Genomic DNA, 57671 nt, shown 5'->3' on the forward strand with positions numbered 1-57671 from the left:
TACTGAACCTAATTCAGTCGTATACTTAGTAGGGCTTGGCTTAATGATGTTGATAATCAGAAAGTTACAAAAAAAATATGTTGCTGTTGATAAATTCTGACAAATCTTTCACCGAATCGACTAATAGCAAGGAAGGATTATATTAATTATTAACACAACGAATCCCCAAAGGTTAACGAAATCGTAGAGTCTATTAAAACATGTTGTAATATGTTGTAGTTCACCCCGAAAATTTGGAGATATCCCAGAAGTCCGTACCTTTGCAATGTNNTTTTTCATAGTATTAGATTTAAGGTTAACAAAAGATTGGCTGTCTGGGATAGATAGCCTTTTTTTATACTTGGAAGTGAACTACATATCGGGTACTTTTATCTTTTCCGGATTTTCTTCCCGATACCTTTTGAAATCATTCTCTATTAAGTCTCTCAAATCTTTAAGAAACTCTTCGCTACACTCTTCTTTTGCCAAGGAATAATAGTATTCCAAAGTTTGTAATGCGAACTTATCTTTTCCAATCAGGGCAAATGCAGGAATCTCATTTTTAACTGCATTACGCACTAATACTGCTTGATCTCTCATAATAAACTATTTTTTTATGCAGAATCTATTATTCGGTATCACTCTTGAGAAGCGAATATATCTTCATATCCAGAATCTGGTTATTCTTCACAGCATTGCTTCTGAGTACTCCTTCACATTTAAATCCACTCTTTTCAAGAATCCGGCAAGAAGCGATATTATAGCTAAACGGCTCTGCAAAAATACGGAGAATATCGGTGTTGTTAAACACATATTGGCAGGTTTGTTTAATTGCACACGTTCCCAGACCTTTTCCCCAGAAAGATTCTGCTATATAATACCCCATTTCCGCAGTCCGCGAATGGATGTTATCTTTGCGAAACACACCAATGCTTCCCACTACTTTATGATCAGCAGTGATAGCAAAAGCAAAAACACTATTCTTATCAGCTTTCAGCATTTCATTGATATAGAATTTAGCATCATCCTCAGTATAAGGATAAGGCAGGCCATCCCGAAGGTTGTCTTGGATATTTTTGTTATTTAAGGTTGATGCAAGTTCGGCAGCATCTTCCATTTTCCATTCTCTGATTTTACATTCCATATCTTTCTTTTTAAATTAGCCTGAAACAGGAGAGTTGGCGGCAAAGATAAGAAACTTTATTTTTAACCACTTCTTTAATAAATGCAAAATATGAACTTGCCGATTTAACTTCATCCTTTTTTCTGTTTCTAACCTAATAAAGCTAAGAAATTGAATGGATGATAAACGAGGATAAAATCCGGCAGGTATATGCTTCCGACCCGAAAAAGGGGTTTAAAATGCTGATGGATAACTTCCAGGTACCTATATATAATTATATACGGCGTTTGGTGGTATCACATGAGGATGCAGAAGATGTTCTTCAAGAAGTCTTTATCCGGGTATACCGTAATCTGGGACAGTTTCGTGGTGAAAGCTCGCTGAGTACCTGGATATACAGGATTGCAACCAATGAGAGTTTGCGCTTGCTGAATACACGAAAGGATGAAGAAGCGATTCCTGCGGAAGAAGTACAAGAAGAACTGATTGGTAAACTGAAAGCTTCCGATTATATTGATTATGAAAATGAATTGGCAGTCAAGTTTCAGGAAGCCATACTGAGTTTACCGGAAAAGCAACGATTGATATTCAACCTACGCTATTACGACGAGCTTGATTATGAAGAGATCAGCCGGATATTGGACAGCAAGGTCGATACTCTCAAAGTGAATTACCACTATGCGAAAGAAAAAATAAAAGAATACATCTTAAATAGATAGGACGATGAATAAAGAATTTGATTTTGACGATATAGGTAAAAAGACACCTTACCGCACTCCTGATAATTTCTTTGAGGATATGCAGCAGAAGGTAATGGAACGTACTTACGGTGGGCAACGCAGGAAACGCCGTTTACAGATAATGTTCTCTACTGCTGTAGCGGCTGCTGCAATACTGGCAGGGGTATTGTTTGTTCCGTCTTATTTACAGACGAGAGATGTACCTGCAGGAACTTCGGATATGTTGGCTGTGGATAGAAGCAGCAGCGATCCGGCTGATAAATGGATTCATGAACTGTCGGATGAGGAGTTGGAAGAGCTCGTCGACTTCTCTGATAATGACATATTTTTAAATTAGGTATTAATAAAAAACAAGAAGATTATGAAGACTAAGTTTATTTATGTAATGATGGCCGCTCTTTTGATTGGTAGCCAAACAATTTCTGCTCAGAACAAGGATAATAAGGATCAGAAACAGCGCCCTACTCCCGAGCAGATGATGCAGAGACAAGCTAATCAGATGGTAAAAACATTGATGTTGGATGACGCTACGGCTGCTAAATTTACTCCTGTTTACGAGGGTTACCTGAAAGCACTGCGTGAGTGCCGGATGATGAACCGCCACGAAAGAAATAGAGGAAACAATGCAGAAGCTAAACAAACTGCGAAACCTGTACCGACGGATGCGGAAATAGAAAAACAGATTAAGGATCAGTTTGCACAAAGCCGTAAGATCCTGGATGTTCGTGAGAAGTATTATAATGAATTCCGTAAGATTCTGTCTCCTAAACAGATTATGAAGATCTATCAGACAGAAAAGAGTAATGCGAATAAATTCAGAAAAGAATTTGATAGAAGAAAAGGTCAGAAGCACGGACAAGGAAAGCGCCCGATGCATGGAAGACCGGTTTCAAATAATAAATAACATTCCTGACCTTGCCGGATAGATGGAGAAAAAGTAAAAAACGCAAAGTCTTGAAACTTCAACAGGGTTAATTTGTTGTAGATACTCAAATTAATAAAAGAAAACTCTGAGGAATGTTTCAAAGGTTCAAAAACTTTAGAAAACTGAGGAAGTGGTATGTCGTGAAGCTGAAACTGGTTGACGCACGCCTGTATTTCGTCAGCATCTTCGTAGGATTGCTGACGGGGCTGGTGGCTGTTCCCTATCATTATTGCCTCTATTATTTCTTTAACCTGAGAAGTGAATTTTTTGCTTCCCGCCCGGAGTGGTACTGGCATATTCCTCTTTTTCTTTTCTTTTGGGCGATACTGATATTCGTATCCTGGTTGGTGATGAAAATGCCACTTATCACCGGAGGAGGTATTCCTCAAACACGTGCTGCCATTAATGGACGCATTACCTATAAACACCCTTTCATAGAATTGGTTTCTAAATTCTTCGGTGGTATTCTTTCGGTTTCAGCCGGATTATCATTGGGACGTGAAGGACCTTCTGTGCAAATAGGTTCGTATATCGGATGCCTTGTAGCGCGTTGGACACATATTTTGCGAGGTGAACGAAAACAATTGCTTGCTGCTGGTGCCGGTGCCGGTCTTGCCGCTGCGTTTGCAGCACCGCTGGCTTCTTCATTGCTTGTCATCGAATCCATCGAACGTTTTGATGCTCCGAAAACGGCTATTACTACCTTGCTGGCAGGTGTAGTGGCAGGGGCGGTGGCGAGTATGGTTTTTCCTATAAGTTCCTATCATCTGATACAAGTGGCCGAACCCGGTTTCTCTTTTGGAGTCCAGGTGAAGTACTTCTTATTGCTTGCAGTAATTATTTCTGTTTGCGGGAAACTGTATTCCATGATGATGGTGTCCTTTAAGCGGGTTTATGCTACGGTGAAATCTTCGGTATATATGAAGATGTTCTATCTGCTACTGGTCGCTTACATTATTTCCTTTATGCAGGTTAACCTGACGGGTGGGGGAGAACAGTTTCTTTTGGAGCAGGCACAGTCCGGCAGTCATGCGCAGATTATGTGGGTAACGGCAATGATGCTGTTACATTTCGGCTTTTCCGTAATTTGCGTTTCCTCCGGTTTGCCGGGGGGAAGTTTTATCCCTACACTGGTCACCGGTGGATTACTGGGCCAGATTGTCGGTTTGCTGGGAGTGGAATATGGAGTTATTGAACCGGAGAATGTCAGTTATGTGATGTTGATCTCCATGTCGGCTTTTCTGGTGGCTGTGATACGTACCCCTTTGACGGCTATCGTGCTGATTACCGAGATAACAGGGCACTTTGAGGTATTTTACCCGTCGGTAGTAGTAGGCGGATTAACTTATTATTTTACAGAACTCCTTCAGATAAAACCTTTTAATGTGACGCTTTATGAGGATATGATCAATACTCCTGCTTTCCAGGAACAAAAAAGATATAAACTATCCATCGAAGTGATGACAGGTTCGTATCTGGACGGTAAACTTGTGGACGAGCTTTCTTTACCTGAAAACTGTGCTATTATCAATATACACCGGGATGGTAAAGACGCAAAGCCCCCCGGAATGCGGTTGATTCCGGGGGACCAGGTTGATATTGAATTGGATGCACAGGACATTGAAAAACTCTATGAGCCACTTGTCAGCCTGGCAAACATTTATTGATGAGGCGTCTTACGCCAAACTGCCTATTTCGTCTAGATTCTTCTGAATATCCTGATCGGTCAGTTCATAGTTCACAAGATCACCGGAGAGATATTTATCGTACGAAGCCATGTCAATCAGTCCGTGACCGGAGAGGTTAAACAGGATCACCTTTTCTTCGCCTGTTTCCTTGCATTTGTTTGCTTCGCGGATGGCAGCGGCAATAGCGTGGCAAGATTCCGGTGCGGGAATGATACCTTCGGCCTGGGCAAACAGACAACCGGCTTCGAATGATTCCAGTTGTTTGATGTCTACAGCTTCCATCAGACCATCTTTCAATAGTTGTGAAACGATGACACCTGCACCGTGGTAACGCAATCCGCCTGCATGGATATTGGCAGGAGCAAAGTTGTGTCCCAGCGTATACATAGGAAGCAATGGGGTATATCCGGCTTCATCACCGAAATCATATTGGAATTTACCACGTGTCAACTTCGGGCAAGAAGCCGGTTCGGCAGCGATGAAACGTGTTTGTTTGCCTTCCAGAATCTTATGGCGCATGAATGGGAATGCAATACCGCCAAAGTTGGAACCACCACCGAAGCAAGCGATTACCATATCAGGATATTCTCCCGCCATTTCCATTTGCTTTTCGGCTTCCAGGCCGATTACAGTCTGGTGCAGAGCTACATGACTCAAGACAGACCCCAATGTATATTTACAATTCGGTGTGGTTTGTGCCAGTTCAATGGCTTCCGAAATAGCTGTTCCTAAGGAACCCTGATAGTTGGGGTGAGCTGTCAGAATGTCTTTTCCGGCGCGGGTAGACATAGACGGAGACGGTGTAACCTGTGCGCCGAAAGTCTGCATAATGCTGCGGCGGTAAGGTTTTTGCTCGTAGCTGATTTTCACCTGGTAAACGGCAGCTTCCAAGCCAAATAAGCGGGCTGCATAGGCCAGTGAGGCACCCCATTGTCCGGCACCGGTTTCTGTGGTAACGTTAGTTACTCCTTCTTTTTTGCAATAGTAAGCTTGAGGAATAGCAGAGTTTAACTTGTGTGATCCCATCGGACTCACACTCTCGTTCTTGAAATAGATGTGTGCCGGAGTACCCAATGCTTTCTCCAGTCCATAGGCACGGACGAGCGGAGTACTGCGATAATATTTGTACATTTCGCGTACTTCTTCGGGAATCTCAATCCATTTATCAGTCTGGTTAAGTTCTTGTTTACACAGTTCCTGAGCGAAGATAGGATATAGATCTTCGGCTTTCAGTGGTTGTTTGGTACCGGGATGAAGCGGAGGCATTGGTTTGTTTACCATATCTGCCTGTATATTATACCAATAGCGTGGAATTTCTTCTTCCGGAAGGAAAAATCTTTTTGTCTTGTTGCTCATAGTGGTTACTTCTATTAAAATTTACGAGGCCAAATGTAACTATTATTTTTAAAACAAATTCTTTTTTCTTTTGTTTTTTGTCTATACGCATTGTTTTGTTTATGTTTGCCTGATATTTAATTTGGTCTCCATGAAGATTTATCATAAATTCTTGTTATATCAGAATAAATGGATTCATCCGTACACTCGGATCATTCTTGGAGGGGTGACTTACGTAGCCTACCTAGCTTCTATTCTGTTAATTGTAGGTGTAGTATATGAACACGGCTTTACTATTTCCGAACACGAGGCTTCTCAACTGCAAACTCTTTATCGGTTTGTGTGGGGTGTTTTCCTGACGGAAGTGACTTTGCATCTTTTGTTGGAATACAGAGATACAAAGCGTGCATTTAAGAAACTGGCCTGGATACTGATCGCCTTACTCTATCTTACTCTGATTCCGGTTATTTTTCATCGACCGGAGGAAGAAGGAGCTATTTTGTACTTTTGGGAATTCCTGAACGGAAAACCTTATCACATTGTACTTTTGCTCATTTTTTCTTTCTTTAATCTGTCCAATGGCTTGGTCAGGTTATTAGGACGGAGAACGAATCCTTCTTTAATCCTGGCTGGTAGTTTCTTTATTATTATTATTATAGGAACAGGTCTGTTAATGCTGCCTCGCTGTACGATGAATGGAATTTCGTGGGTGGATTCCTTGTTCATTTCCACCAGTGCAGTGTGTGTCACAGGACTGACTTCGGTGGATGTGGCTTCCACCTTTACTACATCTGGTTTTGTGGTGATTATCCTACTCATACAGATTGGCGGTTTGGGGGTGATGACACTGACCAGTTTTTTTGCGATGTTCTTTATGGGTAATACATCATTCTATAACCAGTTGGTGGTTCGTGATATGGTTAGTTCCAATTCATTGAATTCATTGCTTTCTACTTTACTGTATATATTAGGCTTTACGCTGGCTATAGAAGGGATGGGGATGTTTGCTATCTGGAGTGATATTCATGGAACAATGGGAATGACTTTTGAGGAAGAAGTAGCCTTTTCAGCTTTCCATGCCATATCAGCGTTTTGTAATGCGGGTTTTTCCACATTACCAGGCAATCTGGGTAATCCACTGGTGATGACGGGGCATAATCCTTTCCTTATTTATATATCCTTGCTGATTATTCTGGGTGGTATCGGTTTCCCGATATTGGTGAATTTTAAAGATATCGTACTCCATCATTTACGTCGTATATGGAAGTTCTTGCATACATGGGAGTGGGACAGACATCGTTTTTACCATCTGTATAACCTGAATACGAGGATTGTACTTATTATGACTTTTCTGTTACTGGTGCTTGGTACAATTCTTATTGCCATTTTTGAGTGGAACCATGCCTTTGCCGGTATGTCAGTTGCTGATAAATGGACACAAGCATTTTTCAATGCAACTTGTCCGCGTACTGCCGGGTTTACCAGTGTGGATTTAACTTCGTTGGGAGTACAGAGTGTATTGATCTATATTTTCCTGATGTGGGTTGGTGGTGCAGCACAATCTACGGCCGGTGGTGTCAAGGTGAATGCTTTTGCGGTAGTCGTATTGAATCTGGTTGCCGTGTTGCGCGGTACGGAAAAGGTAGAAGTGTTCGGCCGTGAGTTGTCATACGATTCAATCCGTCGTTCCAATGCTACAGTGGTGATGTCTCTCGGTGTTTTATTTGTTTTTGTTTTTATTCTGACGATATGGGAACCTCAGGCATCTGTTATGGCACTTTTGTTTGAATGTGTGTCGGCACTGAGTACAGTAGGTTCCAGTTTAAATCTGACTCCGACCTTGGGTGATAATAGTAAGTTACTTGTTGCTTTCTTGATGTTTATCGGACGTGTGGGTTTGATTACATTGATGTTGGGTATCATTAAGCAAAAGAAACATACGAAGTATCAGTATCCAAGTGGACAGATCATTATAAATTAGTAATTAGTAGTAAAATAAATAGTATGAAGTATATTATTATCGGTTTAGGAAATTACGGACACATGCTTGCCGAGGAATTGTCGGCATTGGGGCACGAAGTGATTGGTGCGGATGTGAGTGCGAGCCGTGTAGATAGTATAAAAGAAAAAATAGCTACAGCTTTTGTATTGGATGCAACTGACGAGCAGGCGCTTGCAGTTCTTCCTTTAAATGGAGTGGATGTGGTAGTAGTGGCTATTGGTGAGAATTTTGGCGCTTCCATTCGTGTAGTGGCTTTACTGAAACAACAGAAAGTGGAGCATATCTATGCGCGGGCTATTGATAATGTCCATCGTTCCGTACTTGAGGCTTTTGATTTGGAACGGATTTTAACTCCGGAGGAAGATGCTGCTCGTGGTTTGGTACATCTGTTGGAATTTGGTGCCAATATGGAAACATTCAGGGTGGACTCAAATTATTATGTAGTGAAATTTGCTGTGCCGGAAAAAATGATAGGATACTATGCCAATGAATTGAATCTGGATAAAGAATTTGGTTTGAAGTTATTAGCATTGAAGCGTGCCAAGACTTTAAAGAACTGTCTGGGCATCTCATTTACAGAACATGATGTGATGAATGAATTACCTGAAAATGATCAAGTACAAGCTGGTGACGAACTGGTTTGTTACGGACGGTACAAGGACTTCCAGAAGTTTTGGAAAGCGATGTAAGAAAGTCTTTCTGGTAACTTTATAATACCATTTTTGGAAAAGGCATAAGGGCGATTTTTTATTCGCTCTTATGCTTTTTTCTGTCATTGATTATATCTTCCATATTTTCCTGCGCCCACGAAATTAAAGAGTTTATATGTGGTAGTAGAGACATAGCTCTTTTAGTGAGTGAATATTCTACTTTTGGGGGAACCTGTGCATAGATTTGTCTTTTTACCAATCCGTCTTCTTCTAATGTACGGAGGGTGACTGTCAACATTTTCTGAGATATATCCGGTATTGTCTTTTGTAGTTCGTTGAATCGCATAACAGGAGCCTGTGTCAAAGTGAAGAGAGTCAGTATTGACCATTTATCGCTGATACGTGATAATATCATTCGAATAGGACAATCGGCATAAGAGCTATTGGGTATATTTATTCTATTCATATTAGGTTGATTTATAAAACACTCTACAAAAGTAACTAATATGCCGATTGTATGCAAATGATCTTATTGAAATGTATTGGGACTTGGAGTGTTTCTAATGTAATCCGCTCAGCCACTCTACCATCTTCGGATCACGATGTGAGAAGAAGCAACTGGTATTAGTATCCAGTGCTGCTATTTTTTTCATATCTTCTTTTGTCAGTTCAAAATCGAATACATTGAAGTTTTCAATAATTCGTTCTTTACGGATGGATTTCGGGATAACGACAATATTTCTTTGTATCAACCATCGCAATATAACTTGTGCAATGGATTTACCATATTTGCCTGCAATGGACGCTAATGTCTCATTCTGGAACATATTGTTTTTTCCTTCGGCAAATGGAGCCCATGATTCAACCTGAACACCTTTCTCTTGCATGAATGCCTCTGCTTCGATTTGTTGGTAGAAAGGGTTAGTCTCTACCTGATTGACGGCAGGTGTGATTTCATTATGAAGGATCAGATCTACCAGACGGTCGGGCATAAAGTTGCTGACGCCGATGGAACGAATTCTACCTTCCTTGTATAATTCTTCCATAGCACGCCAAGCACCGTAATAGTCATTGAATGGCTGATGAATAAGGTACAGATCCAGATAATCGAGTTGCAAACGTTTCATGGATGCTTCGAAGGCTTTCTTTGCTTTGTCATAACCGGCATCTGATATCCAGAGTTTGGTAGTGATAAACAAGTCTTCGCGGGGGATGCCACTGCGTTTGATGGCTCTTCCTACAGCTTCTTCATTACCATAAGCGGCAGCCGTATCTATGGAACGGTAACCTGCTTCAATAGCGTCATATACACATTGTTCACACAAAGCTTGATCTTCGATTTGATATACACCGAAACCGAGAATTGGCATTTCGATACCATTATTTAATTTTACTTTCTGCATAATAACTTTCTCTTTATTGATTTTATATTAAAACACTTTACTTCCTTAATATTCCCGGACATTGTAGATTATTGTATTATTTTAAGCCCTTTGTTTATTTGCCTACTCTTTTTGCTAACTCTGCCGGATAGCGGTCGCCTGACACTGGAATAGAATTAAGTGTATCATTTATCCTTGTCAACTCTTCCGGGCTTATTTCCACATTTATACTCTGTATATTCTCTTTCAGGCGTTTCAGTTTGGTGGTTCCCGGAATGGGAGCGATCCAGGGTTTTACAGCAAGTACCCAAGCCAATGCAATCTGTGCAGGCGTTACATTCTTCTCTTCCGCCAGCTTTCTCACAAAATCAACTATAACCTGATTGGCATTCAGATTCTCAGCAGTAAAGCGTGGAACGATACTGCGGAAATCGTCTTTACCGAATTGTGTGTCTTTGCTGATATTTCCCGTCAGGAAACCTTTACTCAGCGGGCTGAAGGGGACGAAACCGATACCCAGTTCTTCGAGAGTGGGCAATAATTCTTTCATGGTTTCTGCCACTTCTTCTATAGGAACATCCGGGTCCACACGGTGCAGATAGTACAGATCGATATGATCTGTCCGCAGACGCCTGAGGGAACCTTCGATGGAACTTCGTATTATTTCCGGTTTACCAATGACAATTTGTTTGCCGTCGACCATCTGAATACCACATTTGGTAGCAATGACTACATCTTTCCGATAAGATTCTAAGACTTCACCTACTAATTCCTCGTTGGTGTATGGACCATATACTTCAGCAGTATCAAAAAAAGTGATTCCTTTTTCTATAGCCTGATGAATAAGGTTAATCATTTTTTTCTTATCAGCGGCAGCACCATAACCGTGACTCATACCCATACAACCCAAACCCAATGCGGAAACTTTAAGTCCGCTCTTTCCTAATTCTCTGTATTTCATTACTCTTGTCTTTTTGCAGTTTTTTTGATGTTGCAAAGGTAAGTTGTGGGATGAAGTTTGTAAATAGACAGATTACTGCATTGCACACCATTATTACGGTTTTAAAATATTGATTGAATACTTGATAATGAACTGTATACACAGGTTACAGTTTCTTATACCAATATTACAGATTTTGCAATACAAGTGATGGAATGCTGAAAGAAAACTGTTATTTTTGTCATCAGATTAAATTATTCAGATTATGGGTACAATCGTAAAATTGAATACTATTCAGGAGTATAATATGGTAATGGGAGTGGAGACATTGCATCCGCTCGTTAGTGTGGTTGACTTTTCAACATTGAAATCTTTAAAGCATGGACGTAAGAATTTTGGTTTCTATTGTATTTTTCTGAAACAGCTCAAGTGTGGAGAATTGTCTTATGGACGTAGTACGTACGATTATCAGGAAGGTACACTGGTATTTGTGGCTCCTGGTCAAGTGGCGGGAATTGATGATGACGGAGAGACACTGAATCCTCAAGGTAAGGTATTGGCTTTTCATCCGGATTTGCTGCGAGGTACTTCGCTGGGACGTAAAATGAAAGATTACAGCTTTTTCTCTTATGAAGCTAATGAGGCTTTGCATATGTCTGAGCGTGAACGGCAGATTATCCTTAATTGTTTTGTTGAAATACAAGAAGAATTGGAGCGTGCCATAGATAAGCATAGTAAAGATATTATAGCCTCTACGATTGAGCTTCTGCTGAACCATTGCCAGCGTTTTTATGACCGTCAGTTTATTACGCGTGAAAACATAAATAAAGATATTCTAGTGCGTTTTGAAAATCTACTCAGTGATTACTTTGAATCAGACCAACCGCAAACTGTCGGTTTACCATCCGTGCAATATGTTGCAGACCGATTGCATCTTTCTCCTAATTATTTTGGGGATCTGATAAAGAAAGAAACAGGTAAATCAGCTCAGGAATCCATTCAGCTCTTTGTGATAGAGAAAGCAAAAGAACGGCTTTATGATGAGAATAAGACTGTCAGCGAAGTTGCCTATGAACTGGGCTTCAAATATCCACATCATTTAAGCCGTCTGTTTAAAAAGGTGGTGGGGATGACACCAAACGAGTACAGAGCGTAGTTATTTAATTTTGTACCCCAACAGCGAACTGAACTTCCTGCAAATATCCGGGAATAGCCCCATTAGCCTTCCGCCGAATCCCCATCTTTTGGGAAAGAATCTCTGGTAGAGGGCCTGGTCGATAAGTTGCAGGCGTGGTTCCCAGTTTTCCACCTCATGCCCGTCTTTCAGACCGGAGCGGATTTGTGCTTCGTGCCCCCGTAGTGAGTCGGGTTTAATATACTTGGAGTTTGCCATCATAGGTCCGCACACATCAAACCATACTTCACCACCACTGAATCGGTCGGCCAATCGAGTGAGTAATTGTCGTACTTGCTTTTCATAGAAATACATCAGTACACCTTCGATAACAATGACAAACTCTCCTTCGGGATGCTTTTTGCGGAGATCATCCATCCATTGGGTTTCTAACAAAGAACCGGCTATGTAATGATCGCCCGCAGGTTCCGGTAGTAAATCACGTCGCAAGTCGATTACTTCGGGTAAATCCATTTCATAAAATATGGCTTTGTCGTGTTCTTCAATACGTTGATAGCGGGTATCCAGTCCGCAACCTACATTCACTACTATCGGATTTTTTCGTGTGGCAATGAAACGTCGGATGGTATTATCAAAGTATAATCCACGTACGACACATCCTATGGCACTCAATTTGGCACTATCAAATTTAGAGTAATCATATTCAATACTTTCTACCAGTTGCTCGGCTTGCAGATCACGCAAGATGGCATCTTTCCGGCGACTTTCTTTGGCTCTCATGTAAAGAGGTATCAGCAGTGTTTCAGCTACTACACTCTTAAATTCATATTTCTTTTTCATTTTTATTTGGGAATTATTAGAGTTAATACGATCTGGCAAAAAAGAACGATATTCAAATTCATTCAAAAAAAAAGAGAGAACTTATACTTTGATAAATTCTCTCTTTTTGCTGTTCCTCACATTTTCTTCCGGGGTCCATAGGCTACTTTTATTTTTTGCCAAAGTTACGCTTCTTGAGTAAGGGAGGCAATACCTAAAAGTAGGGAAATTGTGTTTTAGTAATTTCTTTTTCGTGTATATCTCAGATACCAGATACATATAAATAAGGAAACTACTGTAGAAATGGGTGGAGCGAAGCCCATGATAAACAGTGAAGAACTGTCTATCTGACTGAACCAGTAAGATAACGGGATACGGAACAGGAAGGTTGCTATCAGACTGTGAATCATAGGGAATAGCGAATTTCCCTGTCCACTGAAATAAGAATTGATACAGAAAACGAAACTGACCACAACACAGTCTATGCTGTATCCCCGTAGATATTCTGCTGCCATTGTCACCACCGCAGGATCTTTAGTGAAGAATGCCGTGAGCGTTTCCGGCAGGAATTGCGAATACAGGCAAACCGATAGGCCAAAAATAAGAGCAAATCCTATTCCGGAAAGTAGGCACTTATTCATTCTCTGTATAAGTCCTGCACCGTAATTCTGTGCTGTCATTGTGGCTACAGCCGATGATATAGCCATAGGAGGTAACATGGCAAAAACAATAATTTTCTCGACTACACCCAGAGAAGCTGATGCAATGACTCCCATCTGATTCACAATCACAGTGATTATCAGGAATGAAACATTGATCAATGCATCCTGCAATGCTATGGGGGCACCCAAGGTCAGTACTCTTTTAGATAAAACTCTATTCAATCGGATATCCCGTCGTGTAAACTCGAAATGAAATCCGCGCCGGTATAAAAACCAGAGTGCTATCGTAAAGCTAACACCTTGTGCCGTTACAGTAGCAATGGCTGCCCCGGTAGGACCGAGATGAAAAGCTCCCACTAATATAAAGTCAAGGACAATATTGATTATACAGGCCAGTCCCACAAAATAGAGTGGTGTTTTCGAATCACCCAGTCCGCGCAGGATACCACACACGACATTATAGCCTACAATAAACAGTATACCGACCGAGCAAACCAGAATGTAACTTTTCGTATCTTCCATAGCTTCTGTCGGAGTGTGCATCAAGCTGGAAATTCGGTCATGGAACAATACCATGACCAGAGTAAGTACGATGCCGATAATTGAAAACAACCAAATGGAAGAACCGATTGTAGACGCCACTTGTCGGTCGTCTTTCGCTCCGGTTGCAATGGCAATCAGTACGGTTGTTCCGGTGGTAATACCCAAGATAATACCTGTAATGGTTTGCATCACTTGGCTACCAATGGCTACGGCCGCTACGCTTGCAGAGTCATCATATTGTCCCACAACAAAAAGGTCGGCACCTCCGTAAAGGGCCTGGAGCACGTTGGCTATCAGGAATGGAACCGCAAATTGTAATAGTACTTTAGGGACGCTGCCCTGTGTCAAATCTAATTCTTTCATCCAATTTATTCTTTCATCAATTTAGTAGAAGCTATAGATATGGCATAAAAAAAGTGCCGGACAGGATGAATGATTCTCACCATTCATCTTATCCGGCACTATAATTATTGATTATAATGCCCTCCGATGAGGATTTTTATATTCCTGTCTTTATTTTCGGGGTTCAAATTTGGGCATTGTTTTTATAACCACCAAATTTATTCGGAGTTTTAATTCTCTATGCGTGGTTTCGTCTTTATACCTTATTTTTTCGTTTTGATTCTTTGGTACTGTCAAGTCTCAAAAAAAATATCTTTCTTTGTAGAAAAGAAGAAATGTTTTATGCTCTCATTTGATACTTATATAAGTCGTAAACTGCTGCTGGTTGGTCTGATTAGTGCAGTCTTTATCATATACCCTAATATAGCCTGTCTGCCGTGGGATATAAAATTTCTGGAAGGAGCAAGTTGTACGGGTTTTTATTGGTATTTTGTTTATCGTTTCTTTTTCTTCTGGGGACTGATTTGTCTGTTGTTACGTTATAATTTGCGACAACTGTCGACAGCGCAGTTTAAGGAACGTTTTGGCCGTAACTTCTTGTATTCATTGGCTGCCTATGCAGGCTTTGCGTCTATTTCCTATTGGATTCACTCTTATGGTATCCGTACTGATTTTCTCGGTAGTACATTGATCTCCCAATTCTTTATTCTGTGTTCTCTGTGTACGCTGATCGGGCATATTTCCATGTTATACTCCGCACAGCGTGAAAAAGAGCGTGAGATAGAACGTCTACGTATAGAGAATCTGCAAAGCCGATGTGATGCGTTGGCTAATCAGATCAATCCACATTTTTTCTTTAACTCCTTGAATGGAGTGCAATCGCTTATTCGGAAGAAGGATGATGAAAAAACGTTGATGTATGTGCATGAATTATCTGATATCTTCCGTTATATTCTTCAAAGTGATAAGAGAGGACTGGTTACTTTGAGGGAAGAACTGGAGTTTATTCAATCTTTCCGTTATGTGATGGAAGTACGCTTTGCCAATAAACTGGTTTTCTCGATCCAGGTGGATGAGGTTATGCAGGATGAACTGACGTTGCCTGTGCTTTCACTGCTTCCGCTGGTAGAGAATGTGACCGTTCATAATATGATAGACAGTGAGCATAAAATGGAAATTATCATCAGGCTGAACGAGCAAAAAGAACTGGTGGTGAGTAATCCCATTTATCCTAAATTGTCTCCTCCTGATACGAACGGAACCGGGTTGAAAAATCTGGAAAATCGTTTTGCCTTGTTGATGAACAGGCAAATACGGATAGAATGTGATGAAAATACATTCAGAGTATATCTTCCTTTAAATAAACAGAACTGACATCAAAATTGCATAGAGATATGAGAGTGTTGATTGTAGAAGACGAGACTGCCGCTTATGAGAATCTGGTGGATATTCTTGGTGAAGTCTCTTATGATATTCAAATAGTCGGTAATACGGAAAGCGTGACCCAAACCATTCATTGGCTGCAATCGAATCCTGCACCGGATTTGATATTTATGGATATTCATTTATCGGACGGTTCGGCATTTACCATTTTTGATAAAATGGAGTTGGAAACTCCTATTATTTTCACGACGGCTTATGACAGATACGCCATAGAAGCTTTCAAGGTGAATAGCATTGATTATTTGCTAAAACCTGTCAAGGTGGAAGATGTAAAACAGGCGCTGGATAAATACAAAAAACTGACGCACCAGGATGTGATTCACTACTTATCTAAATTGACTCAACTGATGCCGACTCCTAAATATAAAGACAAGTTATTAATTCCATATAAAGATAAGCTGTTACCTATTGGCTTGAAAGAAGTTTCATGCTTTTATACAGCGGATAAAAACACCTGTATCTACTTGAAAGACGGGAATATGTATCCATACTCCAAAACACTGGAACAGATAATGGCTTCTCTGAATCCGGCAGATTTCATCCGGGCGAATAAGCAATTCATCATAGCAAGGAATAGCGTGACGGATATAACGATCTGGTTTGATAACCGTTTGCTGGTAACATTGGATGTAGAAACTCCCGAACGTATCTATATCAGTAAGAACAAAGCGTCCGAGTTCAAGTCCTGGATAGTGAATAACACGTAAGTTAGAATACGTTAATCAGTAATTATGGTATTTACAACCGTAATTTATCTACGGTTTCTATCAGTAACGATCCCTATATTTGTAATCGGGAACTATTATAAAATTAAAGAGTTATTTCAAGATGAAAAAAGAGAGATTTGTACTTGCATTCTTTACAGGCTGCCTGATTAGTGCGGTAAGCCTACAAGCACAAACCAGTAAGGACAGTACAAAGGTAGCAAGAAGTTATGCGATCAATGAAGTAGTAGTAACAGGTACGCGAAGTGAAACGGATGTACGCCATTTGCCCATGACCGTATCGGTAGTGGGACGTCCGCAACTTGAAGCGAGCCAGCAGACTTCCGTACTTCCGGTGTTGAATTCACAAGTGCCGGGCTTTTTCTCCACTTCACGTGGCGTAATGGGATATGGTGTAGCTACCGGTGCATCAGGGCAAATGTCTTTAAGAGGCATTGGAGGGCCCGCACAGGCCGGTCTTCCCACTACGGGATTATTGGTTTTGATAGACGGACATCCTCAGTATATGGGACTGATGGGACACCCCATTGCCGACGCATATCAGACTATGATGGCAGAACGTGTGGAAGTGCTCCGTGGCCCCGCATCCGTGCTTTATGGTTCTAACGCCATGGGTGGGGTTATTAACATTGTTACCCGTAAGATGCAGGAAGACGGAATACGTACAAACATCAACATTGGTGCGGGGTCCTATGGAAGTGTACAGACCGAAGTCACTAACCGCATAAGGAAAGGGCGCTTCAGTAGTACGGTGACTGCCTCTTATAACCGTACAGATGGACATCGCGCTGACATGGCTTTTGAACAGTACGGCGGATATGCCAAATTAGGCTATGACTTTACGGATAACTGGAAAGTTTGGGGCGATGTAAATGTCACTCGTTTCAATGCTACTAATCCGGGATCAGTAATGAAACCATATATAGACAATGATCAGCGCATAACACGTGGTATGACTTCTTTTGCATTGGAGAATCATTACGAAAAGACTTCCGGTGCATTGAGCTTTTTCTATAATTGGGGTGATCACTGGATAAATGACGGATATCAGCCAGGAGGAGAACCGCTTCAGTATCGTTTCAACTCTAACGATCAGATGCTTGGAGTATCATGGTATCAGAGCATACAACTTCTCCAGGGCAACAGACTGACTGTAGGAGCTGATTATTTTCACTTTGGAGGTGAGGCATGGAACCAATTCTTTGATGGGCATCGTGAAACTTCGGCGGATAAGTCGTTGAATGAAGTAGCAGGTTATGTAGATTTTCGTCAGGATATTGCTGCGTGGCTTACGCTGGATGCCGGAGCACGAGTAGATTATCATTCGCAAACGGGTACAGAGTTCATTCCGCAAGTAGGTTTGGCTTTCCATCTTCCGGAGAATGCAGAAATCAAAGCAATGGCAAGTAAAGGATTCCGTAATCCTACCATTCGTGAAATGTATATGTTTCCTCCGCAGAATCCGGATTTGAAACCTGAGAAACTTTGGAATTATGAGCTTTCTTTTTCACAGCGTCTTATGGATAATCGTTTGTCCTATGGACTCAATGTGTTCTATATCAATGGTGAAAATCTCATTATACGTCTTCCAAATCCAAATGGTAGCGGTATGTTGAATCAGAATTCCGGCGAGATTGAAAACTGGGGAGCGGAAGCTAATGTAGGGTACCAGTTTAATCCGGTGTGGAGCGTGATGGCAAATTACAGCTGGCTTCATATGGAAAATCCGGTATTGGCTTCTCCAGAGCATAAACTGTATGGAGGAGTGAACTTCAGAAAAGGACGTTGGAGTGCATCTACGGGCATTCAGTATGTAAAAGGGCTTTATACTGATCTGGATGCTGCGACAAAAGAGAACTTCGTGTTATGGGATATGCAGGGAAGTTTTAAGGCGACAAATTATCTGTCATTCTATGTGCGTGGTGAGAACCTGTTGGCGCAACGTTATGAGATCAATGCAGGCTATCCTATGCCGAAAGCGACTTTTATGGGTGGAGTAAATATCAATTTTTAATAAGAATATTATATGAAAACAACAACTATCAGACTTTATTCACTGGATTACAGCAATGTGAAGACATATTTTGCTGCAGCCCTTTTCATTCTGGGTAATCTGGTTTTGCCACAACTTTGCCATCTTATTCCACAGGGTGGTCTTACTTTGTTGCCGATTTATTTCTTTACGCTTATTGCTGCTTATAAATACGGTTGGAAAGTTGGATTGCTGACAGCCGTCTTTTCACCGGTTTTGAACCATCTGCTTTTCGGTATGCCTCCTGCAGGAGTATTGCCGGCCATCCTTTTAAAATCTATTTTACTGGCAGTGGTTGCCGGATATGCTGCCAATCGTTTTAAACGTATCTCTATTCCTGTTTTAGCGTTGGTAGTACTGGCTTATCAGTTTATCGGGACGCTGGGTGAGTGGGCAATGGTAGGTAACCTTGCGCTTGCTTTCCAGGATTTCCGCATCGGTATCCCGGGAATGGGATTACAGATTCTCGGCGGTTATTTGTTTATCAAGTATTTGGTCTATAAATGATATTCCATAAAATAAAAGTATGTTACGAAAAATCAGACTAACGTTTGCCATATTCTTTTTCGTGCTGATCACGCTTTTGTTCCTCGATTTTACGGGAACGTTGCATGCTTGGTTCGGTTGGATGGCTAAAATTCAGTTTTTGCCTGCTTTGTTGGCACTGAATATCGGGGTTGTGATAATCCTGATAGCATTGACACTGCTCTTTGGGCGTGTGTATTGTTCTGTAATCTGTCCGTTGGGCGTATTTCAGGATGTAGTTTCATGGTTGGGTAAAAAGCGGAAAAAGAATCGCTATTCGTATTCACCTGCACTTAGTTGGTTGCGTTATGGAGTGCTGGGAGTATTTATTCTGGCTCTGATAGGAGGAGTTGGTTCGTTGGTTGCCTTACTGGCACCTTATAGTTCTTACGGGCGAATAGTTTCTAATCTGTTTGCTCCGGTTTATCAGTGGGGAAACAACCTGCTTGCTCTTTTGGTCGAACGGGCAGATAGCTATATGTTTTATTCTGTAGATGTCTGGATGAAGGCTATGGGAACTTTTGTGATAGCTGTTCTGACATTTGTTATTTTGGCTGTACTGGCCTGGCGCAACGGGCGTACATATTGCAATACAATTTGTCCGGTAGGAACAGTATTGGGATTCTTTTCACGTTTTTCTTTGCTGAAACCAGTAATCGATACGAGTAAATGTAATGGTTGCGGTTTGTGCGCACGTAATTGTAAGGCGGCATGCATTGATTCTAAAAATCATAAAATAGATTATAGCCGTTGTGTGGCTTGTATGGATTGCATTGGTAAATGTAAGAAAGGAGCTATCCGTTATGAGCGTCCTCATAAGGAAGTGCAGAAACCATTAGCGGCTGAAAAAGTGACGGGTGTTTCACCGGAGCAGGTGGACAATGCACGCCGTGCTTTCTTTTCTGCCGGTGCCGTATTTACTGCAAGTACATTGCTGAAGGCACAGGAGAAAAAAGTGGATGGTGGATTGGCTGTCATTGAGGATAAGAAAATACCGGAACGGACGACACCTATTGTACCGGCAGGTTCATTGAGTATTCGTAATTTTGCGCAGCATTGTACGGCTTGCCAGCTTTGTGTATCAGTGTGCCCTAATCAGGTTTTACGCCCATCCGGTAATCTGATGACGTTGATGCAGCCGGAGATGTCTTATGAACGTGGTTATTGTCGTCCGGAATGTGCGAAATGTGCCGAAGTATGTCCGACGGATGCGATTCATCTTACCAGTCTGGCTGATAAATCATCTATCCAGATCGGTCATGCCGTATGGATCAGGAAGAATTGTGTGCCGTTGACTGATGGAGTAAATTGCGGCAATTGTGCCCGTCATTGCCCGGTAGCGGCGATAGAAATGGTTCCGTCTGAGGTAGATAATCCGGATTCTCCAAAGATTCCGGTTGTCAATGTAGAGCGTTGTATTGGTTGTGGTGCCTGTGAGAATCTTTGTCCGGCACGCCCTTTCAGTGCTATCTATGTGGAGGGACATGAGAGACATCGAGTAATATAAAGGTGGTAATGTGATAGAGTGATAAATGTTAGAAGAACAGATATGGAAGAACATAATAAAAATATAAACCGTAGGGATTTTCTGAAAATTGTGGGCATCAGTGCCGCTACGACAACGGCTGCTGCGACTCTTTATAGTTGCAAACAGAAGGATGGGGTGATTCCGGGAGGTAGTACATCGACTCCGGTGCCTACTGATAAGATGACTTACCGCACTTCTGTGGCTCAGAAAGACCGTGTTTCACTTCTGGGTTATGGCTGTATGCGTTGGCCGACTGTTCCTTCACCGGATGGGAAAGGAGATATAATTGATCAGGATGCAGTGAACGAATTAGTAGATTATGCCATTGCGCACGGCGTGAATTATTTCGATACATCTCCGGTGTATGTACAGGGGTGGTCGGAAAAATCTACTGGTATTGCATTAAAACGTCATCCGCGCGAGAAACTGTTTATTGCTACAAAGTTATCCAACTTTAGTAATTATAGCCGTGAAAACTCCATAGCTATGTATCGTAAGTCTTTCGAAGATTTGCAGACAGATTATATCGATTACTATTTGTTGCACTCTATCGGTAATGGTGGAATAGAAGCATTCAAAGCACGATATATAGACAATGGTATGATGGAGTTTCTGTTGAAGGAACGGGAGGCAGGGCGTATCCGTAATCTGGGATTTTCTTTCCATGGTACAGTGGATACTTATGACTATGCACTTTCTCTACATGATGAGGTGAAATGGGACTTTGTACAGATACAGCTCAATTATGTGGACTGGAAACATTCTTCGGGACGTAATGTAAATGCGGACTACCTATATGATGAATTGGTAAAACGAAATATCCCGGCAATCATTATGGAGCCATTGCTGGGTGGAAGATTGTCTAATGTACCTACTCATATTATGACACGCCTTAAGCAGCGTCGTCCGGAAGATAGTGTGGCTTCGTGGGCTTTTCGTTTTGCAGGCTCACCGGAACTGGTGTTGACGGTATTGAGTGGTATGACGTATATGGAGCATCTTCAAGATAATATTCGTACCTATTCTCCGCTGATTCCTTTGAGAGATGATGATAAGGAGTTTCTGGAAGAAACGGCACAGTTGATGTTGAAGTACCCTACTGTACCGTGCAATGACTGTAAATACTGTATGCCTTGTCCGTATGGCATTGATATTCCTGCTGTGCTTATACATTATAATAAATGTGTAAATGAGGGAAATGTGCCGAAAAGCCAACAAGACGAGAATTATAGAAAGGCACGCCAAGCTTTTCTTGTTGGTTATGACCGTAGTGTGCCACGCCTGCGACAGGCAAATCATTGCATTGGTTGCGATCAATGTTCGCCTCACTGTCCGCAGAGTATTAATATTCCCAGGGAGTTGCGCCGTATTGACGGGTTCGTGGAGCAGTTGAAACAGGAAACGTTGTAGCCCTCCCTACATTGACATTTATAGAAAAATTTTCATCTTTGTAATAAATAGTGAATTGCGCTGATATTGTTGTCATATAGAGACAATGATATCAGCGTTTTTGTTATATTTGCGGCATCGTATACAAATTTAAAAAAAATGAAAAAGCTTTTATGTACATTGGCGTTGTTTTTTTATGCATGACGCCTTTGATAGCGCAAGACACTATCTCAGTATCTTATGAATCGCCTAAAGATGCTTTTGTGCAAAAACTGATGGGCTTTCAGGGGATCTTTGGTTTTGATGTTATAGTCAGGACATCTCACAAGAACTTGCCTTATAAGTTGTATATGGTAAGATGTACTGATGGAAAAACAGAAAGGAAAGCTTTGAATGAAGAAATTCCTTGTAAGATGGATAGTGCTCAGCATTTTTATTTCTTTGCACAGACAGAGTCCGCAGATAGTGTTCATATCGATTGCCAGCATAGAGTAGGAACCATTTTGCATGTCCAAAAACCATCCTTCGGAATGGTATGAAAAGTTTAGTATAAAAGATTATATCTATTTTGAACTTGAGTTTCAACCATAAGAAAATAAGATTGCATGGTTGCATCTTAATTTCGCTGAAAACAGAAAACAATGAAACAGGAAGTCTTATTTCTTCTATTGAATGATTATGCCGATTGGGAAGGTGCATTCCTTTCTATTTCTTTAAATGCCGGAGTGTTACCGGGTAACGAAGTAAAATATATATCAAAGACAGTTGCCCCGACGCTGGATGAAGTTCGTTCTATAGGCGGGTTCCGCACAGTGCCGGATTATAGTTTTCAGACTATGCCTGCCGATTATGCGGCATTGGTTCTGATAGGCGGCATGCAGTGGCAATCACCCGAATCGGAGTTGGTGGTGCCAATTGTGCAGGATGCATTACAGCGTGGCAAGATAGTTGGAGCTATTTGCAATGCTTCTGCCTTTATGGGGGCACATGGCTTTCTGAATAATGTGAAGCATACCAGTAACACACTTCCATATCTGAAACAATTCGCAGGTAGCGCATATACTAATGAAGCCGGATATCAGGAAAAGCAGGCAGTCAGCGATCAGAATATCGTAACTGCCAACGGAACCGGACATTTGGAGTTTACCCGTGAATTATTACTTCTTTTGAATGCTGATACTCCGGAAAGGATTGATGCTGCTTATGATTATTATAAAAATGGCTTTGTGAGGTAACTTTTGTCCTGTATTAAGTTCTTTTTTATGATTCCTTTAATGAGATGGGAGTAATTTTGCTGCTATATTGAATTGAAAAAGGTATGAAAAAAGAATTGAATCTTATTTGCAGTTTGCTTTTATTCTCTGTCACAGTGGCGGGACAAGCGACATGCAAATTCTTGAATCCAGAACTTCCGATAGTGGAAAGAGTAAATGATTTGGTGAGGCGTCTCACGTTAGAGGAAAAGATTTCTCAAATGTTGAATAACGCTCCTGCCATAGATCGGCTGGGAATTCCTGCATATAATTGGTGGAATGAGTGTTTACATGGAGTAGCCAGAAGTCCCTATCCAGTTACTTCTTTCCCTCAAGCCATTGCTATGGCAGCTACCTGGGATACAGAGTCTGTTCATCAAATGGCAGTGTATGCCTCGGATGAAGGACGTGCTATTTATCACGATGCTACCCGGAAAGGGACTCCCGGAATATTCAGAGGATTAACTTACTGGAGTCCGAATATCAATATATTCCGGGACCCGCGTTGGGGGCGGGGACAGGAAACGTATGGCGAAGATCCTTTTTTAACTGCTTCCATTGGTGTTTCATTTGTGAAAGGTCTTCAGGGTGATGATCCGGTTTACCTGAAATCTTCAGCATGTGCTAAACATTATGCAGTACATAGTGGTCCGGAATGGAACCGGCATACGTATGATGCTAAAGTGAATAACCATGATTTGTGGGATACCTATCTTCCGGCATTTAAGGAATTGGTGGTCGAAGGAAAAGTGACGGGAGTAATGTGTGCTTATAACTCCTTCTTTGGGCAACCCTGTTGTGGCAATGATCTTTTGATGATGGATATTTTGCGAAATCATTGGAAGTTTGGCGGCTATGTAACTTCAGATTGCGGGGCTGTTGAAGACTTTTATAATACTCACAAAACACATCAGGATGCAGCTGCAGCCTCTGCGGATGCTGTGTTGCATGGTACAGATTGTGAATGTGGTAATGGAGCTTACCGGGCATTGGCGGATGCCGTTCTCAGAGGATTGATAACAGAAAAGCAGATAGATGAATCTTTGAAGAAATTATTTGAAATCCGCTTCCGGCTGGGTATGTTCGATCCGGATGACCGTGTACCTTATTCAAATATACCTTTATCAGTTCTGGAGTGTGACGCTCATAAAGCTCATGCATTGAAAATGGCTCGTCAGTCTATTGTGTTGCTGAAGAATCAAGATCAGTTGTTGCCTTTGAATAAGAATAAAATAAAGAAGATAGCAGTGGTCGGTCCGAATGCTGATGATAAAAGTGTATTGCTTGCTAACTACTATGGTTATCCGTCACATATAACTACAGCACTGGAAGGTATTCAAAAGAAAGTGGGCAATCAGGTGGAAGTGGTCTACGAGAAAGGTGTTAATCTGACTGATGATTTTGTTTTCACCTCAGCTTATGAAGATGCTTTGTTCTGTTATGACGGGCAGCAGGGCTTTAAGGCTGACTATTATCAAAATACGCAGTGGCAAGGAAATCCCGGATTATCTCGTTTGGAAAAGACTGTTGATTATCAGTGGGGAGATGGTCAGGATGTTGGCGATGGCATCATTACCAGGCAGATGTCTGCTGTTTGGAGTACTGTATTTACACCGAAACAGACAGGTGAGGTTTGCTTTGAACTGAAGGCTGATGATAAAGCAGAACTGTATATTGATGGAGTAAAGCAGAATAAAGTTGGAAATATAAACTCATATTATCTGTTGAATGCAGAAAAGGGTAAATCCTATCCGATAGAAATCCGCTATGTTCAACATGCGGATAATGCAGAAATCAAGTTTGATATGGGAATACTTCGGAAGGCTGATTACAAACAAACTGCTGCTGCGGTGAAGGATGCGGATGTGATTATCTTTGTGGGTGGTCTTTCTGCCAAAGTAGAAGGTGAGGAGATGGGGGTGGAAATAGAAGGTTTCAAACGGGGTGACCGGACTTCTATCTCTATTCCTTCCGTGCAGCAAAACTTATTGAGAGAATTATATGCAACCGGTAAGCCAGTCGTTTTTGTTATGATGACAGGAAGTGCTTTAGGACTTGAATGGGAATCTGCCCATCTTCCGGCTATCCTGAATGCATGGTATGGCGGTCAGGCTGGCGGACAAGCTATAGCCGATGTGTTATTTGGAGATTATAATCCTTCAGGACGTTTACCGCTGACCTTCTATAAGAGTGTAAACGATTTGCCTGATTTCGAAGATTACAGCATGGAGAATCGTACTTACCGTTATTTTACAGGAACGCCGGTTTATCCCTTTGGCTATGGATTGAGCTATACGACTTTTCAATATTCCTCTTTGAAATTGCAACCGTCACCGGATAAACGGTCAGTTAAGGTTACAGCAAAAATCACCAATACAGGGAAGATGGAAGGAGAGGAAGTTGCTCAGTTGTATGTTTCCAATCCTCGTGATTTTGTAACTCCGATTCGGGCACTGAAGGGCTTCAAACGGATTAATCTGAAGCCGGGAGAATCACAAACGGTGGAGTTTGTCCTGACATCTAAGGAACTGTCTATCGTTGATATTTCTGGAAAATCTGTACCCATGAAAGGAAAAGTACAGATATCATTGGGAGGAGGACAACCATCTACTCAGATGATAAAGAGCAAATCATGTGTACAAGGAGATATTTTATAGTAAGTCCTATTGGGTGTTAACCTTGGTTGGCAGGCCTGTTAACTAAGGCTAATAAGCCTGTCAACCAAGGTTAACAGGCCTGTTGACTGAGGTCGACATCTGATAATTCCTATGGCTGAAAAGAATGTTTCTTAGGAGAAAAACAGAACATTCCCTTGTACAAGACAAATTAATACCTTACAATCAGGACAAGACAGTGTGAGAGTATACTACTTGCTCTCACACTGTTTTTTACTCTTACTCACCACACTTAATGTTCTAATTATCAACAGCTATTAAAAAAAGTGAGAGTAGTGAGAGTAAATTGATGCTAACTTCTAGTTGTAACCAGAATGCGGATTTCTGTCGAAGTGGGAGGAGTCATACCCTCTATCAAAGAGATTGAAATAAAGTTAAGCGGTAAACGGTTTATAACTTTGAAGGCCTGAGATTTATAAAAAAACAAACAGAAATATTGTTTTATGTTAAAGCGAAAGATTCCATTAAACTTTTCGCTTTTATTTTTGTCTTATAAACAACAGGATTCAATAGGTAATATAAAAGAATAAAGAAGGTATTAGTTCAAAAACGGGCGGAGTATTATCCGTCCGTTTTTCATTTATTCCGGCTTTCCCTTGTATTTTTGCCTCTCTTTTCGTTCCTTTGTTCCGTTAATTGTAAACAAATGGCAGAATGAAAAATGTATTTTATTTCTGGATATGTATGGCCGTGTGGCTGTTGTCAGCCTGTTCTTCTCAGAAAAAAGGAGATGGGGAAGATGTGCAGGTATTGATGAAAGACAGTGTGGATGCCAACGGTTTGCAACGTATGCAGGTGTCTGATAGTAAAATGAGTTTTACTTATAACGGTAAGGAGTATCACTCTCATGTGGTTCGTCGTCCGGATGACAGTTTGCCTGTTGTAACGAATGAACAGGGAGAAAAATTTGTAGATAACCGTATTACACTACGTATAACTTCCGGTGGTAAGTCTATTGTGAATAAAGAATTCACGAAAGAGAGTTTTGCTTCATTGGTGGATGCTAAATTCTTAAAACACTCTATTCTTGAAGGCTTGGTGTACGATAAAAACACATCCAAAGGCATGGTCTATGCAGCAAGCATCTGCTATCCGCAGTCAGATCTCTATATTCCATTATCAATAACTGTATCTGCTGATGGCAAGATTTCTATAGCGAAAGAAGAATTACTGGAAGAAGTGTACGAGACGGACAGTATTTGATAAGATATTCCAGAATGTTTCCCAATTTATGAGTTTCCTTTGCCGGTATGAAAATCCTGATTGTAGAAGACGAACCGGATTTGCGGGAAACAATCCGCATTTCCCTTTTGAAAGAACATTTCGTAGTGGAAACTGCTGCCGATTATTTTTCGGCGCTGGACAAAGTGAATGACTACGATTATGACTGCATCTTATTGGACATCATGTTGCCCGGTGGAAGTGGTCTGGATTTGTTGCGCGAACTTAAACGACTTCATCGTAGTGACAGTGTATTAATTATTTCTGCAAAAGATTCCTTGGATGACAAAGTAGAAGGACTGGAATTGGGAGCTGATGATTATCTGACCAAACCTTTCCATCTGGCGGAACTGAATGCGCGGGTAAAATCTGTTATTCGTCGGAGGCAGGCGAAAGGGGATGTTTCCATTACGGTGGGGAATCTGTTGCTTTATCCTGATAAACGGCAAGTGGAGGTCGGGGGAGTGCCTTTGCAACTTAACCGGAAAGAATTCGATTTACTTTATTACTTTATAGTCAACCCAAATCGTGTAATTAATAAAATGAGCCTTGCAGAGTCTGTATGGGGCGATAATATCGATCAGGCAGATTCTTTGGACTTTATTTATTCTCAAGTGAAAAATCTCCGCCGGAAATTGAAACAAGCTGATGCTACCGTGGAACTGAAAGCGGTATATGGTTTTGGCTATAAACTTTCCGAGTCATGAAACTTCTCCATTATACCTACCGAAAGCTCTCGTTACTGCTACTTCTGCTGATGGCTGCATGGGGTGTGTTGTTTTATTATGCCATTATTGATGAAGTGATGGATGAAACGGATGATACGCTTGAAAACTATAGTGAGATATTGATTAATAATGCCTTGATGGACCCGTCTGTTCTTGAAACAGAGGGGACGCTGATGTCTTTTTATAAATTCCGGCCTATATCCGAAGAAGAGGCGGAAGACTACGACGAAAAGTACTATGACTCTACCGTCTATATCGAAAGCGAAGATGAGGATGAACCGGTGCGGGTACTTAAAACAGTTTTCCGCATGCCGGACGGACAGTATTATGAATTGGAGCTGATGATTTCCATTCTGGAACGTGATGATATGGTAGAGGCCATTCTTTGGTATCTGGGAGCACTGTTTTTACTTTTTCTGATTTGTACGTCTATAGGTACACGCCTGATATTGCAAAGTGTGTTCCGCCCGCTGCAGCGCCTGCTGGACTGGTTACAACAAATTCAACCGGGGAAAGAGCTTCCGGTGCTGGATAATCCTACGAAGATACGGGAGTTCCAACAGTTGGGAGAGGCAGCTGTGGATATGGGAAATCGTAGTTATAAAGCTTATGAAGAACAGAAGCAGTTTATAGAAAATGCTTCGCATGAGTTGCAGACACCACTTGCCATTGTGCGCGGCAAGGTCGAATTACTTGCAGAGAATGAGTCGATGACCGAGCAACAGTTGAAAGAACTGGATGAAATATACGCTACATTGGGTAGGGCAGTCAGATTGAATAAGTCTTTATTGTTGTTGTCCCGCATTGAGAATGGGCAGTATACCGAAACGGAAGATGTATCTGTAGATGAAGTTTTAGATGAACTATTGCCCGATTTAATGGATATATATGAAGGGAAAAAGATACATCTGGTACGTATAAAGGGAGAAGAACCTTTCGTGATCCGGTGTAACTTGTCTCTGACACAGATTCTGGTTTCCAATTTGGTAAAAAACTCCTTACTACACAATCATGCGGGGGGAGAGTTGTATATTGAAACGACTCCTTCTTCATTGATTATTAAAAATAGTGGTGAACATCCATTGGATGGAGAAAAGCTATTCCGGCGTTTCTATCGCAGTATCGACGGAAAAAAAGATTCTACAGGTTTGGGGCTTGCCATTGCCCGTTCTATTGCCATTTCTGCTTCTCTCAGTCTGACTTATAAGTGGCAGGAAGGAATGCATCTGTTTTTGCTTGTTAAAGAATCTGAAAAGAAAAGCTAAAGGCGAATATTCCCAAATCTTTCCCGATTCGCTATCGTTATTTGTAGTGTAAATAAAAACAAGAAATAAATTAGTAACACTTAAAAGAATAACGATTATGAAGAAGATTTTATCTATTCTCGTATTGGCTATCGTGGCCGTTCAGTTCGCTTTTGCAGGTGATGTGATTACCAAAGACGCAAAGGATCTCCCTTTGAATGCGCGTAACTTTATCAATCAGTATTTCAGTAAACCGCAGATCTCATACATCAAGATAGATAGTGAATTCTTATCTAAGAAGTATGAAGTGACTTTGACTGACCGTACAGAGATTGATTTCGACAAGAAAGGTAACTGGACGGAAGTAGATTGCAAGAAAGGTGCTGTACCTGCCGCCCTTATCCCTGTTTCTATCAAGGATTACGTGAAAAAGAATTTCCCAAATGAAATTATCACCAAGATAGAACGTAAAGGTACAGGTATAGAAGTAGAACTTGCCAATGATTTCTCATTGAAATTTAATAAAAAAGGACAATTCGTCAGTATGGATGATTAATGGAGGGGAAAAAGATGAAGACAAGATTTTTAATGTTAGCGATGATGATGTGTATGACTGCTGTTACGTTTAGTGCATGCAGTGACGACGATGATGATGATAAAAGCATTAATGTTCCTGAGTCTGTGGTACAAGCCCTGAAACAGAAGTATCCGAGTGCGACAGGAATAGAATGGGAACAAAAAGGAACTTATTTTGTGGCTGATTGCTGGTTGGATGGAAAAGAATCAAATATATGGTTTGATCCCAATGCCAATTGGCTGATGACGGAATCGGAAATATTCTGGAATGATCTTCCTGAAGCTGTACAGACTGCATTTGGTAGCGGAGAGTATGCAAACTGGGTACAAGATGATTATTATTTCCTGCTGTATCCATTGCAGCCCATGCAATATGTGATTGAGGTAAAACAGGGAAATCAGAAGTATCAGTTATTCTACTCGGAAGATGGAGGACTGATGAATACGGTGAATGTGACAGGGAAGGATGATACGATTTATCCACCGAAAGTGTGAGAAAGTGACGAGCTGTAGCTCGTCACTTAATTTTAGCGCTATGCACTAAATTATCATTCTCCCATTGGCCGATAATCCTTGGCCAATCCGCCTTCACTGGTTTCTTTGTAGAGTGATGGCAAATCGTTTCCGGTCTCTTTCATTACTTCTACAACTTTGTCGAAGGATACACGATGCATGCCATCAGTAAAAGAAGAATAAAGGTTGGCATCCAATGCGCGGGCGGCAGCATATGCATTGCGTTCAATGCAAGGTATTTGAACTAATCCGCATACCGGGTCGCAAGTCATGCCGAGGTGATGTTCCAGACCCATTTCGGCTGCATACTCTATTTGTGCAGGGCTACCACCAAATAATTGGTTGGCGGCAGCTGAGGCCATTGCACAGGCTACGCCTACTTCTCCCTGACATCCTACTTCTGCTCCTGAAATGGATGCATTGGTCTTTACGATATTTCCTACAAGACCGGCTGTGGCAAGCGCGCGAAGGATTCGGGTATCACTGAAATCACGGCTTTTAGCAAGATGATATAATACTGCCGGCATCACACCGCAAGAACCACAAGTAGGGGCGGTAACTATTGTTCCCCCTGAGGCGTTCTCTTCACTTACGGCAAGGGCATAGGAAAATACCAACCCGCGAGATTGCAAAGATTGCTTGTATCCGCTGGCACGTATATAATAAGTAGAGGCTTTGCGGCGTAAGTTCAATGGACCGGGCAGTACACCTTCTTGCTCCAATCCGCGGCGAACGGCTGCTTGCATGGTTTTCCAGACTTCTTGTAGGTAATCCCATATATCTTCTTCCTCACACTCCTTGACGTATTCCCAGTAACTTCTTCCGGTCTTTTCGCACCATTGTAGAATCTCCATCATGTGATTCATATCATAGATATCCGGGGTGTTGACAGATGATGCACCATCATTTTCTTCAGCCAGTGCACCACCGCCTACACTGAATACTGTCCATGCATCAGTCTCTTTTCCTGAAGCATCCAATGAAACGAATTTCATGCCATTGGGATGGAAAGGTAGAAATATTTTGGGTTCCCAAATAATTTCTACCGGAGCGGCTGGTTGCAGGGTATCGGTAATGGCTATGTTAGTCATGTGTCCCTTTCCTGTGGCAGCTAGGCTACCGTATAAGGTCACTTTAAATGAGGAAGCTTCCGGATGTTTTTCCAGAAAGATCTCAGCAGCTTTACGGGGCCCCATTGTATGGCTGCTTGATGGCCCTGTACCGATACGGTAGAGTTCTTTGATTGATTTCATAATTATTTTATTTATAGGTCAACGACTGTGATTCCTGCACCACCAAACTGCACATGTTCGTCGGCAAAATGCTTGATGCCTGGAACTGTTTGCAGATATTGCCGGATGAGGGTACGCAAGATACCTGTACCTGTTCCGTGAAGGATACGTACGCGTGACATACCTACAAGGATAGCATCATCAATAAAGTAGGTTACTGCCTGTAGAGCTTCGTCACCACGCATGCCGCGTACATCAATGTCTTGCTTGAAGTTCAATTTCTTTTCGTACATGCTGTCTTGGGTTTGATTGCTGACAAAGGTACTCTTAGTAGAGTTGTCCACCTTTTGTGGGGCGGAATTTGTGCGCTCCAATCGTTCCAGCTTAACAGTGGTTTTGATACTGCCAAAAGCAATAATGGCATTTTTGCCATTTACTTCCAATACTTCGCCCACCGAGCTTTGGCCTTTTATCTTTACCATAGCTCCCGGGGCAATGCTTGCCAGGCGTTCAGCTTCCTGTTTGGCTTTTTGGGCAGCCAGTTCCTGAGCTGAAAGAGTGTTGTTTGTATCTTTATTCTTCTTTTCTTTTTTCCGGTTCTGCTTTTCCTGCAATTTTTGCATTTTGAGTGCTATCTTCTCCTCTTGTTCTTTAGAGGCAAGAGCTTCCATCGATTCACGGAACTTGGTCAGTTCCTGACGTGCCTGGCGGGTTTTCTCTTTTTCAGCCTGTGCTTCCTTAATGGTGCGGATGGTGTTTTCAATCCGTGCATTGGCTTCCTGTACCAGCTGTTCTGCTTCTTCTTTAGCTTTACGGATAATCTCTTTGCGGGATTTCTGCAGGTCTTCCATTTCTGCCTGATAGCGGGAGATGGTATCTTCCATGTGTTTTTCACGCTGGCGGATAGTCTGACGTTTGCCTTCCCAGTATCGTTTATCGCGTACAATATCTTGCAGATACTTATCGGCATTAATATATTCGCTACCCACAATTTCGGATGCATCTGCAATCACATCTTCCGGAAGACCGATCTTTCGGGCTATCTCTACGGCAAATGAACTTCCGGGATTACCTATCTGAAGTTGGAAAAGTGCCTGCATCAGGTGGCGGTCGTACAACATGGCTCCATTCACTACTCCTTCATGGTCTTCGGCAAAGTGCTTCAGATTCTGGTAGTGAGTAGTAATAACACCGAACGTCAGCTTTTGGTTGAAACGTTTCAGTACGGCTTCGGCGATGGCGCCACCGATTTGTGGCTCGGTTCCACCACCAAATTCATCTATAAGGATGAGACTGCGTTCATTGCAATTCTTCATCATTATCTTCATGTTGGTGAGATGTGAAGAGTAAGTACTCAGATCATCTTCAATGGACTGTTCGTCGCCTATATCGATGAATATACTGCTGAAGATACCGGCATGGCTACGTTCGTGCATAGGAACGAGCATACCACATTGCAACATATATTGCAACAATCCCACTGTCTTGAGGCAAACAGACTTACCACCCGCATTGGGACCGGATATAATAAGGATACGCTGCTTTTCAGTCAATTCAATATCGAGCGGAACTACTTTCTTATCATGTTTGGCAAGGGAAAGTTGCAGCAACGGGTGTACAGCCATAGTCCAATCCAGTAACTGCGTATTTTCCAGTGCAGGTTTTATACCAGATATTTGTAGGGAAAACAAGCTCTTGGCACGGATAAAGTCTATCTCTGCAAGGAATTCATAAGACTGCAATACATCGGGAATGGAAGGGCGCAACAGGTTAGAGAATTCTATCAGGATACGGATAATTTCCCTACGCTCATCCCCTTCCAGTTCGCGGATACGGTTATTGGCTTCTACTACTTCGGCAGGTTCTATAAATACGGTTTTTCCACTTGCTGATTCGTCATGTACGATACCTTTAATCTTTCGTTTTAATCCCGGAGCAACCGGAATTACCAGACGGCCATCGCGCATGGTCGGGGTAACGTCTTTATCTACTACACCTTCCGACTGGGCATTGCGTAAGATGCTGTTCAAAGAACGGGATATGCTGTTCATGGTGTTCGCCAGCTCACGACGAATACGTGCCAGTTCGGAAGAAGCATTATCTTTTATCTTTCCATAAGGTGAAAGTATATTGTTTATCTTTTGAATCAGTTGCGGAAATGCCAATATATCCTTGGCGAGGTTCCGGAGACAAGGGTAGGGGGAGTCTTCTCCTTCTATGTCATCCTTTTCTAAAAAACGCACGATGTCCCGTATCGTTTCCAACGAACGGCGCAAGTCGAAAAGTTCCTGCTCATCCAGGTACATTCCTTCTATGCGTATTCGTTTCAGTGACGTACGGACGTCGAAAAAATATTGTGCGGGGAAGTTATCTTCCTCCTGTATGATGCGTACGAACTCTGTAACGAGGTTCAAGCGTTCCTCCACTTCTTCAAAATGGTCGGAGAACGTCATATCGGCTACGCGTTCGGCGCCTAATGTGCTGAGGCATTTTTCGCTTAGCAACTGGCGTATTTGGTCGAAACCTATTTTAGGTTCAAAGTTCTGTGGATATATCATGTTGCAAAAGTACGATTAATTCGTGAAAAAAATGGTAGGAAGTTTGTAGAATTAAAAATGATTTGTACCTTTGCACCGCTTTAAACGAAAAGCCTTCCTTATAAGGGAGTTTTGGAGAGGTGGCAGAGTGGTCGATTGCGGCGGTCTTGAAAACCGTTGTACTGAAAGGTACCCGGGGTTCGAATCCCTGTCTCTCCGCTGGAAAGAATTGCAAAACAAATAAAATCCCTGTAAATTAATACTTTACGGGGATTTTTTGTTTTTGGTGCATAGCAAAAATAAGCATATCAAAGCATTCTTTCGGTGTACTATTCGGTGTACCTGATTGCCTTCAATGCCAGATACACCTATTAAGTAAATAATTCATTGTTTATCAGTATTTTGCATCTTGACTTGTTACTCTTGGAAATTTAGTTTTGTGATTAAAAAAACAAGTAAGATGGAAAGAACAACATTTTGTCTATTGTTCTACATTCGTAGGACGAAATTGAATCGGAACGGTGAGGCTCCGATAATGATGAGAATTACAGTGAATGGAGTCCGGGTTGATGCTTCAGTGAAGAAAACAATTCTTCCGGAATTCTGGAGTGCGGCAAAAGGAAAGGCTCTGGAAAAAAAGCGTGAGTACAAGGAACTGAATCTGTATCTTGACTCTATCCGTTTGAGGATAATGAAGATTCAACGTGAACTGGAAATAGAGGAGGTATCCGTTTCTGCCAACAGTGTTCTGGATCGTTTCCAGGGTAAGGATGCCCCCGTACAACGTACTCTGTTTGAGGTTTTCCGTGAGCATAATGATAAATGTGTCCAATTGTCCGGTACGGACATGGCGCCTGCAACCGTGCAGCGTTATGAGACATCCTTGAAGCATACCCGGGATTTTGTCTGGGAGACATATCATAAGAAAGATGTTCTTTTGGATGAAGTTTCCCGCCAGTTTATTGAGGATTACGAGTTTTGGCTTAAGACAGAGAAAAAGTGTTGTCATAACACAGCCACCAAATATTTGAAGAATTTTAAGAAGATTATCCGTATTGCTTTGGCTAAGGGATGGATGAAGAACGATCCGTTTTTAGAAATTAGATTCTCATTGGATAAGGTGGAACCGGACTTTTTGGAAGATTCAGAAATCCAGAAGCTGATATCGAAGGAAATTGATATTCCACGGTTAAGTCAGGTACGGGATATTTTTGTGTTCTGTTGTTTCACCGGTTTGGCTTTCTCGGATATTCATGGTTTGAGAAAGGAACATATCGTGGAGGACTCGAACGGTGTCAGGTGGATACGCAAGGGAAGACAGAAGACCAAAATCATGTGTAATATTCCATTAATGGAAATACCATTGAAGATTTTGGAAAAGTATACCACCAATGAATATTGTAAGAAACATGGTGTGCTTTTTCCGGTGCTTTGTAATCAAAAAATGAATGCATACCTCAAGGAACTGGCTGATATTTGTGGTATTAAAAAAACATTGACCACCCATGTTGGGCGTCATACTTTTGCCACATTTGCTCTGGCCAATGGTGTCTCGATAGAGAGCGTTGCTAAGATGTTAGGGCATACCAATGTTCAGATGACCCGTCATTATGCACGTGTGCTGGACCGTACAGTGATACGTGAGATGTCACAGATAAAGATGGATTTTCATTTCTCTATTTAGAAAAGAATTCTGTATAATATATATTGTATTAATACAAATAACTAGGATATAATTTTTATATCTTCTTGCCTGTTACTGGACTGTTAATCTGTCAGAAAGGAGAGTTTTGTAATAGTTGCAATATAAACGATTAAGTAAGGTGTAATGAGTGATTTGAGAAATCTACTAAAATGTATCAGTATATTTTATTGTAAATTTCGAATCTTCATATAGTGAACGTGTTACTTTTTGATTTTTGGAAATAGCATTATGATAAAATAGCTAATTAATCTTTATTTATGCGATATAATAACTATCTTTGCAATAAGTGTGATAGAGTGATGTAATTGTATTACAAGTCAGTATCTATTTTTATACTAATAATTTTTAGCCATATGGATTTGAAGGAAATATTTGAGCATAAAATTAAAATTGAGTCGAAAGTAAAATCTATCGATGCTCTTTTTATGAATAAAGAAAGAGTAGAACATACCAACTATCATCCATATTATCAGCGTAATTATGTTTGGGATGAAGAAAAGGCTACTTATTTCATAGAAAGTATTTTTCTTGGTACAGAGATTCCTCCTCTTATTTTCTTTGTCAATGATGAAGAATATGAAGTAATAGATGGACGTCAACGTTACGAAACAATTACGCGTTTTATGGCAGGTAAAATGAATTTGCGAAAGTCTGCTTTGCGTAAACTTAGTAGCGTAAAGGAGTTGGCTGGAAAGGGATATAATAATCTTACTGTTGATTATCAAGATTTATTTCTAGATACAAAAATACGTGTGATTGAGTTTGGCTTTCTTTCTAGTGAGCATAGTTGTGAGGAAGAAGAACAGGTGAAACGTGAAATTTTTCAACGATATAATTCGGGTATTACACCGTTAAATCAACAACAAATCGATAAGGCTATTTATTATTCTGATGATATTGTAACATGTTTTAAAGAGCATTTTGCTGAAGATAAACGTACATTTGATTTGGTCAATGATTTATTCGGGTTTGAGAATCCGGATATTGAGAAATTGATGAGAAAAATTAGAGAATTATTAGTTCTGCGTAATATTCCGATTAAATATTATGCTATTAGTAAACAAGATATTGTTTCTACTTTCTTTGAGTATTTATCGAATACTGTAGACTCAGGGGTTGTATATTCTTCTTTTATTAGAATTGTAAATAAAGTAGATGAAGTTGTTCGGGCTTTAAGAAAAAGAAATGTGCAAACAAATAGATTGGTTTCAGAGTGTTTGTATTGGGCGTTATCCATTATAGATTTGGAATATGGAGATTTAAAGAAAATGAATAATTTTGTTGTTGAACATTTAATTGACTATATTGAGGACAATATTAAAAATTATCAAACTGTAAGAAGTTCATTTGCTAATGAGGTGAATAAACGATATGAAACTACTGCAATATTTTTTGAGAGAATATTGGATATGGATTTTAATATGTATTTATGTAGTTCGAATCAATTTAAAGCTAGAAAGGATAAACTTAATATTATTACATCTCCAGAAAATCTAACATTTGAAGATTTGAGAATCAATAAGCCTGAACCAACTTCTTTTGAAATAGGAGATATTTGCCGTCAGATGGAACGACAAAAATTCTTACTAAGACCTCCTTATCAACGCGATGAAGTAATTGATAAAAAAAAGGCATCTGCTATAATTGAAAGTTTGTTGTTAGGAATAAAATTGCCCCCTGTGTTTGTTTTTAAACACAAAGATGGATTGAGTGAAGTTGTAGATGGACAACAACGTTTACTTTCTATTATTGGTTTTATAGGAAAACCTTATAAAGATGAAAATGGAAAAGATTGCATCTCAAAAAAGGATAGATTTAAATTACAATTAAAACATGGAATTCTGAAAGAGTTTGATGGGAAACGTTTTGAAGACTTAAATTCGCTTGAGCAACGTAAATTAATGAGTACAGATTTATGGGTTATAGAAATAAATGAGAAAATTAATCCAGAGTTTGATCCTATTGATCTTTTTGTTCGATTAAATAATAAGCCTTATCCAATCAAGAAAGATACATTTGAAATGTGGAATTCTTTTGTTTCTAGGAACATAATAGAAACTATAAAATTAATTTATAATAAGAATTCTAAATGGTTTTATATAAGAAAAAATAACTCTCGAATGGAGAATGAGAATCTTGTTACTACTTTGGCCTATTTTAATTATATGGAGGCTAAAAATGGACTTGATGAGAGTGAACTTTGGCCTGCTAAAACGATTGATTTATATGTAAATGGAGGAAAGATTAGCTGTAGAATGAAAGGGAAGTATGAGATAACAAAAGTGCTTGAAGGTGATGATAATAATGATATAAATCATCAACTTTTTATTAGAGTTGCCAATTTGCTTGATTTCAATTTTATTTCTAATTTAAGTTGTATTTGTTCGATGAATTCGGAAGAATTAAATAGTAATCTTGATTACATGATAAAGGGAGCTAATGGACGGCGTACATTACAAAACTTTTATATTTTATGGCTTATTCTTCGAGGGATTTCGAAGACTGTGATTGAACAAAACTTATTGTGGGCTAGTAAAGAAGTTTCTAGTATTGTTGGACTGATGTCTGATGGTACTAATTTAGATGAATTTAAGGAGCGTATTAAAGTTTTCCGTAAAAAACTGGTTGTATATGAAAGTTCCACTCCTTTCGTAAGTATAAAGCAAATAGCTGATTATAAAATAAATGAACCAAAATCTCAAATTTATATAGATTTAGTGACAGATATAGATAAACCCTATGTGGTTTATTTAGATGGGCTGCACAAATTAGAAAATAAGAATTTTGTAGGAATATATAAAGTACGTCATGGCTTTCATCTTAAATATATTTCAACGATACTAATGAGCCGATATTTCAAATATAAAACTTATGGTGAAAAAGGATTGTTGATGAGTAAATTTGCTGATTTTGAAATCCCTTATCTTACAATATCTGAACAAGAAATATTTGTTAAGGTATATGACTATATATCTGAAAGCATCGGCTCTTTTAATATGTGTAATTTCTTTTATAGAATGATTGATGTTATGGTGGAACAACTATATTTATCAGATGAATTTGAGAAATATAATATCCGTATGATAGAAAATGTTCTATTGTTAGAAAAATTGCCTAAGAATGATCAACGGTATAAAGCTTTAGAGGATATTTATGTGAAGTGTAATGATTCAAATTCTCCAATATTGGCGAATATGCTTAAAGCCATTGATGTAGAAAATATGATTTATGGAATTTGAGAATTATGAAAAGGATTGTTGAAATAAATATTTTCAATTTTAAGGCTTATTTTTATCCTACCACAATAAAACTTGATAAAGGTGAGAATTTGCTTATTTATGGGGAAAATGGAAGTGGTAAATCATCTTTGTATAAGAGTTTGGATTTCTTTTTTGAACAAAGTATTGGGAGAGAGAAAACCAAGTTTCAGGCAAATGTTCATACAGGATCAAAGGACGGTTTTGTTAAATTGCTCTTTAAGGATGTTGATGTATTAAATTCGTCTCAAGAGGAAAGTGCTGCATATAGCAGTACCGCAATGATTGAATCTACATTTGCTCCTTTTGTTAAGTCAACTGCTCGAACAAAAGGATTTCTTGATTACACTAATCTTTTGAATGTGTATTTTAATAAAAAAAGTGGTGATAATTTGTTTGATTTATTTTTGGATTTATTGAGTGAGATAACCTCTATTACTTCACGTACTCCCTTAACCTTACGTGAAGAACTAGATAATTTTTATGGGTTTACGAGGGGACTGAAGATTCGCCGTGGAAAGAAATATGATCAAATTCCTAATAAACTACGCACTTTTGAGAATAATTTTAAAAGAGCACTGGATGGTCTGTTTGTACAACTGAATAGGTTTCTGACGATATATTTTAATGAATTGGGGGTTAACTTGAATTATACATTACAACCTATTAAATTGGATGATAAGAATAGTGTGTCTATTGCTAAAATTCGGGCGGTCTTAAAACTTGATGTTTTCAAAAATGGTGTAATGATAGATGATTATAATCAAGTTCTTAATGAGGCTCGCCTATCTGCAATTTCTACTTGTATCTATTTGGCTTCAATTAAAAATAATCCACAAGCTATTGAATATAAGCTATTATTTTTGGATGATATTTTTATAGGATTGGATATGGGGAATCGTTTGCCGATTTTAAAGATTCTTCAAACAGAGTTTGAAGATTATCAGATTATTCTTTCAACTTATGATCGTGGTTGGTACAATATGGCCCGTGGGGTTTTGTCTGCTAATACTGGCTTTAATTGGAAGTTTATAGAGATGTTTGCAGGAAAAGAACTACTTCCAGATGGTAGAGTAATCATGAAACCAATTATTATTAGTGATGAGGGAATGCTGGAACGTGCACGACGATTTCTATATGATACAAGTTGTCCTGATTATCCTGCTGCTGCCAATTATTATCGTAAAACATTGGAAGAACAATTGCCAAAGTATTTTCCAAAAGTCATAATGAAAGATGAAAATTATGAAGATTTGGCTAAATATAAGATAGGATTGATTATTATTAAAGCTTTGCGATTTTGCCAAATGATGCCAAAGTATGTTTATAACTTAACCAGTATTATTGAAAGCCTTACGGAATTATTAGGTTTATTGGCACCTCTTCTTCATCCTTTATCCCATTATGTTCCAAATGCTCCTGTTTATAAAGTTGAATTGGAGAAAGTAGATAAAGCTCTTAGTGATTTTTTATGTGATGCTCATATATTGAATTTTGATAGTAATGTGAGAATGATTTTAGAACGTAATGATATTCTTAAATTAATTATCAAGGGAAGTTCTAAGTGGGAATATATTTACTACATAAGACTTGAAGAGCATTTGTTTTTGTATCGTAAAGTTGATGAGTATGAACTTTCTGAATCGAAGTGCTATATTTGTAAAATGGAGGGTAAAAAAGCAGATGGTAGTCAAATTCAGTCTATAAGTATTAGTAAAACATCGGATTTATATAGTAGTGTAAGTTATGGAAATTTGAAAGATTTATATGAGGGTACATGTCGTTATCTTCATTCTAAAAATATAGAAGATGTTATCGTTTTGTCTAATTATATTGATGGATTTAGTTATTATAATCAAATAGGAAAAGATATTAATTGGGAAAAATTATCTCTGAAACTTGTCTTGCGTGAATCTTAGCAAATATTTTTGAACTTTGATTTATTGAAATATGTTATAACTAAAAAACAAAATATTTCGATATAACTCTCTGAAGATAAGATGAATATAGAGAGTATAAAAGATGCAGGCAACGATTTGGATATGGAAGTCCTGCTTTGGGTTACACTGCTTTGCATAGTTTCAAATAACTCACATACAAAAATAGGCAAAATTTGGAATATAACAAAATATTTTCTTGTTTATTTTTTTTGTATAATTCTGATTTTTAAAGCGTTAATAGTACAATGTGTACCTATTGATGCTTGCTTGTCGTAAAATAGCCGGGAACAGTGACTCCCGGCTATTTTTTTGTCCCGACTTGTCGTTTTCTGTCTTTTTTTGGCGGTTGCTCAACGGTTGAGTAACCAATGGCCTTATAATATCTCCGTAATATTGTACCATAAACAATAAAAATAAGGTCATTATGAATAACAGAAGAACTGCACCGGGTGGACAGACAATCCACATGCTTAGTGCCATACTTGCTAAAGTTACTAACATTGAAAAGTTATTGACTCCTGCCGTACATAATTTGCCAGACAGCGAGATACTGGATTCAAAAGGTGTGCGCCTGCTCACCAAAATGTCGGACAGGACACTTTTAAGACGACGTAATGACGGGACACTTCCCTTTCACAGAGACAAGGGGAAGATATATTACCGCCGCTCGGACGTGCTGCGTGCCATGTTGCTGGAAAAAGAAGAACACTCTAAAAAATAAATGTTATGAAAAAGATGATTAAAATTGAAAGCGGTTCATTCGCTGCACTCGTGAGAAGTTATAAGAAGTCGTTGAACATGCTGGCCGTCCTGCAACATATCTGTCAGGAAAATGACGTGGCGCTTTCCATGCTGCCTGATGAAGTCTGCGAACTGATAAATCTCGATCCGGCAGAGATTGAGAAACAGCGTTTGAGTGGGCGTCTGCGTTTTGCGGAAGAAGAGAACGGGACAAAGCATTATTCGATTGTGGATATTATCAACCTGAAAGACTCGATTGACTGGAAGGTAATCAATAAGCAGGTGGAAAGCCTTTCCTTCGAGGAAGAGGAATGATGTAATTTACGGCTGACAGACAAGGGAACGGCTGGCAAGGTCGGATTTATCCGGGTGCCAGCCGTGCCTTTGTCCTTTCCTGAAAAGCGGCTCTTTGCTGTAACCTGCGGAAGTGGAGCCCGCGTAGCTTCCGGGGGTTACAGCAATGTGCCGCAGGAAACATTAGGATATTTTTTTCAGTTCCCTTGCCGGGTTTGCGATTTCCATAGACGGTACATGTTTAGCCTGCCGTGGTAAATCCGGAGTCACGTCACTGCCACTGACAAGCCTCTGTTCTTCCGCTCCCGTTTCTTTACCTTCTACATTTTCATGCCGTCCTACCGGTTTAAGGGTAAGCTGTATCTTCCTATTCAGTGTGGCAAGCTCTTCACCCAACTGTTTGATTTCTCCCTCTTTGGGCCATATGGCTGCCACTATTTCCTGCAAGACCGGAATATCTTTTGACAACTCCGCATTTTCCTTTTCCCGTTTCTCAATCATGCCGGGAATACGTTCCAGCGCATTGATGAAATACATTACGGCCAGTTTCGGGTCTTTGGCAATGTAACCATTATGATAGGTATATTTGATACCGTCCAGTCCCTCGACCATGAATTTGTTATGCAAGGCTTGCGTGTCTCCGTCACAAGTCTTTTCGGTACGGACAAGGATACGAAAATCGAACAGGGTTCCGATGTTCATGTAATCGTCTTCCGTTCGGGCCTTCTGATTGATTGCGGCAAGCCGGTTGCCGAGTATCTCGATATTGTCCGAGTCCACACCGTCCAGTTTCAGGGGATTGGGACGAAGCCCGGTTTCCGTATCTACCGGAGCCACTTTATTGAGGTATTCCCAATCTCTGGTAAAGCGTCCGATAAAAATGTTGTTCTTCTCTATTCCGGCGGTCTTTTCATTCAGCTTTCCTTTCGCGTTTCCTTTATTACGGTGATACGCCTGCCTTTCACTTTCAAGGACTGCCAGTTTCTTGTCCAGTTTTGCCTTTTCCAACAAATCGTCGTTGCCTGAAAGAATAGCCACGTATTCACTGAAATTGCCTCCGCCGTTTTCGTCTATCGCCCCTTCGTCAATGGTACGGGCGGCCAGATTGCGGCTTTTAAGCTGGTTGATGAACACCTGCTTGTTTTGCAGCAGATTGAACTTGTAACTGTCCAGAGACTTTTCCACCGCATAGATGTAACAGTCCACCTTGTTATCGGCATATTGCTTGGCGATGATATTGCCCTTTCTTACCGCCCGTCCGTTACGCTGCTCCAGGTCGGACGGCCTTCAGGGTATGTCCAGATGATGGATGGCCACGGCACGCTCCTGTGCATTGACTCCCGTTCCCAGTTTCTGTGTGGACCCGAAAAGGAAACGGATGCGCCCGGAGTTCATATCCTTGAACAGTTCCTTGCGTGCGTTGTCGCTGTTTGCTTCCTGAATGAACTTTATCTGCTTTTCCGGAATATTATGGTCTTCCACGAGTTTGCGCCTTATCTCACTGTAGATGTTCCACTGGTCGGGTTTATAGGTACTCAAGTCTGAAAAAATGAACTGTGTGCCTTTTTGGTCGAGATATTTATAGTAATATTCCGCAATCTTGGCCGCACAATGGGACGCCTTGTTTCCCGGATTGTCGCCGTATTCAGGGTCTATCAGCCGCATGTCAAGCGACATCTTGTTCGAGTAGTTGGTGGCGATCAGCATCTGTGCCTTTTCTTCCGCCTTGGACAAAGGTTCCCTGTCTATGTAGGCTGCATCCCCGGTTTCAGCGAACTTTATCAGTTTCTGAATGAAAATTTCCTGCTGGGGAGTGGGCGGTATGTGATAGAGTTGCTCGTTGAGTTCCGGCCTGTCAACCCCTACGTCTTCGGCCGTTTTGTAATCGGTTATCTCCGCATAAAAATTGGCGAGTTCCGGCACTTTGATAAAATAGCGGAAACGCTCTTTCTGCACGACCTGGTTGGTCACGGAAAATTCAAAGTCCGTGCTTTTCTTCGCATAGACGGCCGCCCAGCCGTCAAAGCAGGTGATGCCCTGCCGCTCCATTTCCTTCGGACGGAGATATTTGAAAAGGAGATAGAGTTCCGTCAGACTGTTGGAAATGGTCGTACCGGACAAGAATGTGGCTCCCAAGTCCCTGCCTGTGCGCTCCTGTATGGTACGGATGGCGAAAAGCATGTTCATGGCCTTCATGCTTCCTTCGGGATTGCCCAGACCGGAAACTCTCGCATGGCGTGTGTTGAACATCAGGTTCTTGAAATTGTGCGATTCGTCAACGAAGAGGTGGTCGATGCCCATTTGCCCGAAGTCGGTCACGTCATCCGTCCGGTCCTTTATATCCTGCTCCAGCTTTTCAAGTTTGGCTTCAAGGTTTTCCTTTCTTCTTTCCAGCCCCTTCTTTATCCAGCCGCTCACTTCATTGCCCTGCTGCTCGAATACGGCGAGATTCTCTTCGATACTGTCTATTTCCTGCGTATATATCTCCTGCTGTATTTCGGGAGACTGGGGTATTTTCCCGAACTGGTCGTGTGTCAGGATGATACAGTCCCAGTTATTATTTTTGATGTCATGGAATATTCCGACACGCTTCTCCGGGGTAAAATCCTCCTTGCCCGGATACAGTACCTTGGCATTCGGATAGGCCCTCTTGAACGTGTCGGCTATGTCATGCACATTGCTTTTGAGTCCGATAATCATCGGCTTGNNGTTCGCCAGTCCGAGACGTTTCATTTCAAAGGCGGCCACGCACATGATAAGGGTTTTGCCCGTACCTACCTGATGGTCGATTATACCGCCGCCGTTCATCTTCAGCATCCATACGGCATTTTTCTGGCTGTCGTACAAGGACGGTATGCCCAGCCCTTTTAGATCAAGGAACGGGAAACTTTGCAGGGAACCGTCATAATCCGGGCGTACATAGCAGTTGAACTTGCGGTTGTACATGTCCGCAAGGTGCTGTTTAAATTCGGGGAGCTGTTCATTCAGCCAGCCTGTGAAAGCAGACCTTATTTCATTGATTTTGGCATCGGCAAGCTGGATGGCCTCGGCATCCCGTACCTTTATATCATTTCCTTCTTCATCCTGCACGGTTTTTGTTATGTCGGGTACCGTGTTGTGTAGCGCATGTTTCAGCAGGTCGTTTCCGTAATAACCTCTTTTTTCCCCTTTCACATAATATCTGTCGGTGATGTTTGCGTTCGTTTCTTCAAAACTCACACTGAACTCGTCGATGGATTCCGTATAGTGGATATGGGCTTTTGCCTCAAAAAGATAACCGGCAAACTCTTCATATACGGACACGGGTATCCACCTTTCTCCCAGATTAAAATCAAGCAGTTCGAAACTGATCGGCTCCGGTATGGCTTTCTGCAAGGCTTCCAATGATTTCTTGCTTGCGTCGTCATCGGGATAGTCTTTCAGGTAGTTCTCTATCCATTCGACTTTGGCCACCACATTGCCCGCTATGAAACGGTCTTTGATTTCATAGTTCTTCATCATAGGATTGTAGAAGATACGGTTTTCCAGTTGTGTGAGCAGTTCCTGCCCGTCTGTTTCACTGAGATTTTCCATATATTCCAGATTGACTTCCCCGAACTTGTTCAGGGATGCCGCAAGTGCTTCCTGTGGTGTATCTACATGTGTCACTTCATTGGCATTGAACGATACGGGAACAGAAAATATATCCGCCTTCTGTATCTTGCCGTTAACGGAACGTTCCAATGAAAGTATTTCCCGTCCTCCGGCATCCATCAGCAGGAACTTGGCATTGTCCTTTCCGTTCAATTCCCTGAACATGCGGTAAAAACAGTCATACCGCTTGACCAGTTCTTCCCGTAGTTCCGGCTGTTCGGTTTCCGTTGCGGCTTCCTTATTGTAGAGATTGTGGTAGGCTTCACGGAGCGGGATATAGTAGGCAGCCCGGTATTGTTGGGTGACTGTCAGTTTAAGCGGATGGAATTGTACTTCGGGAGTACCCACCCCTCTTAAATATCCGTATTGCTCACCCGATTTCACGATGGAACCGTTCTTGTATTCGGGACGTATCTCTCTGGTAAACGGTCGTGGTTCCATTTCTTTCTTCCGCTCTTCCTCGAATTTTTGTCTGCGCTCCTGCCATTTTGCTTCCGCTTCCGCCCGTTCTGCGGTCATGTCTTCCTGCGTGACGGCTTCCTCGTACATGTTCTCTTGGGAGAAGAGGTTGAACATTTCCGGTTCATCCCCTTTCTTTTTGCGGGATGCCGACGGTGCCCGGCTTGGAGAAGGTCTGCTTTCCGCTACTTGCACCTCCGCTTGCTCTTCATCCGCATAGGCGGCAAACAGGTTGAGCATGGGTTCATAGGGCTGTGCGGGGCTTTCTTCCTGTACCTCCTGCCGTTCTGTCTCTCCTGCTGTTTCCAATAGTGTCTCAAACTCTGTTTTGAGGATGGTGGAGCCGTTTGAGCGGGATAGATTGTCATCATAAAGTTTCCGGTCAAGATGGTTCTCCACATCTTGCGCCAATAACTGCCTGAGATGTTCGGAAATTGCGCCGACACCTCCTTCATGAATAAAATTCATGGCCGGTTGTCCGTACATGTTTTTACCCATAGATACGGAAGTATGGACGATATGGTCTAAATCGGCATAGCTGTTGTTGATATTGATGCTGCCGGATATAAGACGGGTTTCAATAAAGTTCCGTTCCTTTTCGGTAAGTTCCGATTTTCGGGTATTCTTCTGCAATACGATCAGGTCACTGCTCACTTCCGTACCCGCATCAACAAACAGGTTGTCCGGCAGACGTATGGCTGAAACAAGATTGGCATGGTTCACCAGCCACTCCCTGACAGGGCGGTTCTGTGGCGAGTCCATGACACCCGAAGTCGTGATATAGGCCAATATCCCGCCTTCGTGTAACGTGTCCATACCTTTGAGAAAGAAATAGTTATGTACGGCAGCAAGTGAGGATTTACGCACGACGTCTTTGCTCCGGTCAAAATCCCGGTCATAAACTCTGGTATTTCCAAACGGTATATTGGATGAAACCATATCGAAGTAGTTATTATAATAGGGCTGTATGGACTGGAAACCGTCTATGGTCACTCTGCTTTCCGGATAGAGGGATGAGAGGATTTTTCCCGTGAGCTTGTCTTTCTCGAAACAATGGACTTCGGGAACATCCTTCAAACCGCTGATAAACATGCCCGTTCCGGCAGAAGGGTCAAGAAAACGTCCCGGACGGATTCCCGGTACCTGCAAGGATTCCTGCATGGCCGTTACCACCGGTTCCGGTGTGTAAAAGGCTGTGAGAGCGGAGTTTTTGAGGCTTTGGACGTATGCCTTGTATTCTTTCCCGTCTTTGGAATACTCACGCAACAGTTCATGCAGCAGTCGGACTTGGGGAAACAATTCCCTGTCTGTCGTTCATTTTTCAATGTCCGTGTCTTTTTCCGCTGGATTCAGGATGCACTTCAATCCCCCGAAACCCGAATAACCGTTCAAAACTTTGCGTCCCTCTTCCGTGAGACAAAACTCCGGGCGCATGAATATCAATTCAAGTGCGGCTATGTTGTCCGCCAAATGTTGTCGTTTGTTATATGCCATATTGTTCTATATAAAATTGTATGAAACCTGTAAGTTCAACGGTAAGTGTATGATAGGACGGGGATGATTCAAACTGGTCATCTATGGGATATTTGCTGAATACTGTTTCTGCGGGCGACAATACTTTCAGGCAGAAACCCGCCCGTTTTTCGGGGCACACTTCGGGAAACCACTCCGACACGACCTCGAAAACCGTATCGAATTTGGAAAAGCGCAAGTCCTGATAGAGAACGGCCTCGGCTAGTTGCAAAGCCTGCGTAACGGATAAGCCGTCATGTATGGCACGTTCGTAGCTGCCTGCCGCCTCGTCAGCCCGCACCCGGACAAGTGCTTTGTCACCGGCAATATGCGGATGGCTTTCCTTTAAATAAAGAAGGAGAGTTGTCTCAAAATAGGACAATTCTCCGGTTGCGGTATTTTTATCTTGTATAATCATTTGTTATCGCTTTAAAATGTTAATCGGATATTAAACATATACCCGGCTGCCATAAAAGAGAACCGGGTATATATTTGCCAAAAACATGAATAATCTATCTGTTACATGACTGAAAGGCTCTTTGTTGACTGGACCTTTACAGACGCCACATGGCGGGGTGCCTGCTGTTTTACCTCCTTTTTCTTGTCATTTTTCTTACTATCAATAGTGGGTTTGTATTCACGGGCGTTACGTCCTATCAGCAGTTGATTGCTCTTGTTGCTAAAACGTACATCATCGGAAAATACCCTGCCTTTGTAGCGCATATTCTCAACGAACACCATTTCATGGTTTTGGAGCATCTTCTTTTGCTCAGGCGTGATTTTGGCCCCCATGATAGTGTCGTTGACTTTCAATTGCTCCCCGGACTGCTTGAAAGCGATATCCATTATTCTCGGATCGACGAAAGCGACACCGGAAAGCAGCGTGTCGTTTTTGCGCTGTATGTCGTTGATGGAAAGCTGTCCGCCGGAAGCGAGTATTTGCTTCTGTTTGTCATCCAGCCTTTTCCCGTAGATATAATCGGGTATCTTGATGGCATCCACCGGCATGGTTATGATACGGTTGCTCGGTTCATGGAAAGATACATAACAGTTGCAGACCGTTCCCGTATGGGTGTCCTTCATCTCTTTGATTGCCCCTAAAGTTCCAGTGTCTTTAAGCGACTGCTTTTCCTCGTCCGTGAATACTCCTTTATAGGCAGGCAGGTCATACTGCGGTTTGTCAAGCCTGCTTAAAGTTTTCAGTTTCACCTTGCCGTCCTCCCCTTTGACACAGAGGAAACAGGCTTCCCCCATATCCTTTTTTTCACCGTTCACTTCCTTGCTGATGGGAAAAGCTATAGAGGTAATCCTTCCTTTCAGCATCTCACCCATGCAGTGGTTATCAAACAAGAGTTGCTTGTCAACTCCCAATGCGGCGAGTTCTTTCCACGGAAGCTGGTGTTCGTCGAACTTATACCGGCGGGCGAGTTTGGCGATACGCCCTTCATCATTCAGTTCGCTGTTCTCAACCAGTTTTTTGCCATTCACTCCGGGGTCTTCCCCTTTTCGGATCTGAATTACGGCATTCAGCGTCTTGTCCAATACGGCGAGAGGTATCAGGAAGAAACTGAAACTTGTGGGATTTTCGTACTGGTTCTTGAAATTGGTGAAGAATAGTTCTAGCGGTGAGGTACGATCCAGTTTGAGGAAACTGCTGCTGTTCTTCTTGTCGGGTGGTACGATTTCGAGACTGCCGTCGTACTCGTTCATTTTGGAAACGACTGCGGTTTTGTTCGTTCGCTTGTCAAGGATGGCCATTACATGCTCGTCCTGATTCTGTTCTTGTTGTTCTTGCTTTTTCTTAGCCATAAAATCAATAATTTAAGTGATACAATAATTAATCAATACCGGGTAAGCTTTAGCCCGTCAGTGCGAATGTAGAGGTTTAATTGATAAGGTATTATATTTTTAGGATTGATGGAAATGGATGGCGGGGATTGACGGGAAATGGCAGGAAAGAAAATAAATGGTTCTATCATCAGATTTAAGTACATTAAGTTTTTTGTATTTCCCAATAATTAATTACTTTTGTAAAAAAGAGTTCTTTTTTGCACAGAAAGATGATGTTTGAAGTTAAATTATGAAGTCTTTTGATTAGAATATAGAGTATGGAAAAAAAAAGTATATCCAAAATAGTCAATATGTTACGGTCATCGTCAATTAATAAAGTGACGATGGTGAATATTCTCATGCAGGAGAACACATATGACGAAATGCATACTATATATGCCAAGGTTCCTGGAATATTTAAAAGTATTTTTACGCTGCCCTATCTTAAAAGAAAATCTTATAGCGAAGTATATGGCACTGGCTATATATTACAAAAAGATAATATAGTTGAATATATTGGTATATTGGCTTTTGTTTTCGAACTCAACCACAAACTACTCAATAAGTTTGTTCAACTGCGTCAAAAGTTTGAAGATAATTTGCTTATTGGGAATTATAATTTAGCTTATCAATATTTGAATGAAATAAATATAAGTATCTCATATTCTTCTTGGGCATCATCTAATGAAATAAAACTAGTTCGTTTATCACAGGGCTTAAATGCTAGTACACAGCTCTATAATAAGATAAGTGATTGTGATACCCCTAACAGTTTATTCAGTATGTGCGCTTTTAAATCTTCATCGATTGATTATCCATTTGATGCAGATACACTACTTTATTATAATCTAGCGCAATCGCTTGAACCAGAATTCAGAAGTTTCATTATTTTGCATTGTTTTCCATATATGGGTGGTATAGAAGGCAACTGGATATTTCGTGATTCTAATTCTTCATTAATAGATCTTTATTTGAGTCTACGTGAGAATCTTTGGTATCTTCCAGAAGAAATAATACAAAATACAGAATTCCGAGACTATATTAAGCGAATTGCTTCTGTTATTAATGACCCTCTGCTACATAAGTTCTGTTATATTCAGGATATAGATCGAAATTTTCAACTAAATACTTCGGAACGTGATCTATTAATTTACCTATATTACACACAAGAATATAATGAAACTATCGAAAAAGGTAGAGCATATTTAGAACAGAATCCTTCTGACATGAGTATTCTTGACCTTGTAGTAAGAGCGATGGTATTATCTGGACATGATAGCAATTGGCTAAATAAGGATGGTTCTGTTTTTGATAAAATTTTCTATCATTATTTTAATCTTTTGGCACATAAAGAAACATTTCAAGTACATCTTAAACGACTTCGTACTATTTGTCAATCTCAATATAGTATTACTGGGCTTCGTCATCTTTATGAGATAATTACCTCTTTTGATGCATCTGATATTCATTATCTGCATTCTAATTCGTGGAGATTTTCTTTCGGCCTAAATCTTTCCGACTTGGTATTTTTCTCAACTATGGAAGAAAAAGAAAAATTTATTTATGATTGGAACTCTCCCATACAAAACTATTTTTGTGCCCTTTTAAATGAAAGTGAGAAAATAGTAGATCCTGAGTTTGAAAATATTCAGTTGAGGAATTGGAGTGATATAGATATCGTAAACTATATGGAACAATATTGGCATAAAAAAGAAGTTCCTGTTTATTTAGAAAACGTAGTAGCTACGTTTTTGTTTAATTATTATGCTTTTCATTCGTTTTGGCATGAGGCAGTTCTTTTTTATGTTAATAGTATTTTGGAAGACAAAACTTTAGACATAAAATTCGATAAGAAAGCTTTGATTGAAAAAATGGATAATGAAATGATAGACGACCTCAATATTCCTTTAGAGATGTCCATATTTTATACACTGATAGATGCTACGACTTCAAAACGCTACCTTTCATATAAGCATTATTTAAAACAAATAGGTGTAAGTAAAGCTTCTGAAATTAAAATAGTAGCTGATCGTAGAGTAAAATATTTCCTATATTCAGTAGCTGATCAAAAAGTAATAGGTCTTCACCGACGACAATTCAAAAATCAAAATGAAGTTATAGAGGAAAGGCTAAGTATTTGTAACAATCTATACGAAATATTTCAAGATAAATGCTCATCAGATGAGATCGCCTCTCTTATTAAGACTAATCGTATAAAAGGTCTTATCAAACAGGTAGATGAAAGTAAAATCTATGTTGATGAAGATGGTATTCGTCGTAACGAATTAGCTGATGAAGAATTAATTTTTACGATGTTTCAGTCAACAGATAGCAACATCCAATACGAAGATCAAGGTATGCAGTTTTTAGTTAAATACCTTAAAAGTCTCGGACGTCCGACTATTTACTTAGGAAATCTGGATGAATTTACAGAGGTGAATTATAAATTATCACTTTTTAGTCAGCTTTATCTGGGATTCCGTGATAAGTTTTTATTCAATCCTAAATATGGACTTGATTTTTACCTTAGTACTCGTATTCGGCATGGCACACTCGTCAATCAACTTCGCAATCATTTTCAAGAACATCGTTTAGTTACAAACAAGAATGAAAGTGGTGCTTATGGCTTAAATTCTTATTGGACTGACGAAGTTATGCATCTTAATGGTGAAGAACGTGAAAAATGTCTCAATCGACTCCTAGAATTCACGGAGTCAATAGATAAACATATTCTCACTATCAAAGATCAATATATCCAAATTAAGACAGAAAATCGTAATACTGATAAGCCTGCGTGTTTCGATTTTTCTCTTCGTAATATTGAGTATGAAATTCAAGCAAATCTTAGTCAATGTGAAAATGTAGATTTCAATACGTGTGTGCACAAGATATTTACTAGTTTATGGATATTAACAGAAGAGTGTTTACGTTGTTTGCGGGAAATGCTTGACTCTGTGAAAGATATTATGCAGAGTGAATTGACTGAACTAGTCAGTGATATTTTAAAAATATTAGGTAATGACAAGTATAGAATGTCAACATTAAGCAATGCCGTTACTTCTTGTAGTACCGAACTTCAAAATGATTTCGCTATTGTTAGTCGTTGGTTTGAACGTCGTAATAATGCAAGTTTTGATTTTACAATGCAATATGTCCTTGATACATGTATTACTATCATAAATAACATGAATCAGCAAGGACTTCATCCTAATATTTTCAATAACAGTCAGTCTTTGTTCGTGGGTGATTACTTTAATATAATGTATGATATTTTTCACGACCTACTTAATAATGTATTAAATTATCAGAAAGAAAAAGGACAGAGCATAAACTGCTGTATTAATATTGATGAGGAAGATAATTTTTTGCATATAAAAGTCAAAAACTGGGTAGCCGATGAAGACATTGGGACTATCCGTCATACTTTGGAAAGTTATAAAGATAAATATGATGTAATGATTACCTCTGGTCAGGTTAGCAAGGAAGGTAAAACTGGCATTACAAAGATTTACAATCTTGTGTCTAATGTGCTAAATGCAATAGGTAACTCATACGATAATCAAGTTGGAGAGGAGGGATTCATCGCTAACATAGTTCTCAATATATCTAAATTACGTAAAGAATCATGAATATACTAATAGTAGAGGATGATGAAAATAAGTCTAAGACTATAACTGAATTTATATCATCTATATACCCAAACATAAAATTGTCAGTAGCCCATTCTTATCAAAGTGGAGTACAGATGGCAATAGATTATAAATACGATCTATTGCTACTTGATATGTCTATCCCTAATTTTGACATTACAGAGAATGAAGGAGGTGGAGAAGCTCTGAAGAACGGTGGAGAATTGATAATAGAGGAATTGCTAGATGAAAATATTGATTTTAATTGCACAATCATCACACAGTATGAGACCTTTAATAATGAGCCTCTAACCACCATCGATGCCCGTTTGCGCAAATCTTGTGGTGATAAGTACCATGGTTGCATCAAATACGACTCTTATAATGATGATTGGAAAGATCTTTTAAAAATAAATATAGAAAATGTTATCCATACTCATAATAGATGATTCTGATGATAAAATAAGAGTACTAAAGACGCTTATTCGCGGATATGAGTGTCTTTGTAACGGGCATGTGGAAATTGCAGATTCTTTAGTTACAGCAACTGAAAAGCTTTCAACTAAACGCTATGATCTAGTTATAATCGATTTATATCTTCCAATAGAAAAAGGAGATGAAGCTTTACCCGATAATGGAGTTGAACTTCTCGATCTAATTCGAAATGATGAGGATATAAAAAAACCATTTCATGTTGTTGGTATAACTCGTGAAACAATTACCTTTGAACATCAGCAGGCTTTTTCTAAGTCGCTATGGTTTTTATTGAATTATGACGAAATGAGTAATGTATGGCGTGAGCAATTAAAAAATCAAATTGAATATCTAATAAACTCAAAAAAAATGTTACAAGATACACTTGAATATGATTATGATGTAGCCATCATAACAGCTCTTCAAAAACCTGAAAATTTTTGGGTGAAAGAAGTTTTCAGTAACAATTGGTATCAAGTCCAACAACCTGGTGATGATTGTACTACATATTATGCAACCAAACTTACGACCTCTCGCGGACGCGAAATACGCATAATAACTTGCTTTGCAAATCAGATGGCAAGCACAGCTTCTTCAATGCTAACCACAAAAGTTGTTTATAATTTTCGTCCTCGCTATCTTTTTATGACAGGTATAGCAGCAGCTGTAGAAACTGAGAATATTGATTTTGGAGATATTCTTGTAGCTACTGAAGTTTGGGATGGTGCTAGTGGAAAATTTAAAGATATTAAAGATACAGGCAAAATATTCCAACCTGACTATCGCCAAAAGACTCTAAATAGTGCTTTCCGAAACATCATTGATCAACTAAAAGATAACGATGATTTATTAAATTGTATATATAAAGAATATAAACCCACAAATGGTAAACCTAAAGGACATTTAGCTATTCATACAGGACCAATGGCGTCTATGCCTGCTGTAATAGCAAGTAAGGATGAGATTGAAAAGATTAAAGAACATTCTCGTAAACTTCTCGGCATAGAGATGGAATCATATGGGATGTTTTATGCTGCAGAGAACGCTATTGCTCCCCGTCCAGTCTATGTAGCATCTTTAAAGTCTGTATCAGATTTTGCTACGATAGAAAAAAGCAATGATTATCAAGATTATGCATCATATACTTCTGCTGCTCTATTGAAATATTTAGTGTTAAATATTTTGAATTATTAATAGTTTTAGTTGAGTAAAATTTGTTCCTATAAGGTAAACCGCTATTTGCGGCAATTTACAGAAGTGAAGTTTACGTAGTTTCTGAGATTGCCGCAATATGCCGTGGAAAACGTATTATTATGACATAACGGCTATGTTTGTGCCTGCTCACCTTCATTACCATCCAACAAGTGTTTGAGTTCCGGGTCATTCTCAATACGGATTAACTCGTTCTCCACTAATTCGACAATATCCTGTTTGATTTGCCGATAGTTGGCCTGTATCTGCTGCTCCATTGTATCATTGCCGTTCTCGTCCAGAAAACTGCTGATTTCGGGTATGGGTTGGTAGGCCGCCGTCTCTTTCTGTACAGCTTCATTGTCAACAACTATCTGCGCATGGAAAATCTTTTGTTCGATTGTCTCTCCAAAGTTATCTGCTACGGCACCGACAAACATACCCTGAGAGAGTGTGCTGATTTTGGATGCAGGTATCAGACTGTCCAGTTGCGTGTTGATGGAAGTGGATGTATCGTTGCGGTTGATGCTCATAGATTCTCTTTTTTGCAGAATTTTCCCGAATCTTTCCGACAAGGTTTTGGCTGTTTCACCCACTACCTGACCACTGAAAACATTGCCCACAGTTGACATGATTACGGCGGCCTCCTTGTCGCCGTAGTCGCGCTTCAACTGGCTGAAGTCTTGAAAACCCAATACAACCGCCACTTTGTTGCTTCGTGCCGTGGCAATCAGATTATCCAGACCTTTAAAGAAAATGGTGGGTAACTCGTCAATTATCACACAGCTTTTCATTTGCTTCTTCTTGTTTATCAACTTCACAATGCGGGAGTTATACAGACCTAAAGCTGCTCCATAAATAGAAATTCTATCGGGATTGTTGCCGACACATAATATTTTCGGTTCTTTGGGATTATTAATATCCAACGTAAAATCACTGCCGGACATTACCCAATAGAGTTGAGGACTTATCAATCTGGATAACGGGATTTTAGCACTTGCAATCTGGCCCTGGAGCTGCTCACTCGCTCCACCTTTCCATGCGTCAATGAACGGACTTAGATAGTTCTCCAAATCAGGGTAACTTGTCAGAATAGTAAAAACGTCTTCATACCTTTTATTAAGCAATTCGATAGCATGTGGGAACGTACAGAATTTGCCACCTTCATAGATTTTCAAAAACCAAATTATGGCCGTAAACAACACAATCGGAGATTCTACAAAGAAGTCTCCCTGCTTCTGCACCCAACTTTTATTAAGGTTAAGCATGATTGTATAACTGGACTCGTAAGCATCCGAAATATCCGTCATCAGTTCCGGTGCCAATGGATTACAACGGTGACTTTTTCTCGGATTATCGAAGTTGATTACATAAAATTTAGGTGGTATCTTATAACGGTGTCTATACTTAATCAAATGGTTATAAGCGATAACAGACAGGTCATCAAACTTAAAATCATATATATAAAGCGCATAGGACTTCTCGATTGCCTGCTTTATATAATTGTTGACTACGGCATACGACTTACCGCTACCCGGTGTACCCAAAATCATGCTTGCCCGAAACGGATTCACTACATTAATCCAGCCTTTCCATTCTTTGCCTTTATACCAGAACTTGGTCGGCAGATTGATGGAATACTCGTTTTCCATGAGTTTTGTTTCCTGCATGAAGGATTCATTCTCACGGTTGAAAACGTCTTCCAACAGGTTGTTCTTCAACAGGCGGCTTATCCATAAACCGGATGCCAGCAGACAGAAGAAACCGCCGGTCAGTGTTGTAATATAAAGTACCGTACACACACCGGATGATGCATTGATAGATAATAACCACCAGTTCAGGAAAAAGAGCATGGTGCCCACTATGGCCGCAATGATAATTTGCCTTCATGTGATTTCATGCTTCTTCACTCCCTTGTTGCCCATGCAGGACAAACCGAGGAAAAGGACACAAAACAGTTTTGTGTAAAGCAAAGATGAAAATAGTCCGGTGGTGCGTTGGAAGTTGGATAGTATCCTGTCCACTATATCAAGCGTTCAGCCCATTTCATGCAGCCAGCCGTAACAAAACCAATAGATGTGTATCGCCAAAAATAAAAAACTGATGGCCCGCATAAAGTCCGTGACTTTGGCAAGACCTCTTAAATCATCTTCATTCTGCATAATTGTAACTATTAAAATTAAACTTCTTGTTCTATACATTATTATACTATAACCTGCGCCTGCGCTTCTTCTTTTTCTTGCGTCCATAGCGGAAGGCCGGATCAATGTACTCGCGTGTATGGTCGTCTTCCATAAGTATGGAGAAAATGTCAACGGCACCGAGTGCGGATGTATCAATCAGACTTTCTGATAATTCACTCTGATGATGGCTTCGATTTTTCTGCTGCCGGTATTCTGTTCTTTCCTGCCTTTCTTCCGCTTTCGTTTCCTTTTCCTGCCGGGACGGTTCCTGCTCCGGTTGTGGTATCAGTCTTTCACGGTCTGCATCCGAGTTGTTAAACAATTCGTTGAACACATTGGCTGAAAAGGCTTTGCCCAGACGAGAGCCGTTGAACACTGTCCGGCAGGTATGGTCTATGAAGGTGATACCATACAGACGTCCTTCGGGATTGATACGGTAAACGACTTCTATATCCGCCTCTTTCAACCTGAGGGCAAAATCTTCTTTCGTGCCGATGTCCTGCATGGCTTTAATGATTTCCAGCCTTGTCCTTTCTGCGAGGTTGTCCTTCTTCACCTTTCCGACAGAAGCGGCAAACTTCTCTTGCAATGCTTCATAACCGAACACCTTACCGAACTTGCTGGATTTGAAAGGTGTTCCTACCTGCTGTCCGTCATCATCCAAAGCTCCGTACATGACGCCGTGGTACTTCTTCCCGTCCACACTTCCCCTGATTTCGTAAACAGTGACATTATACAAATTCAGAAGAGTATTGTATTCGGCAAGTGAATGACAGTTGTAACATTCCAGCAAGGTACGGGCGGTATGCTTCACCTGTACTTTCACGTCACCTTTCGGATAGTCCACTTTTTGCAGACTTACCAGTTCCCGCTCACCGTGTTCTCCGAGTGTGGGATGAAGCTCGTACTTCACTTCCATTTCACGACAGATGTTCTG

At 40.5% G+C, this 57671-nt stretch carries 45 protein-coding genes, 1 tRNA gene and 2 pseudogenes (1 of these 48 running past the window's edge); 30 read left to right on the forward strand and 18 right to left on the reverse strand.

All coding sequences use genetic code 11. The annotated features are described in order from the left end of the window. Positions 1-351: 351 nt before the first annotated feature. Complete coding sequence (locus BWI44_RS22005) at positions 352-579, reverse strand: hypothetical protein (RefSeq protein ID WP_007665603.1); 228 nt, start codon at positions 577-579, stop codon at positions 352-354. Between the two features lie 28 nt (positions 580-607). Then, entirely contained in the window at positions 608-1123 is a 516-nt protein-coding gene (locus BWI44_RS22010; RefSeq protein WP_195209761.1) for a GNAT family N-acetyltransferase, read from the reverse strand. 158 nt (positions 1124-1281) lie between these two features. Here BWI44_RS22010 and BWI44_RS22015 point away from each other — a divergent pair, with 158 nt between their 5' ends. From BWI44_RS22015 to BWI44_RS22030, 4 genes are all read left to right on the forward strand, one after another. Beyond that, on the forward strand, positions 1282-1821 hold the full coding sequence (locus BWI44_RS22015; RefSeq protein ID WP_007665601.1) for an RNA polymerase sigma factor: 540 nt from the start codon (positions 1282-1284) through the stop codon (positions 1819-1821). A 4-nt stretch (positions 1822-1825) separates the two neighbouring features. Continuing rightward, the gene (locus BWI44_RS22020) at positions 1826-2179 is read left to right on the forward strand and encodes a hypothetical protein (RefSeq protein WP_117693496.1); all 354 of its coding nucleotides are present in this window, start codon (positions 1826-1828) and stop codon (positions 2177-2179) included. A 24-nt stretch (positions 2180-2203) separates the two neighbouring features. Next, positions 2204-2746, forward strand: coding sequence for a DUF4890 domain-containing protein (locus BWI44_RS22025; RefSeq protein WP_195209760.1), 543 nt, complete (start codon positions 2204-2206; stop codon positions 2744-2746). A gap of 113 nt (positions 2747-2859) precedes the next feature. After that, the gene (locus tag BWI44_RS22030) at positions 2860-4434 is read left to right on the forward strand and encodes a ClC family H(+)/Cl(-) exchange transporter (RefSeq protein ID WP_044533320.1); all 1575 of its coding nucleotides are present in this window, start codon (positions 2860-2862) and stop codon (positions 4432-4434) included. A gap of 9 nt (positions 4435-4443) precedes the next feature. Here the strand turns inward: BWI44_RS22030 and BWI44_RS22035 are convergent, their stop codons facing one another. Then, positions 4444-5811 carry a TrpB-like pyridoxal phosphate-dependent enzyme gene (locus BWI44_RS22035; protein ID WP_044155106.1) on the reverse strand — a complete coding sequence of 456 codons (1368 nt, stop codon included), beginning with the start codon at positions 5809-5811 and terminating at the stop codon, positions 4444-4446. Positions 5812-5941: 130 nt separating this feature from the next. Between BWI44_RS22035 and BWI44_RS22040 the strand changes: the two genes are divergently transcribed. Together BWI44_RS22040 and BWI44_RS22045 are read left to right on the forward strand one after the other, a co-directional pair. Next, the gene (locus BWI44_RS22040; RefSeq protein ID WP_130069711.1) at positions 5942-7771 is read left to right on the forward strand and encodes a TrkH family potassium uptake protein; all 1830 of its coding nucleotides are present in this window, start codon (positions 5942-5944) and stop codon (positions 7769-7771) included. A gap of 23 nt (positions 7772-7794) precedes the next feature. Beyond that, the gene (locus BWI44_RS22045; RefSeq protein WP_195209759.1) at positions 7795-8481 is read left to right on the forward strand and encodes a potassium channel family protein; all 687 of its coding nucleotides are present in this window, start codon (positions 7795-7797) and stop codon (positions 8479-8481) included. Positions 8482-8539: 58 nt separating this feature from the next. Here the strand turns inward: BWI44_RS22045 and BWI44_RS22050 are convergent, their stop codons facing one another. From BWI44_RS22050 to BWI44_RS22060, 3 genes are all read right to left on the reverse strand, one after another. Continuing rightward, complete coding sequence (locus tag BWI44_RS22050; protein WP_044155352.1) at positions 8540-8908, reverse strand: winged helix-turn-helix transcriptional regulator; 369 nt, start codon at positions 8906-8908, stop codon at positions 8540-8542. A gap of 94 nt (positions 8909-9002) precedes the next feature. After that, complete coding sequence (locus BWI44_RS22055) at positions 9003-9845, reverse strand: aldo/keto reductase (protein WP_044533878.1); 843 nt, start codon at positions 9843-9845, stop codon at positions 9003-9005. Between the two features lie 94 nt (positions 9846-9939). Further along, positions 9940-10785, reverse strand: a complete 846-nt coding sequence (locus BWI44_RS22060) for an aldo/keto reductase (RefSeq protein WP_195209758.1) — start codon at positions 10783-10785, stop codon at positions 9940-9942. Positions 10786-11029: 244 nt separating this feature from the next. On the opposite strand from BWI44_RS22060, the gene BWI44_RS22065 reads away from it, so the two are divergent. After that, complete coding sequence (locus BWI44_RS22065; protein ID WP_195209757.1) at positions 11030-11920, forward strand: helix-turn-helix domain-containing protein; 891 nt, start codon at positions 11030-11032, stop codon at positions 11918-11920. On the opposite strand, the gene BWI44_RS22070 is transcribed toward BWI44_RS22065, so the two are convergent. Both BWI44_RS22070 and BWI44_RS22075 read right to left on the reverse strand, forming a co-directional pair. Then, complete coding sequence (locus BWI44_RS22070) at positions 11921-12739, reverse strand: class I SAM-dependent methyltransferase (RefSeq protein WP_138293318.1); 819 nt, start codon at positions 12737-12739, stop codon at positions 11921-11923. Positions 12740-12954: 215 nt separating this feature from the next. After that, positions 12955-14286: an MATE family efflux transporter gene (locus BWI44_RS22075; RefSeq protein ID WP_195209756.1), complete on the reverse strand. Its 1332-nt coding sequence runs from the start codon at positions 14284-14286 to the stop codon at positions 12955-12957. Between the two features lie 321 nt (positions 14287-14607). Between BWI44_RS22075 and BWI44_RS22080 the strand changes: the two genes are divergently transcribed. From BWI44_RS22080 to BWI44_RS22145, 14 genes are all read left to right on the forward strand, one after another. Continuing rightward, positions 14608-15639 (forward strand): sensor histidine kinase, encoded by a 1032-nt coding sequence (locus BWI44_RS22080; RefSeq protein WP_115502930.1) that lies wholly within the window; start codon positions 14608-14610, stop codon positions 15637-15639. Positions 15640-15659: 20 nt separating this feature from the next. Next, complete coding sequence (locus BWI44_RS22085) at positions 15660-16415, forward strand: LytR/AlgR family response regulator transcription factor (protein ID WP_044533187.1); 756 nt, start codon at positions 15660-15662, stop codon at positions 16413-16415. Positions 16416-16536: 121 nt separating this feature from the next. Beyond that, on the forward strand, positions 16537-18447 hold the full coding sequence (locus BWI44_RS22090; protein WP_138293315.1) for a TonB-dependent receptor: 1911 nt from the start codon (positions 16537-16539) through the stop codon (positions 18445-18447). Between the two features lie 12 nt (positions 18448-18459). Further along, on the forward strand, positions 18460-18972 hold the full coding sequence (locus tag BWI44_RS22095) for an ECF transporter S component (RefSeq protein ID WP_117706953.1): 513 nt from the start codon (positions 18460-18462) through the stop codon (positions 18970-18972). 19 nt (positions 18973-18991) lie between these two features. Further along, on the forward strand, positions 18992-20497 hold the full coding sequence (locus tag BWI44_RS22100; RefSeq protein WP_195209755.1) for a 4Fe-4S binding protein: 1506 nt from the start codon (positions 18992-18994) through the stop codon (positions 20495-20497). Positions 20498-20539: 42 nt separating this feature from the next. Next, positions 20540-21928 (forward strand): aldo/keto reductase, encoded by a 1389-nt coding sequence (locus BWI44_RS22105; protein WP_138293312.1) that lies wholly within the window; start codon positions 20540-20542, stop codon positions 21926-21928. 152 nt (positions 21929-22080) lie between these two features. Continuing rightward, the gene (locus BWI44_RS22110) at positions 22081-22446 is read left to right on the forward strand and encodes a hypothetical protein (RefSeq protein WP_007665575.1); all 366 of its coding nucleotides are present in this window, start codon (positions 22081-22083) and stop codon (positions 22444-22446) included. 102 nt (positions 22447-22548) lie between these two features. Then, entirely contained in the window at positions 22549-23142 is a 594-nt protein-coding gene (locus BWI44_RS22115) for a type 1 glutamine amidotransferase family protein (protein WP_195209754.1), read from the forward strand. 83 nt (positions 23143-23225) lie between these two features. Next, positions 23226-25817, forward strand: a complete 2592-nt coding sequence (locus BWI44_RS22120) for a glycoside hydrolase family 3 C-terminal domain-containing protein (protein WP_286816470.1) — start codon at positions 23226-23228, stop codon at positions 25815-25817. A gap of 672 nt (positions 25818-26489) precedes the next feature. Then, entirely contained in the window at positions 26490-27038 is a 549-nt protein-coding gene (locus BWI44_RS22125) for a DUF4738 domain-containing protein (protein WP_007665571.1), read from the forward strand. A 47-nt stretch (positions 27039-27085) separates the two neighbouring features. Next, positions 27086-27763, forward strand: a complete 678-nt coding sequence (locus BWI44_RS22130; protein WP_007665570.1) for a response regulator transcription factor — start codon at positions 27086-27088, stop codon at positions 27761-27763. After that, on the forward strand, positions 27760-29049 hold the full coding sequence (locus BWI44_RS22135) for a sensor histidine kinase (protein WP_278706725.1): 1290 nt from the start codon (positions 27760-27762) through the stop codon (positions 29047-29049). Before BWI44_RS22130 ends, BWI44_RS22135 begins: the two co-directional genes overlap by 4 nt. Before the next feature lie 97 nt (positions 29050-29146). Further along, on the forward strand, positions 29147-29584 hold the full coding sequence (locus tag BWI44_RS22140; protein WP_195209751.1) for a PepSY-like domain-containing protein: 438 nt from the start codon (positions 29147-29149) through the stop codon (positions 29582-29584). Positions 29585-29598: 14 nt separating this feature from the next. Next, entirely contained in the window at positions 29599-30099 is a 501-nt protein-coding gene (locus tag BWI44_RS22145; RefSeq protein ID WP_044155351.1) for a PepSY-like domain-containing protein, read from the forward strand. 53 nt (positions 30100-30152) lie between these two features. Here the strand turns inward: BWI44_RS22145 and BWI44_RS22150 are convergent, their stop codons facing one another. Next, positions 30153-31370, reverse strand: a complete 1218-nt coding sequence (locus tag BWI44_RS22150; protein WP_021967632.1) for an L-serine ammonia-lyase — start codon at positions 31368-31370, stop codon at positions 30153-30155. 11 nt (positions 31371-31381) lie between these two features. Next, positions 31382-33907 carry an endonuclease MutS2 gene (locus BWI44_RS22155; protein WP_115502920.1) on the reverse strand — a complete coding sequence of 842 codons (2526 nt, stop codon included), beginning with the start codon at positions 33905-33907 and terminating at the stop codon, positions 31382-31384. A 113-nt stretch (positions 33908-34020) separates the two neighbouring features. On the opposite strand from BWI44_RS22155, the gene BWI44_RS22160 reads away from it, so the two are divergent. The 6 genes from BWI44_RS22160 (at position 34021) to BWI44_RS22185 (ending at position 41844) form a co-directional block, all read left to right on the forward strand. Next, positions 34021-34105: transfer RNA gene (locus BWI44_RS22160), tRNA-Ser, on the forward strand. A gap of 241 nt (positions 34106-34346) precedes the next feature. Then, positions 34347-35570, forward strand: coding sequence for a site-specific integrase (locus BWI44_RS22165; RefSeq protein WP_286816477.1), 1224 nt, complete (start codon positions 34347-34349; stop codon positions 35568-35570). 374 nt (positions 35571-35944) lie between these two features. Beyond that, positions 35945-38830: a DUF262 domain-containing protein gene (locus BWI44_RS22170; protein WP_286816480.1), complete on the forward strand. Its 2886-nt coding sequence runs from the start codon at positions 35945-35947 to the stop codon at positions 38828-38830. Between the two features lie 5 nt (positions 38831-38835). Continuing rightward, positions 38836-40767: an AAA family ATPase gene (locus tag BWI44_RS22175; protein WP_117921766.1), complete on the forward strand. Its 1932-nt coding sequence runs from the start codon at positions 38836-38838 to the stop codon at positions 40765-40767. A gap of 445 nt (positions 40768-41212) precedes the next feature. Beyond that, positions 41213-41509, forward strand: a complete 297-nt coding sequence (locus BWI44_RS22180; RefSeq protein WP_286816482.1) for a helix-turn-helix domain-containing protein — start codon at positions 41213-41215, stop codon at positions 41507-41509. A 5-nt stretch (positions 41510-41514) separates the two neighbouring features. Further along, positions 41515-41844, forward strand: a complete 330-nt coding sequence (locus tag BWI44_RS22185) for a hypothetical protein (RefSeq protein WP_011965447.1) — start codon at positions 41515-41517, stop codon at positions 41842-41844. A 162-nt stretch (positions 41845-42006) separates the two neighbouring features. Here BWI44_RS22185 and BWI44_RS22190 read toward each other — a convergent pair whose 3' ends face one another. The 6 genes and pseudogenes from BWI44_RS22190 to BWI44_RS22215 all read right to left on the reverse strand — a co-directional run bounded on the left by BWI44_RS22190 (position 42007) and on the right by BWI44_RS22215 (position 49236). Next, complete coding sequence (locus tag BWI44_RS22190) at positions 42007-43029, reverse strand: hypothetical protein (protein ID WP_286816491.1); 1023 nt, start codon at positions 43027-43029, stop codon at positions 42007-42009. An 81-nt stretch (positions 43030-43110) separates the two neighbouring features. Continuing rightward, positions 43111-44530, reverse strand: a 1420-nt coding sequence (locus BWI44_RS22195; protein ID WP_502688844.1) for a helicase-like domain-containing protein, incomplete at its 5' end; no start/stop codon positions are given. Between the two features lie 2 nt (positions 44531-44532). Then, positions 44533-47076 (reverse strand): annotated as a pseudogene (locus BWI44_RS22200) (DUF8437 domain-containing protein); the annotation flags it as partial. Between the two features lie 153 nt (positions 47077-47229). After that, positions 47230-47409 carry a hypothetical protein gene (locus BWI44_RS22205; protein ID WP_162614052.1) on the reverse strand — a complete coding sequence of 60 codons (180 nt, stop codon included), beginning with the start codon at positions 47407-47409 and terminating at the stop codon, positions 47230-47232. Beyond that, on the reverse strand, positions 47399-47845 hold the full coding sequence (locus BWI44_RS22210; protein ID WP_286816494.1) for a DUF1896 domain-containing protein: 447 nt from the start codon (positions 47843-47845) through the stop codon (positions 47399-47401). The genes BWI44_RS22205 and BWI44_RS22210 overlap by 11 nt, the downstream gene beginning before the upstream one ends. Positions 47846-47946: 101 nt before the next feature. After that, positions 47947-49236, reverse strand: a complete 1290-nt coding sequence (locus BWI44_RS22215) for a DUF3945 domain-containing protein (protein ID WP_286816496.1) — start codon at positions 49234-49236, stop codon at positions 47947-47949. 365 nt (positions 49237-49601) lie between these two features. On the opposite strand from BWI44_RS22215, the gene BWI44_RS22220 reads away from it, so the two are divergent. The 3 genes from BWI44_RS22220 to BWI44_RS22230 are packed head-to-tail and all read left to right on the forward strand — an operon-like array spanning position 49602 to position 54554. Next, positions 49602-52886, forward strand: coding sequence for a hypothetical protein (locus BWI44_RS22220; RefSeq protein ID WP_286816497.1), 3285 nt, complete (start codon positions 49602-49604; stop codon positions 52884-52886). Then, positions 52883-53335 (forward strand): PleD family two-component system response regulator, encoded by a 453-nt coding sequence (locus tag BWI44_RS22225; protein WP_286471101.1) that lies wholly within the window; start codon positions 52883-52885, stop codon positions 53333-53335. The genes BWI44_RS22220 and BWI44_RS22225 overlap by 4 nt, the downstream gene beginning before the upstream one ends. Beyond that, a complete protein-coding gene (locus BWI44_RS22230; RefSeq protein WP_286816500.1) occupies positions 53310-54554 on the forward strand; it encodes a phosphorylase family protein in 1245 nt (414 codons plus the stop codon). The genes BWI44_RS22225 and BWI44_RS22230 overlap by 26 nt, the downstream gene beginning before the upstream one ends. Before the next feature lie 131 nt (positions 54555-54685). On the opposite strand, the pseudogene mobC reads toward BWI44_RS22230, so the two are convergent. Then, a pseudogene (gene mobC / locus BWI44_RS22235) lies at positions 54686-56713 on the reverse strand (conjugal transfer protein MobC). A 46-nt stretch (positions 56714-56759) separates the two neighbouring features. Continuing rightward, positions 56760-57671: the 3' portion of a conjugal transfer protein MobB gene (gene mobB, locus BWI44_RS22240; RefSeq protein ID WP_502688845.1), read on the reverse strand. The gene runs 270 nt beyond the window's last position; 912 of the gene's 1182 nt are visible here — the last part of the coding sequence; the start codon falls outside the window, past its right edge; the stop codon is at positions 56760-56762.

The organism is Bacteroides sp. Phil13 (genome assembly GCF_001940965.1).
Lineage (GTDB): Bacteria > Bacteroidota > Bacteroidia > Bacteroidales > Bacteroidaceae > Bacteroides > Bacteroides intestinalis.

Bases quoted from the DNA above. Each gene is read 5' to 3' on its own strand.
- BWI44_RS22135 (WP_278706725.1), top strand. From the start codon at position 27,760: ATGAAACTTCTCCATTATACCTACCGAAAGCTCTCGTTACTGCTACTT.
- BWI44_RS22225 (WP_286471101.1), top strand. From the start codon at position 52,883: ATGAATATACTAATAGTAGAGGATGATGAAAATAAGTCTAAGACTATA.
- BWI44_RS22100 (WP_195209755.1), top strand. From the start codon at position 18,992: ATGTTACGAAAAATCAGACTAACGTTTGCCATATTCTTTTTCGTGCTG.
- BWI44_RS22185 (WP_011965447.1), top strand. From the start codon at position 41,515: ATGAAAAAGATGATTAAAATTGAAAGCGGTTCATTCGCTGCACTCGTG.
- BWI44_RS22010 (WP_195209761.1), bottom strand. From the start codon at position 1,123: ATGGAATGTAAAATCAGAGAATGGAAAATGGAAGATGCTGCCGAACTT.
- BWI44_RS22205 (WP_162614052.1), bottom strand. From the start codon at position 47,409: ATGGCATATAACAAACGACAACATTTGGCGGACAACATAGCCGCACTT.
- BWI44_RS22220 (WP_286816497.1), top strand. From the start codon at position 49,602: ATGGTGAATATTCTCATGCAGGAGAACACATATGACGAAATGCATACT.
- BWI44_RS22030 (WP_044533320.1), top strand. From the start codon at position 2,860: ATGTTTCAAAGGTTCAAAAACTTTAGAAAACTGAGGAAGTGGTATGTC.
- BWI44_RS22095 (WP_117706953.1), top strand. From the start codon at position 18,460: ATGAAAACAACAACTATCAGACTTTATTCACTGGATTACAGCAATGTG.
- BWI44_RS22060 (WP_195209758.1), bottom strand. From the start codon at position 10,785: ATGAAATACAGAGAATTAGGAAAGAGCGGACTTAAAGTTTCCGCATTG.
- BWI44_RS22040 (WP_130069711.1), top strand. From the start codon at position 5,942: ATGAAGATTTATCATAAATTCTTGTTATATCAGAATAAATGGATTCAT.
- BWI44_RS22210 (WP_286816494.1), bottom strand. From the start codon at position 47,845: ATGATTATACAAGATAAAAATACCGCAACCGGAGAATTGTCCTATTTT.
- BWI44_RS22175 (WP_117921766.1), top strand. From the start codon at position 38,836: ATGAAAAGGATTGTTGAAATAAATATTTTCAATTTTAAGGCTTATTTT.
- BWI44_RS22085 (WP_044533187.1), top strand. From the start codon at position 15,660: ATGAGAGTGTTGATTGTAGAAGACGAGACTGCCGCTTATGAGAATCTG.
- BWI44_RS22180 (WP_286816482.1), top strand. From the start codon at position 41,213: ATGAATAACAGAAGAACTGCACCGGGTGGACAGACAATCCACATGCTT.
- BWI44_RS22005 (WP_007665603.1), bottom strand. From the start codon at position 579: ATGAGAGATCAAGCAGTATTAGTGCGTAATGCAGTTAAAAATGAGATT.
- BWI44_RS22035 (WP_044155106.1), bottom strand. From the start codon at position 5,811: ATGAGCAACAAGACAAAAAGATTTTTCCTTCCGGAAGAAGAAATTCCA.
- BWI44_RS22015 (WP_007665601.1), top strand. From the start codon at position 1,282: ATGATAAACGAGGATAAAATCCGGCAGGTATATGCTTCCGACCCGAAA.
- BWI44_RS22105 (WP_138293312.1), top strand. From the start codon at position 20,540: ATGGAAGAACATAATAAAAATATAAACCGTAGGGATTTTCTGAAAATT.
- BWI44_RS22145 (WP_044155351.1), top strand. From the start codon at position 29,599: ATGAAGACAAGATTTTTAATGTTAGCGATGATGATGTGTATGACTGCT.
- BWI44_RS22090 (WP_138293315.1), top strand. From the start codon at position 16,537: ATGAAAAAAGAGAGATTTGTACTTGCATTCTTTACAGGCTGCCTGATT.
- BWI44_RS22165 (WP_286816477.1), top strand. From the start codon at position 34,347: ATGGAAAGAACAACATTTTGTCTATTGTTCTACATTCGTAGGACGAAA.
- BWI44_RS22050 (WP_044155352.1), bottom strand. From the start codon at position 8,908: ATGAATAGAATAAATATACCCAATAGCTCTTATGCCGATTGTCCTATT.
- BWI44_RS22115 (WP_195209754.1), top strand. From the start codon at position 22,549: ATGAAACAGGAAGTCTTATTTCTTCTATTGAATGATTATGCCGATTGG.
- BWI44_RS22070 (WP_138293318.1), bottom strand. From the start codon at position 12,739: ATGAAAAAGAAATATGAATTTAAGAGTGTAGTAGCTGAAACACTGCTG.
- BWI44_RS22025 (WP_195209760.1), top strand. From the start codon at position 2,204: ATGAAGACTAAGTTTATTTATGTAATGATGGCCGCTCTTTTGATTGGT.
- BWI44_RS22020 (WP_117693496.1), top strand. From the start codon at position 1,826: ATGAATAAAGAATTTGATTTTGACGATATAGGTAAAAAGACACCTTAC.
- BWI44_RS22045 (WP_195209759.1), top strand. From the start codon at position 7,795: ATGAAGTATATTATTATCGGTTTAGGAAATTACGGACACATGCTTGCC.
- BWI44_RS22150 (WP_021967632.1), bottom strand. From the start codon at position 31,370: ATGAAATCAATCAAAGAACTCTACCGTATCGGTACAGGGCCATCAAGC.
- BWI44_RS22055 (WP_044533878.1), bottom strand. From the start codon at position 9,845: ATGCAGAAAGTAAAATTAAATAATGGTATCGAAATGCCAATTCTCGGT.
- BWI44_RS22080 (WP_115502930.1), top strand. From the start codon at position 14,608: ATGCTCTCATTTGATACTTATATAAGTCGTAAACTGCTGCTGGTTGGT.
- BWI44_RS22140 (WP_195209751.1), top strand. From the start codon at position 29,147: ATGAAGAAGATTTTATCTATTCTCGTATTGGCTATCGTGGCCGTTCAG.
- BWI44_RS22170 (WP_286816480.1), top strand. From the start codon at position 35,945: ATGGATTTGAAGGAAATATTTGAGCATAAAATTAAAATTGAGTCGAAA.
- BWI44_RS22065 (WP_195209757.1), top strand. From the start codon at position 11,030: ATGGGTACAATCGTAAAATTGAATACTATTCAGGAGTATAATATGGTA.
- BWI44_RS22155 (WP_115502920.1), bottom strand. From the start codon at position 33,907: ATGATATATCCACAGAACTTTGAACCTAAAATAGGTTTCGACCAAATA.
- BWI44_RS22130 (WP_007665570.1), top strand. From the start codon at position 27,086: ATGAAAATCCTGATTGTAGAAGACGAACCGGATTTGCGGGAAACAATC.
- BWI44_RS22120 (WP_286816470.1), top strand. From the start codon at position 23,226: ATGAAAAAAGAATTGAATCTTATTTGCAGTTTGCTTTTATTCTCTGTC.
- BWI44_RS22215 (WP_286816496.1), bottom strand. From the start codon at position 49,236: ATGGCTAAGAAAAAGCAAGAACAACAAGAACAGAATCAGGACGAGCAT.
- BWI44_RS22125 (WP_007665571.1), top strand. From the start codon at position 26,490: ATGAAAAATGTATTTTATTTCTGGATATGTATGGCCGTGTGGCTGTTG.
- BWI44_RS22075 (WP_195209756.1), bottom strand. From the start codon at position 14,286: ATGAAAGAATTAGATTTGACACAGGGCAGCGTCCCTAAAGTACTATTA.
- BWI44_RS22230 (WP_286816500.1), top strand. From the start codon at position 53,310: ATGTTATCCATACTCATAATAGATGATTCTGATGATAAAATAAGAGTA.
- BWI44_RS22110 (WP_007665575.1), top strand. From the start codon at position 22,081: ATGTACATTGGCGTTGTTTTTTTATGCATGACGCCTTTGATAGCGCAA.